This is a genomic window from Desulfamplus magnetovallimortis, assembly GCF_900170035.1.
Taxonomy (GTDB): Bacteria; Desulfobacterota; Desulfobacteria; order Desulfobacterales; family Desulfobacteraceae; genus Desulfamplus; species Desulfamplus magnetovallimortis.
On record NZ_LT828541.1, the window covers coordinates 212,172 to 269,842 of the forward strand.

The window sequence follows — 57,671 nt, forward strand, 5'->3', positions numbered from 1 at the left end:
TACTTTGGAATCCTTACCCTTGTTGGCCGTTCAGAAAATGGTGACCAGGTTTTGAAACTGCCCAACCTTCTTACAAAAAGGCTTTATGTTGACAGAATTAACGAAATGCTTCTGCCGGTACCTGTTAAACGGGATAAAGGAAAGGATGCTGCCAAAATAGGTAAAGCATTTCGTGCTCACTTCTTAAGAAAATCCGAAGGATATTGAAATGTTGCATGTGCATATTTATCATAGAGTTTCCTGATCTCGCCTCTCTTCAATAAATCTTCCATGCTTCTGTCAAAGATTGCTGCCAGTTTTTCACCCCTCTCATCCTTTGTGAATACAACAAATAGTTTGAGTTCAAGAAGAGTCTGACGGTTAAAAAAAGATGCCTGATACTGATCCGTGTGGGTATTGAAAAAATCGGTGATATCTGCCTTTGCATCAATATAAAAATCAAGCTTTCCGACATCAAAAAGCCTAAAAATCGCATCCCTGTCATTCATGCGCCTTATTTTCAGTGTGGTTGTAATCTCCTCGCTGAAATAGTCGTCATAGGAGTAGCCCTTGATCCATGCAACTGTACTGTTCATAATGGATTCAAGGCCTTTCCACTGGGATAGACGATCGTTTTTATATACAGCCTGTACCACATCCACTGCAAAGTGGTTCGCAGGGTATGTGCCATCCTCAATCTCCTCTTCATAGGCTCCGACCATGGCATCAACAACTTTCTGTTCCACCATTTTTACAGATGCATCATAGGACTGTTTTTTAACTTTTACAGTGTAACCTTCAGGTTCAAAAACAGCCCTGAATATATCCCAGTAAAGGCCGGTGCCATCGCTGTGGGTGGCATCTTTCCACTCTTCGCTTGCAAATGTTATGGTCATTTCATCAGCAATAACAACATCAGCCAAAGTTAGTGCCATTAGTACCAGGCCGATGAAAACATATAAACATTTCTTCATTTCACAAAGCTCCTTAATTTAGTGTTTTCCAGTCAATTTTATTAGAAAGTCTATATAAAATACTGATATAAAACGACTTTCATGTTTCGTTGTGATGCGTAAGCAAACATGGGGGTTATTCCAAATAGGCTCATAAAGACTGTTAAAAAATGATTTGGCTCTTAAGAAAAAACAGTTTCATAAATTTTTATTTCAAAAATATTCAGTTTATACTAAAAATAGAAGGTGCTAACAACACTGGACTTTGGACAAATTTCACCCCTAATTGATTTTGAGTAAATTTTTTAACCTATTGAAAATACATATTTTTAGACATGTTTTGAATTTTAACCAAAAATATAAAGGAATTATTCTGTGGTTTGCTCGTTTTTAGCATTGTCCAAAACCCCGAATAATATCCCCATATTGGTTTTAAGATTTGACACATGTTAAAATTTCTAATCATTTCAATACTTATCTTCACATCAAAAAATCAATGCTCCGTTAATTTTGTCCAAAGTCCGAAACAACAGGAATTCTTAAAAAAATACCAACAGGAACACACTATTTAAAAATGCATATATCCACAACAAATTGCGGTATAATTCAAGAAAATCTAAAGGGAATTGTGGAAAGAGTCACATTCCATAATTCAGATAATGGCTGGTCAATTCTAAGGGTAATGCCCTTTTCCGATCCTGGCAGGCAGGAGACTGTTGTGGTGCATCAGACCAAAGTTTTTGCCGGAGCAACCATGGAGTTTTACGGTTCATGGACTGTACATAAAAAATATGGCCGACAATTTCATGCCACCCGTGCAGAGGAGAAGAAACCCGCCTCTTCGGCAGCCCTTGAGAAATATCTCGGCTCGGGACTTATAAAGGGGGTCGGCCCCAAAACTGCACGAAAAATTGTAAAACATTTTGATAAAAACACCCTGGATGTATTTGAAGAAGAGATTGAGAGATTGACAGAAGTTCCTGGCATTGCCATGAAGAAACTTGAGATGATAAGCGAAGCGTGGAACGAACATAAATCCATCAGGGATGTTATGATGTTCTTGCAGTCCCACGGTATCAGTACTCTTTTTGCTGTTCGCATATATAAGGAGTATGGAGATAATGCAATCTCCATGGTGACAGAAGACCCATATCGCCTGGCAAATGACTTTTACGGAATAGGCTTTTTTTCCGCAGACAGGGTTGCATTAAGCATCGGACTTGCCCCTGACAGTGAGCAGAGAATGATTGCCGCAATTCGTCATGTACTTGCAGGGGCACGAAATTTTGGGCACTGTTATCTTACCTTTCCCCAGATCAACGAAGAGGTCTCATCCCTCCTTAACCTTGGCCTTGAACCTGATTACATGGCTCAAAGGTTAAATGAGGTGCTTGAGCAGATGAAAAGTTCAAAAAAGCTCATGGTTCGCATGGTTGAACAGGAAGTGTGTTACTACTCAAGAAGCCTCTATTTTGATGAGCTTTATGTGGCATCAAGGGTGTTATCAATGTGCTCCGGAGATCCACCTGATGTTGAAAAAAACAGGATTGAACGCTGGGTATCGCTCTACTGCAAAGCAAAAGATATTGCATTAAGTGATGAACAGAAGCGAGCTGTAATTGCCATTGCTTCTGAAAATTTTTCTGTTCTTACAGGCGGCCCTGGATGCGGCAAGACCACAACCACCCTTGTTATTGTAAAACTCATTGAGGCAATGAGCAACACCATGCCGCCATCAAAGGAGTTGAAAATCCTGCTTGCAGCACCAACAGGAAGAGCTACCCAGAGAATGAGTGAAGTGATAGGAAGAGAAGCTAAAACCATACACCGGCTGCTGGAGTGGCAGAACGGCAAATTCAAGAAAAATGAGCACAATCCACTCAAAGCAGGATTTCTCATTGTGGATGAGTGTTCCATGCTTGATATAAGCCTTACCGCATCACTTCTTAAGGCTGTGCCAGATGGCTGTCAGGTGCTTTTCATAGGGGATGCCGACCAGCTCCCTTCTGTGGGCGCAGGAAATGTACTTAAAGATATAATTGCTTCAGGTGTTGTACCATGCTTTACACTGACCCAAATCTTCCGCCAGGCCAAAGCTTCTCATATAATAAGATATGCCCATGAGATCAACAGCGGAAACATGCCCTGGATAGGCTCTCCATTCAATGAACCACACCTTTGGCAAAATGGTGTTGACTGCATGTTCATGGATTCAGATGAAGCCACAATGGAGCAGATGAAATTTATAAATCGCATCAAAAACGAGTGCATTGAAAGACATTCTGAAACAAAAGGAGAAAAAGAAGATGATGATTCCCAGTGCTATGAATTTAACATCAGTGAAACCATAAGACCCTATGAAACCGAGATTAATATCCCTAAAAAATTCAGGCATGTGGATCTCAACACTCTGCTTTCAGCCGGCACAAGGGTGGAAGAGCTTGTCTCTGTTGTCAAAAAGGTACACCCCTGGTCATCCCTTCATTATGGATATTCAGCCCTTGATGTGGTGAGAATGCTATATCAGGAGTGGATTCCCAAATATTATGGAAAGGATTGTGAAATACAGATTCTTTCACCCATGACCCGTGGCTCCCTTGGAACCGTAAATTTAAACAGGGTTATACAGGAAGCATGCAACCCGCCAGGAGAGGGGAGACGCCAGATAAAGGTTGGGGAGAGAATTTTTCGGGTGGGAGACAGGGTGATTCACCGAAGGAACAACTATGACCTTGGTGTATTTAATGGGGATATCGGAAACATAATTGATATGGATAACATGGAGCTTACCTGTTCTGTGAAATTCTTTCCTGATAACAAGGTGGTGAATTACAGTAAAGATGACATAATGGAGCTGGATCTTGCATATGCAGTCACAATACACAAGTCACAGGGAAGCGAATTTGAGGCTGTGATTATCCCTGTTTTAACCCAGCATTTCAAAATGCTCTACCGGAACCTTATATACACCGGTCTTACAAGGGCAAGAAAACTTGCCGTGTTTGTGGGTACCCGCAAAGCAATGGCAATGGCTGTGAAAAATCAGGATACATCCCTTAGGCAGACAGCTTTGAGGGAGTTACTCATAAAAAGCGCAAGGATTTCGTAAAAAAAATAACATGGCGGATAACCACAACACAATCCAATGGATAAAAGTGGTTTTTTTAACCGAAGCAACAAGAGCCCCCTTCTCTTTTTAACTTCATGGAAAAAGGAGATATCTGATGTCGGAAGGACTACTGCAACTCATTGCCAAAGGTGAAGGCATTGAACTTGAGTTCAAAACCTGCCGAAATAAGCTCAATCGTGATGTTTATGAAACGGTTTGTGCTTTTCTTAACCGCCATGGCGGCACCCTGTTTCTGGGAATTAATGACAATGGTGATATTCAAGGCATTGAACCCCAGGCACTTGCACAAATCCGCAAAGACTTTGCTACATCCATAAACAATCCCCAAAAACTATCACCGCCAACATATCTTTCAATCAATGAGGAAGAGATAGAGGGCAAAAGGCTTCTAAGGATTTATGTCCCGGAAAGCTCACAGGTGCATCGCTGCAACGGCCGAATATATGATCGCAATGAGGATGGTGATCTTGATATTACCGATCAAACAGTTCAGGTGGCATGGCTTTACCAGCGTAAACAGGCAACATACAGTGAAAACAGGGTATATCCCTGGATAGAGATAGATGAGCTTAGAAAAGATCTGATGGAAGATTGTCGAAAATACCTGCGTATTAACGACCCCAATCATCCCTGGGGAAAAATGGATGATATGCAGATGCTCAAAAGTGCCCAGCTATATCAAAAAGATCCCGTAACCGGCAATTATGGCGTGACCCTGGCAGGTGTAATGCTTTTTGGCTCAGATCACAATATTCTACAGATCTGCCCGGCACATCGAACCGATCTTATTCTGCGTAAAGTAAATGTAGATCGTTATGATGACCGTGACCTTGTACGCACCAATCTGATTGAAAGTTATGACAGAATTCTATCTTTTATAAAAAAACACCTTGCAGATCCCTTTTACCTTGAAGGGATAGAAAGACGGAGTTTAAGGGATATTATTTTTCGTGAAGTTGCCTCAAACATGCTCATTCATCGTGAATATGCAAGCGGTGCCACATCCCGTATCATTATAGAGTATGGGCGAGTGGTGACAGACAACCCCAGCCGCCCCAACGGTTTTGGCCTTCTAAACCCTGAAACATCTACTCCTTTTCAGAAAAATCCTGTTTTAAGTGCTTTCTTTCGTGTCATAGACCGTGCTGATGAGCTTGGTTCAGGTATGCGTAAGATGATGCGTTACTGCAAAAAATATGGCGGTGCCGATCCCCAGCTTATCGAAGGTGATAACTTCCGCATGATTATCCATGTACCGGAGTTTGGTGGAAACCCTGCTAAAAAAGCCACGATTGTTCATATGGATGATAATGGGGTAAAGGTTAGCCAACAAAGTGGGATGCATGATGGGGTGCATGATGGGGTGCATGATGGGGTGCATGATGGGGTGCATGATGGGGTGCATGATGGGGTGCATGATGGGGTGCATGATGGGGTGCATGATGGGGTGCATGAGCATAGTTTAACAGAAACCATGAAAACAATAATTAAACACTTAGAAACCCCCCTATCAACACCACAACTGTTGAACCTACTGGGATATCCACGAAGAACAAGAAATTATGAATCATCTATAAAATTTTTGTTAAATAAAAGCTTAATTGAAATGACTATTCCCGATAAACCCCGAAGTAAAAATCAAAAATACCGCCTCACCGAAAAAGGCAGACAAACCATAGAGGAATGAGTACGAAATAACTTTACCATTCTGATTTAAACTAAGCGGGCGAGACGCCAGCGTTCCCAGAAATGAATGGGCACGTTATTTAAAACCCATTCCGGAAAAAATAAATTCTATAAACCTTCTCAAAACCCATAAGTTCTAAATACTTGCTACCAGATAACTTGCTACCAGATAACTTTCTACCAGATATTGTGTTTTTCATTGCCTTAAAATTACTATTGATGGTAGCTGATAAAAAAACTTATGACTGGTGAGGGAAAAATATATTGATGAGGAACGTTCAACATGGAATGGCTAATTTCCTTTCATGGAGTTTACACTTTTTTATTAGAAAGCCTCCGTAACATACTGATACACAACGACTTTCATGTTTCGTTGAGATGCGTCAGCAAACATGGATGTTTATTATAAATGCCTATAAATGGGCGTAGTTTCCCAAAAAGTGTAAAGCAGGAAATGTAACATCCTTATTTTTGCATGATCACCATGACCTTATGTTAAAAAGAAGATCATTTTCAAGATAAATCTGTTCCACCCGCTCCTGGTGAATCTTGAGCATCTCTCCCTGCCCTGCTGCAACCTCCTGAACAATATACTTTATGACGCAGAGCATATTTGATGGCGTTCCAATGAATGGAACTGATTTAAGTGGCACCACAAGGGCAAGATCAGCAAACTGGATAACAGGTGAGGTTGAGCTGTCGGTAATAACAAGCAACTTATGCCCAAGACGCCTTGTAAGCTTGCTGATTTTGATCAACTCATTGGGATAGCGGGTCGTTGCAACCAGAACCACAAGGGAATCATCAGGTGCATTGGAGAGGGTATCAATGGCTGTTGAGTCACTGCCCTTTAAAATGGAAATTCCCTTTCTCACCTTTGTCATTGCCCATCCCATGTAGTATGCAAATGCATATGATATCCTTGAACCCACGATGTAAATGTCATGGCTTGCAATCATTTGACTCACAAAATCATTCATAATATTGACATCAATCATTTCATAGAGCAGGCGAAGTTCACTCAACTCCTCAAAGACAACCCTGTGAAGCCTGTCAATTCCTGGCTCCTGGCGCATTTTCTCCATATCACTTCTGTCAGGCAGATTGACGCCGGTACTGACAAAATCCTTTAACGACTGCTGAAGGTCTCCATATCCTTTGTAGCCCACGCCATTTGCAAAGCGAACCACAGTGGCTTCACTGGTACCACAGGCTTCAGCAAGCTGTTTTGTGGTCATTAAAACAACTTTTCCGGGATTCTGCACAATATATTTTCCAAGTATCTTTGCCTTGGGAGTCAATTCATCCATTCTGCCCATAATATTTCTTATGGCAGGGTGGGATGAATCCTGAAAGGAGTTCTCTCTTTCAGAGTCCGGAAATGCTGATTTACTTCCAGCGACTGGCGGCTCTGCATCCAGCTCTTCAGATAAAACGACCTTTGATGCCAATGCATCTGCCCCCTCTTTATCAGAAAAAAAAGAAGCGGATTCCCTTGATGGGTTATTGCAATTACTGCCTGATGAAATAAAATCATTCATAAACTTAAATTTTTCTTGATTAAACATGTCAATAAAATAGATATCAATATATATAGTTGCCGTTTCTGGCAAAAAATAGCCCTCAAATTTATGAAAGTCAACGATTATTAATTCAAAAATTATAATTTTAAAAAAAACTTCTTGACATAATTCATTTCATTGAGTATCAGGTAAATTATCCAGTCAGTTTTTCACTAACCTTGCAGCAAATATTTTAAGAGAAGGCTTATGTTTGGTAAATACAAACCCATGTGGGGCGAAAAGACCCAGCTCAAATCAAGTTATGATGCGGTAATCATTGGAGGCGGACTTCACAGTCTTGCAACAGCCTATTACCTTGCAAAGGAACATGGTATCACCGATGTAGCCATAATTGAAAAAAACTACATCGGATTTGGCGGTGCTGGCAGAAACACCGCCATTGTCCGTGCCAATCAGCGTACCCAGTACAATGTTCCTCTCTATAAGGAAGCCCTTGACCTCTGGCCGGTTCTCACAAAGGAACTGGATTACAACCTGATGTTTAACAATTGCGGCAACCTGAACCTGATGCACAGCGAGGCAGCCATGAAAGCGGCCCGCATGACCATCTGCACAGCTCAGTACCATGGGGTTGAAAGTCACCTCATTGATGCCAAAGAGGCAAAAGAACTTGTGCCTGCACTGAACATTTCAGAGGATATTACCTTTCCCATCCACGGAGCCATGTTTCATCCGCCAGGTGGTATTGTCCGTCATGATGCAGTTGTATGGGGACTTGCACGGGGTGCTTCAAAGTATGGAGTGGAAATTCATCAGCAGACTGAAGCCACAGCCATAAATACCCGCAACGGCAAAGTTGTCTCTGTTGAAACAGATCGTGGAACTATAAACACCAGCAAGGTTCTTATCTCTGCCGGTGGCTACTCTGCATCGCTTATTAACAAAATGATGGGAATCAGACTGCCTGTAAGTGTTCTGACCATCCAGGCAATGGTTACCCAGCCACTTAAACCTCTTTTAAACCATGTTGTTTCATCCGGTGCATACCACTGCTATGCAAATCAGACACTGAAAGGCGAGATTGCAACCGGTGCACACATGGATCAATGGCCTAACTACACAACCCAGACCACTGCACACTACATTAAGCACCAGGCAGAAGCCCTGTCAGAGTTCCTTCCCTGTCTGAGGGGCGTAAGATTCATGAGAATCTGGGGCGGCCTTGCTGACATGACCCCTGACATGGCCCCCATAATGGATGGAAATGATCAGGTTGAAGGTTTCTTCTTCAATTGCGGCTGGGGTTATTTTGGATTCAAATCCTGTTCGGCTGCCGGAAAGCATATGGCTGAGTTCATGGCAAACGGCGAAGCCCCGAATATCCTCAAGCCCTTTAATCTAAAGCGCTACGAAGAGCATAAACTCATGGGCGAAACTGCGGCACTTGTAACCTATACACCGGATAACTAAAAATTGATGAACCTGTAAAAATCCGATTCTTATTTTTTGCCGTAAAACACTCAACCTGGATAAGCCAGAACCAAAAAGGCTATCTGATTTAATTGCCACTTGCCCAAAAAGTAAGAAAAAAACAGAAATGCGAATCTAAAGTAGAAGGATTAATACCGGCTTTTTATTCAGGATTTTTTACCAAACCATCAAAATTCATGGAGAAAAACAATGGCTTTAACAATCACATGTCCGGTCTGTGGAAAACGCAACGGATATGAGTTCAGATATGGCGGGGAAGACAAGGGTCCAAGACCTGATGAAGCAGGTCTGACACCCCAGAGCTGGTGTGACTATGTACATATGAACAACTGTGTTGCAGGCGTCCAGAAGGAGTGGTGGTTCCACAAGGACGGCTGCGGCTCATGGTTTACCATTCACAGAAATACAACAACCAATCTTCAAGTGGCAACTCCGGAGGCTGACAGATGATGACCAGATTTAATCAGCTCCCCACGCTGAGAATTGATCCCACAAAAAAAGTGATCTTTAACTACAAGGGCAAATCCTGTGCAGGTTCCGAAGGAGATACTGTTGCCACAGCACTCTATGCCAATGGTGTCAGGGTTTTTGCCAGAAGCCTGAAATATCACCGTCCAAGGGGACTTTACAGCCTTGATGGTGAGTGCAGCAACACCTGCATGGAAGTTGACGGTATCCCAAATGTCAGGACAGAAAATACTCTTGCAAAACAGGGTATGGAAGTAAAAGAGCAGAATGTAAAAGGCTCTGCCGAAAATGACATGATGGCATTCATTGACAAACTGGACTGGATGATGCCTGCCGGCTTCTACTACAGAACCATGCACAAGCCTGCATCCATGTGGCCTGTTGCCATGAAGCAGATCAGGAAAGCCGCAGGTCTTGGTGTAATGTCTCCTGACCATGTAACCCCTGGTAAGTTTGATGAAATTTTTCCCAGAACAGACGTTGTTGTAATAGGCGGCGGCCCTGCAGGAATGCAGGCAGCACTTGCAGCAGCAGACAAGGGTGTCAGGGTAATTATCATGGAATCACGGCCATGGCTTGGTGGTTTTTTTGACTACAGAGCAGCAGAGTACAGCAAGGGCAAACCACTTTACAGCCGTGCAAGGGAGCTTGCTGAAAAAGTTGAGGCACATCCAGGCATAAGAGTTCTGAAACATACATCAATGGTTGGTGCATACAGCAACAATCTTGTTACCGGTTTCCAGATTGGTGGTGAGGGCGACAGCTTTACAGAAAGATATGTGGAAATTCGTGCAAATGCCGTTGTTGTGGCAGTTGGGTGCATTGAGCGTCCCCTGATTTTTGACAACAACGAACGCCCTGGTGTAATGCAGGTTGCATGCGCCCATCGTCTGGCACGAACCTATGGAATCCTTGCAGGAGAAAAGGCTCTCTTCAGTGTAGGTCACGACCTTGGCCTTGAAGCAGCAATTGATCTGTATGACCTTGGAATGAAGATTGCCTGTGTTGCAGATATAAGAGAAGATGGACAGAATCCCGAGCTTCTGCTGGAACTTGCCAAACGCAACATCCCTGTATTAAAGGGATGGGTTGTCACAAAGGCACATGGTTCAAAACAGGTCAAAAAAGCAACCATTGCAACCATTGACGGCACAATAACCCGTGATTTCAACTGCAATGTAATTGTAGCATCCGCAGGTTTTACACCAATTACAGGCCCTTTGACACTTGCCGGTGCAAAACTTCGTTACGACTCTCACACAAACTTTTTCATTCCAGAGACCCTTCCTGAAAAGACACATATTGCAGGCCGCATGACAGGTCTTGAGGATTCAATGGCCATTGAGGCATCAGGAACCCTTGCAGGTATCAAAGCTGCCATGGATTCTCTTGCTTGTACATGTTGCGGTTCTGAAAGCGCTTCCGAAGGTGATTCTGAGGGGGATTCCAAAGAAAAATCCAGCAGTTCATCCTGCTGTGAGGCATGTGACGATGCTGCTCTCAAGGCTGCTGAGGAGGCTTTAAAAGCACTTCCCGGCCCTTCAAGGGGCACCAAACTTGTCACAGCTCCTGTAAAGGGAAGAAAAAGTTTCATCTGCTTTGATGAGGATACAACAATCAAGAACATTAAACAGGCCATTGAGATGGGTTTTGATGTTCCTGAACTTATCAAACGTTTCACATCTGCAGGAACAGGCCCTGGACAGGGAGGCATCCCTGGACACAACCTGCCGCTTTTTGTAGCAAAATATGAAGCTCTTTCCGGAGTTCCCGCTCCTGTACGTCCCACAACGGTAAGGCCTCCACTTGTACCCACACTTATTGCCACCTATGCAGGTACCAATCATATAATGATGAAACGTACCCCAATGGACGAGATGCAGAGATCTGACGGTGGTATCTTCAGAAAAATCGGTGTCTGGGAGCGTGCCCGCTACTTTTCAGATGATTTTGAGTGCAAGGCAGAGATTGAAAATGTCCGTAACAATGTTGGAATGCTTGACGGCTCAACCCTTGGAAAATTCCGCATACATGGACCCGATGCTCTCAAAGCTCTTCAGAGAGTATATACAAGTGACATGTCCAAAATAAAACCTGGCAGAGTCAAATATTCAGCCATGTGTAATGATGATGGATGTGTAATTGATGACGGTGTTGTCATTAAAATTGCTGAGAACGACTACTATTTCACCACCTCCACAGGTCGTGCAGGCCAGACCGTTGAGTGGGTAAGATACCATACCCGTTATGACGGCTGGGATTTCAACATGGTAAACCTCACTGACTCAATGGGTGTTATCAACCTTTCAGGTCCCAATGCCCGCAAGGTACTCCAGAAGATAACCGATGAAGATGTGAGCAATGAGGCATTCCCCTTCTCCGCCTACAAGGAGTTCATGGTAAAGGATACAATTCCGGTAAAAGCCATGCGTCTTGGTTTTGTGGGAGAACTCTCCTATGAGTTCCATGTACCATCTTCATACATGGTATCTTTGTGGAACATGCTCAAAGAGGCAGGAAAAGAGTTTGGCATCAAAAACTTTGGTGTGGAAGCCCAGAATGTTCTGCGTATGGAAAAATGCCACATCATTCTTGGCCAGGAGTCGGAACAGCGTACAAACCTTCTTGATCTTGGGCTTGGTTTCCTCTGGGATCGCAAAAAAACCGATGCCAAAACAGTTGGTGCTGTTGCCCTTGCACAGGCTGAAAAAGATCAAACCCGTTTCAGACTTGTGGGTTTCAAGATGGAGAACAATGGCCGGGCACCAAAAGATGGCTCTCTCATAGTTGATGACAAGGTTCGAGGTTATATATGTACTGCCCGTGACAGCTTCTCACTCAATGAGGCTGTGGGTATGGCACTTGTGGAGTCGCACATGGCAAAAATCGGCACCCGTCTTGAGATATTTGAAGATGAGTGTGGTGACCAGCGAATCTACGGCAAGGTAGTTCCCATGCCTTTCTATGACCCTGATGGTTCCAGAATGAAAAGCTAAGTAATTGGGTTTAATTATCTTACCCGAACGTCCCATCCCAAAGTCTGTAAAATGTGGCAGGGGGCGAGGTGAATGGGCAAGTTATTAAAAATCAATTCCTAAAAATGTAAAAATAGCTGACGGAATAAAAACAGGATCAGAAAAGGCCCGAAAAAAGGGATAACGGAAAGGAAAATCAAGGGATAAAAAAATGGTAGAAATTAGACGATATTCACCAGTTTCCTTCAAGGCTTCAGCCAAAAGAAGTGAAGTGAGGGATAACTGGAAAGTGGTACTTGAATATGAAGGTGAAGGGAAAGGTCCCCACCTTGTTGACCTGAGTCACATGACCCGTCTGGATGTGCAGGATGCCAATGTGGGAGCAATTACACCCTTTGGAGTAACCATACCAGAAGTGCCAGGGGAGTCAGTCCTTAAAGATAATGTCCTGATCAACCGCATGAACCGGATTCAGGCATCAGTCTTCTGTCTTGATGGTCATAAACCGGAAATACCTAAAGAGTCTGCTTATACAGAGACTACGGAAGTTGGGATGTGTCTTGCAATTATCGGAAAGGAAGTCTTTTCAATTCTTGAAAAACTCTCTTCCCTGGATTTTACGGATCCTGCAAGGAAAGCACCGTTTCTTTTTCAGGGCCCCATGTCCCATGTGCCCTGCCAGATCATCACATTGAGCAAAGATGGTGCAAAATCAGGTGTTCTCTTCACTGCATCCCGAGGTTATGGCAAAGATATGGTTCACGCAATCATGGATGCAGGAGCAGAATTTGGATTAAAACCGGCAGGAGAAGAAAAATTTTCCTCATGGATAGCCAGTTTGTAAAAAATATATTTAAACTCAAACGTTGTAAGTTCTCAAAAAATAGCATCTGTGGGGTGTTTTTTTAAAATATTACATACAAGTGGTTATTATTGGGAACTTATGGCTGACGGGATTTTAAGGAGAAATTTTAAAAATGAACAAAAAATATGATGCTATTATCATTGGTGCAGGTGTAATTGGTTGTCCCATTGCCTACGAACTTTGTAAAATGGGCTACAAGACCCTTAATGTGGATAAACTTCCTGATGCAGGAGAAGGTTCAACTGCTGGTTCCTGTGCAATTGTAAGAGCGCATTACTCCACAGAAGACGGTGTTGCCATGGCATATGAAGGCTTCAAATACTGGCTGGACTGGGAAAATTATCTTGATAACGTCAAAGATGAAAAAGGTCTTGCCAAATATATGAATACAGGCTCTCTTCTTATTAAATCAGAAGGCCATGACTGGAAAAAAGTTAAAAAGAATTACGATGCTGTTGGCGTAAAATATGAAGAAGTTGATAACGACAAAATCAAGGAGATGGTTCCCCCAATTGATCTTCATAAATACTGGCCGGTAAGACGTCCTGAAGATCCCACATTTTACGATGAGCCAACAGAGATGCTTGAAGGCGGAATCTTCTGCCCCGAAGGTGGATATGTAAACGACCCTGCCCTTTCTGCCCATAATATCATGAGAGCTGCCGAAGCAAAGGGCGGAGAGTTCATCTTCAACGCAGAGGTTGTGGATATCAGAAGCCAGGATGGAAAAGTTGTGGGAATCACACTTAAAGATGGAACCCAGATTGATGCTCCTGTTGTTGTCAATGTTGGCGGACCTCACTCCTTTAAAATCAACAAGATGGCAGAAGGCGTATGGGAAGGCTGCAACATAAAGACAAAATCCCTTCGTCACGAAGTAATGTACTGCCCATCCCCTGAAGGGTATGATTATCTCAATGATGGTTATCACATGTCTGATGGAGATATTGGATGCTATGTTCGCCCGGAAGTTGGCAACACCTTTCTCATCGGAAGCGAAGATCCCGAGTGTGACCCACAAGAGTGGGTAGATCCAGATGAGTTCTATGCAGGCAAAGGTGGAACCGGCAGGGATAACCAGCTCACAGAACCCCAGTGGAAAGCACAGTGCTACAGACTTGGAAAACGCATTCCATCACTTCAGGTACCTAACCAGCCAAAGGGTGTTGTTGATCTTTATGACTGCTCTGATGACTGGATTCCAATATATGACAAGTCTGATCTTGGCGGTTTCTACATGGCAATCGGTACCAGCGGCAATCAGTATAAGAACGCACCTGTTGTAGGTCGTATGATGGCAGAGCTTATTGATGCATGTGAAAAAGGTCTTGATCATGACAAGGAGCCTTTCCAGTTTACATATCAGTACACCGGACGCACAATGAATGTAGGCTTTTTCTCACGTAAAAGAGAGATCAACTACAACTCAAGCTTCTCTGTAAATGGATAATAATCATGACCGCAAAGAGGCAGCCTGATAATCTTTTTTTCCGTAATGAAGCGAGTGGAGAGCTTTCTTATCCAAAAAAAAGCCATCGGGCTACCTTGTTTTAATTAGTTTAAAAAATGGAGGGGTTTGTTGTTTTTCAGCAAACCCCTTTTCCATATTTGCAGACAATCAAAACCTGGTGGTGTCCCAAATATGTTGATGAGCTCTTCACAAACCTTGATTCAGCAGGGCTTTCACAAAAAGATATCAACACTTTTATGACACTACCCAAAACCTTTTATGAACCAATGCAGGATTGCAGAGATGAAAATATATGTCTGTGTAAAACATGTACCAGATTCCGCAGCAAATATTGCCCTAAAGGACAGCAAACATATAGATGACAATGTAACATTACTTCTAAATCCCTATGATGAATATGCTGTTACAGAGGCGGTATCCTTCAAAAAATACCTGAATGAGAAAACGTCTCTATGTGGTACAGATGATGATACCGAGGTCATTGTGGTATCCCTTGGCAAAAAGGATGCAGAAAAGACTCTTCGCTCTGCCATGGCCATGGGTGCTGACAGAGGCATTCTTATAGAAACAGAAAAAATTGAAGATAGCATAACCACAGCCCGTCTGTTGAAAGCTGCCATTGAAAAGGATGGGGTTCCGGGTATTATTTTTACAGGCAGGGAATCCATTGATATGGCAGGCATGCAGACAATGTTTCGCCTTGGGGCAAACTTTGGATTTCCGGTTGCAAACAATGTTGTGAAATTCACCCCTGACATAACAAACAACAGTGTTGAGGTGGAAACATTGACAGAAGCCTCGGGCCGTGATCTCTATCAGCTTTCACTGCCATGTGTTCTGGGTGCTGGACGCGGCCTGAACTCTCCGGCTTATCCAACATTTCCCGATGTGGTAAAAGCCAAAAAAAAGCAGATCCTATCTGTTTCCAAAAATGAACTTAATATTGATAAACCCCAAGCTTCCACAGAAATCATTGAGTTAAAACTTTTTGCAGGAAAACGAACACCTGAAGAGATAAAGGGTGACCTTTCACAAAAAATCACTAGCCTTGTAAAAATTCTCAAAGAAGAGGCCAAAATTATTTAATGCCCCAACCTGGATAAGCAAAAATATAGCATTCCAGATTAATATATTTTCCAGTATGAATGTTAGGAGTACGGCGCTCCGTGACCTTACAAAAAAGTTATTTATATAGAAATCCATAGAAATGTTTTTGTGTATCCCATTTTCCAGGAAGCAGTGAAATAAGAGAAAAAAATTCAAGGATAAGGGCTTGCCTGTACACACAACAGCCAAGACGCCTTGTATTATGGAGAACTTCAAGGATAAGGACTTTGCCTGTACACATGAAAAAAACCGGAATAATAATTGAATTCAAAAATGGCGCTGTAAAGGATGCCAGTTACGGAATGATTGCCTGCGCCCGAAATGGCGGAGGAGACTCCCTGTATGCATTTGTAATCAACGAAGATGCTCAAGTTCATAAAGAGGCACTTGAAGCCCACGGTATCCACAATATTGTGGATATCTGCCTGCCCGAGATCGGGACTTGCAAAGAGTCGGGATCACAGGCCGGCTGGAATCCGGTCATATGGTCACAGGCAGTTATGGAGGCAATGCAAATACATGGCATTTCTGAGCTTTTCGGACTCACAACACCCATGGGCCGTGAACTTCTGCCCCGCATCGCGGCAAAGCTTGATGCTCCACTTGTCATGGACTGCATTGAGGTCAACTGCAGTGAAGGGATAGTGCAGAACTATCTCTACTCGGGAAAAACCCTTGCCACAATAAAGGTTAAAGGCGATATCAGGATATATGGAATCCGCCCCAATGTAATAGAACCGGCTCCTGCTCCGGTCTCCGCATCTATGTTTACTGTTACATATTCCAATGCCCATAAAAATGAACCTGACTGCGGGAAAATAACTCTTCTTGAAAGCAGACCGGGTGACAATTCTGATGGTGATCTGCTTGAAGCTGATGTTATTATTTCAGGCGGGAGAGGTATGCAAAACGGCGAAAACTTCAAATTGCTTCACCAATGCGCCCGATATCTTGGTGCAAAGGTTGGCGCATCAAGGGTTGCAGTTGATCTTGGATGGGTGCCCTACAGTATGCAGGTGGGACAAACAGGGGAAAAAGTAAGCCCCAGGGTCTATATTGCCTGTGGGCTGTCGGGATCGGTGCAGCACTTTGCAGGAATGAAAATGTCAGGCATGATCATTGCGATTAATAACAATCCCAATGCAGCAATCATGGCAAATTGCGATTATTTTATCGAAGGTGATCTGTTTGATGTGATACCGGCATTAACCGAAGCGCTGAGCAAAGCAAAATAGAACTAAGTGTACCCTTCTAACCTTGAAAAAAGGGCTTTCCCATGGTTCACCCTGACAATGCGAAACATAAAGAGTACCAGAATACTTTTAACAATGCAGATTTTTTATCTGTATTTGATAAATTCAGTGAAGGTGTTATTCTGACAAATGTCGATGGTCTCATCATATATTATAACACCGCCATGTCACGCATTGATGAGTTAAAACCAGAGGAAGTTTTATTTAAAAAAATTACAGATGTCTATCATCTTACAGAAGAAAAAAGCATTATCATGCGCTGCCTTAAAAAAAGGCAGCCGATTATTGACGAACCAATTTATTACCGCACCCGCATGGGTAAATTTGCCAATACAATTCACAGTGCTTTTCCCCTGAGCAGAGAGGGTATATTGATCGGGGCAATATGCTTTATCAGGGACTACAACCTGCTGACAGAAACAATTGAAGATATGCCGGTACCCAAGAATATATTTGAAGACGATATTTTCTTTGAAAGCATAATAGGCAATGATCCTGAATTGATCAAAGCCATTGATTCTGCAAGAATGGCTGCAAATACACCTTCTCCTGTAATGCTTTATGGTGAGACTGGCACAGGCAAAGAACTTTTTGCAAGGGCAATCCACAACCACAGTATCCGAAGCAACAGCAAATATACCCCTGTAAACTGCGCTGCAATTCCTGAAAATCTTCTCGAAGGAATCCTGTTTGGCACATCTAAAGGAGCATTTACAGGAGCATTAAACAAAGCAGGACTATTTGAAAGAACCAACGGGGGCACAATTTTTCTGGATGAGATCAACTCAATGCCTGTGGGGCTTCAAAGCAAGATCCTAAGGGTTCTTCAGGAGCGCAGGGTACGCAGAGTCGGTGCACTTAAAGAGATTGAAATCAATGTTAAGATTGTAAGCTCAGTGAACACAGACCCTTACACAGCCATAAATAACGGCACTCTCCGATCGGATCTTTTTTATCGCCTTGGTGTTGTTTTTATACATATTGTACCTCTTGCAAGGCGAATTGGCGATATTGAACTTCTGGTTTCACATTTCATTGCAAAACACAACAGAATTCTTGGAAGAGATGTAGAAAGGGTCTCTAACGATATCCTGGATCTCTTTAAAATATACAACTGGCCAGGCAATGTCCGTGAACTTGAACATGTTATTGAAGGTGCCATGAATATTGTTGGAAACGATACTGTAATAAGCATGAAACACCTTCAGTCGCATTTTTCAAACTGGTCTGTCAACAACACCGCTTTCTCCGGCACATTGGGCAATTCGCCATCTTCCCGACAATACCGCAACAAAACATCGGAAAATATCGTCACAAGACCAGATAGAGAGAATGAATTTAACATAAACACCATTCATCCAGACAAGCCAGATCAAAAAGCCACACTCCCTCTTGCCCCTTTTATGGATGACAACAATAACAAAGATGCCACCACAAGAGAATATAGCGCCAACACATCTATTACTAATATTCAGAGTGGTGTTAAAACAAAGCAAGATCTTAACGAATACAGAAACAATATGGATATCCCTAAAAATAACCTTTTTCACAGCAGGGATGAACAGGAAAAAAAACTTGTACATGCAACACTTTCAGGCACAAATGGCAACATTGCAAGAGCTGCAAAAAATCTGGGGATTTCACGCCAGTTGCTATACTATAAAATGAAAAAATATAACCTGAAGAGGGTTGATTATATCTGAAAATCAAAGCATCCTTCATATCAACTCAAAATAAGTTTACACTTTTCGAAAAATTCTGAACCATGATTAAAGAATTTAAGGATTAACACGATTAAAAATCGGCATCCTTCATATCAGCTTAAAAGTAGTTTACACTTTTCTTTAATTATCTGAATCACGGATTGCCACAGATTACGCTGATTACACAGATTTTTTCAATCAGTGTAATCTTTTAATCCGTTTAATCCGTGATTCAGACAAAAGAATAAGCCTCAAAAAGTGTAATCCGATAAATGAAGGATGCCTAAAAATCAAGGTAATCCCTTAATCATGAAAATCATGGTTCAAAAAAAGTGTAAACCGACAAATGAAAGATGCCAAAATCCGCAGGTGTAAAATTGAACATGTAAAATATTTTGACATAAATACTTAAATATTTTTACATATAATGTAAAAACTTTTTGACATCAAAAGCAAATCTCATGCTATTGCATTTTATAATATAAAAAAAATTTAAAAACGGTTCTGCAATATTCATAAGACTTTCCATTCATTATAATGCCATTCATTAAATTCTCCCCTCTTTTTTTATGAAATGGTTTATTTATTGCATTAAGGGTACCGAAGAGTTTATCGAGAATAGAACTGTTATCAGGGCGGGAACCCGGTTGTCGCAAGCTTTTTAAACTTGTCTGTCATTTTTGACAAAAAAGTCAGGGATCAGGAGATTAACCGGAATAATATTATCTTTTTTTGGAGGAGTTGTTTATGAAAACAGGAAGACGCTTATCGTTTATAGCTTTTGCAGTTGCATCGTTGCTCATCATTGGAGGAACAACATTCGCTGCAGACAAAACCCTTAAAATTGGAGTACTGGGACCGTTTACAGGCCCTTCTGCCCAGACAGGAAAAGAGTTCCAGGCATCTGTTGAGATGGCAATGGAAAAGATAGACTCCACAGTGGGTGATTACAAGATTGAAGTTGTATGGGTGGATTCCCAGTCTGATCCTGCAAAAGCATCCAGTGCATATGCAGAAGCTGTGGAGGGGAAAGGAATCCAGGCAGGTGTTTTAAACTGGCACAGCTCTGTTGCCGTGGCAGTAATGGATGTTGCAGCCCAGTACAAGATTCCCCACATGTTCGGATTTGGCGCAAGTGAAGTTGTAAATGAAAAATGGCTTGCAGATCCTGAAAAATACAGCTATTGGGGCGGAAAAGGCTGGCCTGTACCTGCCAAGCTTGAAGGTAATTACATTGAGTGCCTCAATGCAGCAATTGAAAATGGCACCTGGAAGCCAGCAAAGAAACTTGCAGCAATCTACGGAGAAGATACAGACTGGGGCAGAAGTGCCGGCGGCGCTTACAAACAAGCACTTGTTGACAGTGGATGGGAGATCTATTCTGAAGAGTATTTTCCAATCACACAAACTGACTTTTATCCCCTTTTGAGCAAATATAAAAAAGCAGGTGTTGAGCTTCTTTGCGGAACATCTGCATCTCCACCTGCTTTAACTGCATTTGTAAAGCAGTTTTCAGAAGTTGGTCTTAAAAGCACACTTGTGGCATCAGGCCTTGGCTGGATAGGTGACTGGTACAAAATGACAGGCAGAAGCTCTGATTATGTTCTTGACAGTATTCCCCAGTTGACAACTCCTGAAGCCCAGCAGTGGGCCAAAGATGTTAATGCAAAATTTGGGTTTAACCCAAGCCCCTCTGCCGGAGGACTCTCATATGACGGCATCAATATGTTCATCAAACTTCTGAACAAAACCCATGAGAAATATGGAGAGTTGAACAAAGAAACAATTCACAAAACCATGGTGGAAGAGGTAAATACCGGCAAACTCACATATGGCCGTAAAGATGGTGCTGTTATCATGAACGAATATCGTTATAACGCAGAGACAATGCCTGATATGGTTGTTGCAAGTGATGCATATTTTTTCCCAATCCTTCAATATAAAGAGGGCAAAGCCTCTATAATCTATCCTGATTCATGGAAAGTTAAGGATTTTGAGCCTAAAAAGTAATCTGTTGTCACTTTCAGTTACCTGATTTTTTGCAGAGTCAGGCATCCCCTGGCTCTGCTCTGCAAAACCTACTGCTTGTCAAGACTAAAATTAAGCTTTGACAAAGCACTACAATACCACAATAAATGAAGGACACTGCAAATATAATGATTGTACTGGAAACCAAAAACCTAACCAAACAGTTTGGTGGACTGACAGCAGTTAATGCAGTCTCCATGACCCTGTACAAGGGAGATGTAATGGGTCTTATCGGCCCAAATGGTGCAGGAAAAACAACCTTTATCAATGCCATTACAGGTCTTAACCCACCCACTTCCGGCGATGTCATTTTTTTTGGAGAAAACACCACCGGACTTCCTCCCGAAAAAATGTGCCGCAAAGGAATCTCCCGTACATTTCAGATCCCAAGCCCCTTTCCCAAAATGAGCGCCATAGAGAGCGTCATGACTGCAACAGTTTTTGGCAACCCGCCAGGGACAATCAAAGATCCTGTGGCCCACAGCAGAAAGATGCTTGAATTTGTTGAATTTCCCATGTCAGAAGACGTTATTTCCGAACAGCTCAATACTGTTCAGCTCAAACGACTGGATCTTGCAAGGGCGCTTGCAAGCAACCCAAAAGTTCTTTTCATGGACGAAATGGCATCTGGACTGAGCGAGGGAGAGCTTCTGGATATAATGAAGATCATCCGGAAAATAACAGGCCAGGGTATATCCATACTCATGGTTGAACATATCATGCAGTTGATAATGGCCGTGTGCAACCGTCTGCTTTGTATTCAGTTTGGAACAAAAATAGCTGAAGGCCCCAAAGACGAAGTAGCCAACGACCCAAAAGTTACAAAAGCTTATCTTGGAAGCAACACGGATGAAAAGAACAAAGCTGAAGAACTTGTTGCAGAAGACAACTAATGCTTTTTCAAGTCTAAACTGTCGGGAGTTTTTCAAACCGTTAAAAGGCTCAAGGATTTCTCTACACGACAATCAAGCCTTGAAGGAACACTAACTAATTGGAGATATGATGCTGCTTGAAGTAAAAGAACTTGATGCAGGCTATGGATACCTGCAGATACTGCGCAAGGTCTCCCTGCAAGTGGATACTGGGGAGTATGTATGCATTGTCGGGCCGAATGGCGCTGGAAAAAGCACCACAATGAAGTCCATTTCCGGTCTTTTAAAGCCCATGGGGGGTAAAATCTATTTTAACGGGGAAGATATCACAGGACTTCCTGCCTATGAGGTGACCCAGAAGGGCATAGCCTTTGTTTCAGAAGAGATGAATCTTTTTGTCAATATGTCGGTGCAGGAGAACCTTCTAATGGGTGCCTATACCATCAAGGATAAAAATGCTCAACAGGATCGTATGGAGTTTGTATATGATCTTTTTCCAAGACTTGCCGAAAGAAAAAGCCAGCTTGCCGGAACCATGAGCGGTGGCGAGAGAAAGATGCTGGCAATAGGCAGGGGTATGATGTCCAAACCCACCCTGATGCTTGTGGATGAACCATCCTTTGGTCTTGCCCCTCAATTGACAGAAACTGTTTTTGAATCCCTTGATATACTTATAAAAAATGGCGTCACCATCATGCTTGTAGAACAGAACGTAAACAAGACACTCTCTGTTACTGACAGAGCATATGTACTTGAAAACGGGAGGATTGGCCTTGATGGAAAAAGCAGTGATGTGGCAAATGACAGCTATGTGAAAAAAGTCTTTCTTGGTGTCTGATTCCCGTAAAAGCCATGCAGGACAACGGATAAGGTTTAACCCTTTTCAACAAAAACTTATTACGGAGACTTTCATAACACCTCTCATGATTGCGAGGACATCATAACGATGCATGAAAGTCTTTATATGTCAGTATATTACGGAGACTTTCTAATAAAAGTCTTTATATGTCAGTATATTACGGAGACTTTCTAATAAACCACCATGTTTGCTGACGCATCACAACGAAACATTAAAGTCGTTGTATATCAGTATGTTATAGAGACTTTCTAATAAACCTGGAGAAACAATCTATGTATATTAATTTCAAGGCCATTGCCAACTGGGCAAAATCAGCCGCTGGGATTACAATAACCATATCCATTGCTGTGGCTCTTTATGCCACCATCAACAGCGGGCCGTATGTACTTGTCAATACCATTATAACAGGCGGCATGCTGGCTCTTGTGGCAACGGGGCTAACCCTTATGCTGGGAGTTCTCAATATTGCCATGTTTGCCCATGGTGAGTATTTCATGATAGGCTCCCTTACTGCATTTTACGTATTTACACCCATCAGCAACTATATTATGGAGAATCCTGACTCATTTCTGGTTATAATCGGACCTGTGATTGCCATTGTGCTCTCCATGGTGTCAGGTGCAATTGCAGGGGTCATATCTGAAAAACTTGTATTTGGGCCATTAAGGCGCAGATCCACAGACAACTGGGTCATGAACTCCTTCCTTCTGACTGTGGGTTTAAGCGTTCTTCTAATAAACCTTCATCAGCTTATTTTTGGTGCAGACTTCAAAGGTATAGTTCGTTACTGGGGTGGTATGCCGGTTTCCATTGCAGGAGCATTTATTTCCAGAGACAGGATAATGGCATTTTTGATCTCTGGACTTATCGTCTTTCTTTTCTGGTTTTTCATGACATATACAAGGACAGGAAGAGCCATCAGGGCTGTCTCCCAGGATGCAACAGGTGCCCAAATTGTGGGTATAAACATTGAAAACATTGTATTGCTTACAATTGCCCTGAGCTGTGCCCTTGCAGGTGTGGCAGGCGGAAGTCTTCTGTTTATGTACCCATCATATCCAACCATGGGACTTGAACCCCTCTATATGGCCTGGTTTGTTGTAATCCTATCTGGCCTTGGCAACATACTTGGTGCAGTGGCCGGTGCTTTTATGGTGGCTCTTCTTAAAGTTGTTACAGTTGAATATATAGGAGCTGGATGGGATTTTGTTGTGCCCTCTGCTCTGATCATGCTCATTCTGATCTTTAAACCCAGCGGAATATTTGGCTCTGAAGTCCGTGGCGTACTGGACAAATAGGTGGTGCAAATGGAAAACATACAAAAGAGACAACCGGTTAATACTGAAAAATCCAGGGAGAAAGAAAATAATTCTTCCATCTCGAAAGAGAGCAATCAATCGCTCTCAAAAAAGGGGAATCAATCCCTCTCGAAAGAGAGGAATCAATCTATCTTGAAAGAGGGAGATCAATCTATCTCTACACTGGATGTTTTCCTTGAAAAAACAGGCTTTACCCCTGTGGGACTTCTTGGAGTAATATTGCTTCTGATAATGCCGTTTATTCCGCCATTTAACCAGGAATACCTGTTAAGATGGCTAATTTATGCAGCATTTATTGCAGCCATGTCCGTGGGATTTGATTTCACAGCCGGCTATATCAATATTGTAAACTTTGGTTATGCTGCCGTTATGGGCTATGGAGGATATACATCTTCCATTCTTGCAATAAATCTTGGCCTGACGCCCTGGATCGGTATTTTGATCGGCGGACTCAACTCTGCCATTCTGGGTCTTATCATAGGCATGATTTCACTTCGGTTGAGGGGAATTTTTGCAGCGTGTCTATCCTGGTTCTTTGGCCTTGCCCTTATGGGGCTTGCCACAAAACTTGTGTGGCTAACAAGGGGGCCTCTTGGTCTCAGGGTTCCAAGAATGTTTGCAACTGAATCCAATATTCCTTTTTACTATCTTGTAATCATTCTGCTGGTGGCAATGTACATTCTATGCAAATGGGTGGTTAAATCAAAAATAGGTCTTGCATTCCAGGCAATTGGACAGAATATGGATGCTGCAAGAACATCCGGGATAAACCCTGTTTTCTACAGAGTATTCAACTTTACCCTTTCCTGTGCGCTGGCTGGAATTCTGGGAGGCTTTTATGCACACTACTATGCCATTTTAACCCCTGAGGTAATGCATACGAGTAAAACCGTAGAAGTCCTTGCCGTGGCCTATATCGGCGGCAGGGGAAGCCTTTGGGGAGGAGCGGTTATTGCTTTTCCATTTATATTCATTATGGAGATCATACGTTCAACCCTGTCAAACCTGCCTGGACTTAACCTCATTATATATGCCATGCTGTTGATTCTGGTAATGATCTATTACCCTGGCGGCTTTTCATATTTCTTTGATACCCACATAAGAAAACCAAAGAACAAGGCATTGAGGTATTTTTTAAATGGAAGGGAAACCTCTGCTTCCTGAAACTGACAACATATAAAATATAACGTAAATGGCGGATCACCGCCACAATCGAATGAATGAAAGTCGTTTTAAAAACATGCCCTTACGGAGACTTTCATACAAAAAACTGTAAAAAGCCCGATATCAGGAGTGATAACCCACACACAACTGAATATATCAACAGTTACATTGTTGCTTCGGACTTTTTATGACACCATCAACAAAGGAGAAGAGAGTCAATATGAAAACTAATGCACGTGCAGTTGTAATTGGTGGCGGTGCAATCGGTGTAAGCATTGCATATCACCTTGCAAAATATGGATGGAAAGATGTTGTACTTGTGGAAAAACATGAGCTGACATCAGGTTCTACATGGATGGCAGCAGGTAATGTCTCCTTTTTCCATTCCAGCTACTACGGCACCCAGGTAAACATGAAAAGTATCGAGATTTTCAAAAATCTTGAGAAGGAAACTGGACAGTCAACGGGCTGGCACACTACAGGTTCAATCAGAACAGCGGACAACAAAGACAGAATGGATGAACTTGGATACTTCTACTCCATGAGCAAGTGCCTTGGCCTTGATGTTGACTGGGTTGATACTGCAAAAATGAAAGAGCTTCACCCCCTGATGAATACAGAAGGACTTCTTGGTGGACTCTACTGGCCTGATGATGGAGACGTTGACCCCAACAGCATGACCCAGGCCATGGCAGCAGGTGCAAGAAAATATGGAGCAGAACTTAATCTTCATACACTTGTAACAGCCATTGAGCAGAAACCCAATGGTGAATGGCTTGTAAAAACTGACAAGGGCGATATAACATGCGAAAATGTTATCAATGCCGCAGGACTCTGGGCACCTGAAGTTGCAAGGATGGTCGGTCTTGAAATTCCATCCATTGCCATTGCACATACACACATTCTCTATGAAAAGATCAATGCTGTTGAGGAAAGGGATGTAATGCTTCCGCTTGTCCGTGACCCTGACCGCTCCATCTACCTGCGTCAGGAGATGGACAGCCTGATCCTTGGAATGTACGAAAAATATGGTCAACAGTGGAAAGCAACTGGAGTTCCATGGGATTATGCCCAGACAGAGCTGAATGCCGACATTGACAATATTGCAGAAAACATTGAACATGGTATCCACCGTTTTCCGGTTCTTGGTGATACCGGCTTCAAACATGTGACAGCAGGCCCCATAACATATACTCCCAATGGAGATCCCCTTGTAGGTCCTGCATATCCTCTTAAAAACTTCTACCATGCCTGCGGCTACAGCTTTGGTATAACCCAGGCAGGCGGAATTGGTCACCATCTTGCAGGATGGATAATGAACGGCGAACCAGAGATTGATCTGTGGAACATGGACAGCCGCCGTTATGGTTCCTATGCCAACTGGGCATACAACCGCGAAAAAATCGCTGACACATATCCAAGACTTTACAGCATAATCTATCCAAATGAGTGGAGAGATGCTGCAAGACCAAACAAGACAAGCCCAATCTATGAATACCAGAAACAGGCAGGTGGGGCATTTGCAGACTATTATGGATGGGAGTGCCCTAACTATTTTGCAGATAACGAAGAAGATACCAAAGAGAAACCAAGCTGGCGTCGCAACAACTCTTTTAAGTATGTTGATGCAGAGTGCAAGCATGTAATGAACAATGTAGGGCTTCTTGATCTTACCCGTTTTGTAAAAACACGCATAAGCGGCCCGGGAGCAAGGGCATGGCTTGACAAAATGACCTGTCAGAAGCTTCCTGCAAAGGATGGAGGACTTGCACTATCTCCGATGCTTGACAATGATGGAAAGTTCAAAACAGACATGACAGTTTCACGCACCAGTGAAAATGACTATTTCTGTGTCACAGCAAGTGTTGGAAAACGTCATGACCAGCACTGGATGATCCAGAACCTGCCATCTGATGGCTCTGTTATAATGGAAGATCTCACCTACAAAATGGGCTGTCTTGTCATTGCAGGCCCAAAAAGCCGCGACCTTCTGGCAAAGGCATCCCATGGTGATGTATCCAACGAAGGGTTCAAGTTCAGCACAACAAAAGAGCTATATGTTGGGCGTGTAAAATGCCGTGTAAACCGCATGAACTATGTGGGTGAGCTTGGATTTGAAATCTTCCATCCAATTGATCAACAGATTCCACTTTTCAACCACCTTATGGAAATTGGAAAAGAGTTTGATCTCAAGATGTTCGGCATGCATGCAATGGAGTCAATGCGTATAGAAAAGGGATATCTTGCATGGAAATGCGAAATGAACAGACACCACACTCCGCTTGAAACAAATGTGGCGTGGACTGTAAAGATGGACAAAGATTTCATTGGCAAGGAAGCTCTTCAAAAACAGAAAGAAGAAGGCATCAAACAGAAACTTGCCTGCATGGTTGTGGAAGTCAAGGATTCAGACCCCTATGGATACAACGGAATATACAAGGGTGATGAAAGGGTTGGTATTACATCTGCCGGAGCCTATGGCCACAGGGTTGACAAAAGTATTGCCCTTGGTTATGTCTCACCTGAGCTTGCTGTTCCCGGAACAAAGCTTGAAGTGGAGATCCTTGGAAAAAAACGTCCGGCAGAGGTTGTTGCCATGCCGCTTTATGATCCGAAAAATGAGAAAACAAAAGCATAACCATTTGGCATTATCCTATAGCATTCCAGATAATTAAATTTTCCGATGTGCATGTAGGGGCGTGGCGCTTGGTGTTCTTACATGCAAGATGTTTATCTGGAAATCTATACAAATGAGAAAACAAACGCATAACTATTTGGCATTATTACTATTTTTTTACACTTTCAGTAAAATAAGGATGCCACTATTATTTGCTATTTTCATTTGAAGTATGCTAATAATTAAGAAAAAATATATATAATAGCAAATGCCTTGTCTAACGGGCTGAACAAAAAAAAGAGGAAGTGAAAACCTGGAAACACTTCCTCTTTTTTGTAAAAAAAATGGGCTTCTCTCATATTAATCCCCAAAAATTTTACACTTTCTTGATCGTGACTTCCAAATAAAATGTTCATCTATCCCGAAAAGTGTGAAACGGAACAATTGAGGTTGCCAAAATGGATTCAAAAGGAAAATTGACATGAAAATCTGTGTGTGTATCAAACATGTTCCAGACACGGCAGCCAACATAAAGCTGGCTGGAGAACAAGGTTTTGAAGATTCAGAATGCAAATTTGTTGTAAACCCCTATGACGAATATGGACTTGAAGAGTCTGTAAGCCTGGTTGAAAAAAACGGCGGCGAGGTTGTTGTTGTAACTGTTGGTAAAGAGGCAGCAACTGCAACCATCCGAAGCGCCATGGCAATGGGTGCCCATAGGGCCATACTTGTTAAAACAGAAGGACAGTTCCTTGACAGCGCACTTACCTGCAAGGCTCTTAAGGCTGCAATTGAAAAGGATGGCACTCCGGATATTATCTTTACCGGAAAAGGCTCTGTGGATACAGAAGGGTTCCAGACCCAGTACAGACTTGCGGCTGCCCTGGGGATTCCTGTGGTAAACGAGGTATCCAAGCTCACTGTTGATGGCTCAAAAGCTGTTATGGAGCGTGAAACAGGAAGTGGAGAAAGGGAAGTTGTTGAGATGACACTGCCTGGTATTATCGGAGCCACAAAGGGACTTAACGAGCCACGTTACCCAAAATTTCCGGATATCATGAAAGCCAAAAAGAAACCCATTGATGTTATTCCCCTGTCCGATCTCGGCATTGATGAAGGAGCCGGAAAGAGTGTTCTTGTGAAACTTGAGGCAACACCTGAAAGATCCGGTGCAAAAATGCTGGAAGGTTCTGTTACAGAGCAGGTTGCACAACTTGTAAAAATTCTTAAAGAAGAAGAAAAAGTGATATAACTCAAGGGGGATGTTAAAATGGCAAAAACAGGTGTATTGATTGAACTTGGAGACGGTAAGGTTAAAGAGACAAACTTTGGGGTTCTTACGGCTGCAAGGGGGGCATCAGGGGACAACGAGGTATGTGCTTTTGTAATGAATGCAGATGCAGAGGCCATAAAAAGTGAACTGTCAGCATACGGAGCATCAAAAATTGTAAATATCACTTCTTCAGGTGACCTTGGTGCAAGCCCTGATCTTCAGGCAGCTTCCCTTGCTGCTGCTGCAAAGGAGTATGGACTGGATGCCCTTTTAGGTCTTTTCAGTGCCACCGGACGGGATATTTTTGCCCGTGTTGCAGCAATCATGGACGAGCCAATGATTTCTGACTGCATTTCAGTTGATATTGACGGAAAAACAGGTGTAAAATCTCATTTTTCAGGTAAAACATTTGCAACCATAAAACTTGACTGCGGTATTATGCTTGCCACGGTAAGACCAAATGCCATAGAACCTGCAGAAGCTTCCGTGGATGCAGAAGTTATATCGTTTTCCCCTTCTGTTGAAAATAACTCAACCGTAAAAATTATTGAGGTGAAAAAGGGCGGAACAGAGAAACTGGATCTCACCGAAGCTCCGGTTATTGTCACCGGAGGAAGGGCAATAAAGGCATCCGAGAACTACAAGATGCTTGAGGAGTGTGCAGCGCTTCTTGGGGCGGCTGTGGGAGCTTCGAGAGCTGCCGTTGATGCTGGATATGCCCCCCACTCCATGCAGGTTGGACAGACCGGAAAGACAGTAAGCCCGAAACTGTATATTGCCTGCGGAGTTTCAGGTGCGGTTCAGCACTTTGCAGGTATGAAAACATCAAAAATCATTGTGGGTATCAATACAGATAAGGATGCCCCAATATTTGCAAAGTGTGACTATGGTATTGTCGGGGATATATTTGAGGTTGTTCCAGCACTAACTGAAGCGTTAAGATAAACAATGTCTGTAATACTCAAAATATCAAACAGGTGTCATCTTTGAGTATAATAATTTTCTGACTTTTCTCTTTGTTTATCTGGAGCACCATGTCATCAAAATATCCTGAATCCGTACCATGCATTCAGGGTCATTAAAAGCCCCCTGGAAAAAACCATGGGGCTTTTATTATTTTTTTATATGAAAGTCCCCGCAAATGGCTGTTTTCATAAAGACTTTCATCTCTTCGATTGTGGCGGTCATCAGCCATGTACGTTTATATGAAAGTCCCCGTCTTTTAAGGATCTATAGGACTTTCATGCTTCGCTGTGGCAGATGGATCTGTCATGGCCGTTTATATGAAAGTCTCGGTAACAGCCTGTTTTTAAAACGACTTTCATCTCTTCGATTGTGGCGGGCATCCGCCATGTACGTTATTAGAAAGTCACTTTAACGGCCTGTTTTTTTAAAGGACTTTCAAGATTAGTTATGATGCCCTCGCAATCACGAGGGTTTATTACTGTACTGTAAAGGAATTAATATCTATGGGTTTTTACTATTTTATCAAATCATTACTTATGCTGGCTGCCCTTGTGTATGCCTTCAGGTATTTCTTTTTCAAGGTACGTCACCTTTACACCATCATGATGTCAGTTGAAGGTGAACTTGAAAAACCTGTTGACCGCATAAAGGATCGCATCAAGGTTCTTTTCACAGATGTACTGGGACAATCCAATGTACGCAGAAAGACGCTTCCCGGTATTTCACATACACTGATTTTTTTCGGATTTCTTGCCATCCAGGTTCACTCACTTGAACTGATGATAAGAGGGGTTATTCCGGCTTTTGATTTAATGCATTTTATCCCCTTTATTTACAGCAAATATCTCTTCCTTGCCGATATTTTTGCATTTTTTGTATTAATCGGCTTTGCCTATGCACTCTACAGAAGAGTTGTAATAAAGCCTCCATACCTGACAATGGGCAGGGATGCCAACCTAATTATACTTTTTACCTGCGTCATTATCATATCTTTTCATTTCATAAATGCCTTCCAGATGATTATGCCTGTTGAAGAAGGAGCTGTCGAATACCTCGGTATTTTTCCGGTATCCGGAATTCTCATGTCAATGCTGGGACTTGATACACTGTCACCAGGGCAAATCATCTTCTTTTATGAACTCTCCTACTATATCCATATCGGTACCATCCTTGGTTTTCTGATGTATATTCCAGGTTCCAAGCATCTTCATCTTTTGGCAGCAGCTCCCAATGTCTTTATGAAACCCCTTGAGGTTGAAAAGGCCATCAAAAAAACCGACATTGAGGATGAAAATGCAGAGACCTTCGGCCTTTCAAAGGTAAGTGAGTTCAACTGGCACAATGTTTTAAATCTTTTTGCATGCACAGAGTGCGGAAGATGTGAAGAGCTTTGTCCTGCGGCCTCTACTGGCAAACCACTTTCTCCAAAACAGATTATCCACGATTTTAAAATCGACCTCTTTGATCAAGCTGATAAAATCATTTCCAAAAAAATGGACGAAGTGGAGCCTATTATCCGTGAAGGATCGCCTGTTACAGAAGAAGTCATCTGGTCATGCACAACATGCCGTGCATGTGAAGATGTGTGCCCTGTGAACAACCAGCATCTTGATTTTATCCCTGAGATCCGAAAACATCGAGTATTGATGGAAGCAAGCTTTCCAGCAGAGATGCAGGAGACATTTACAAACCTTGAAAATCAGTCAAACCCATGGGGCTTCAGCGCTGACACCAGAGGAGACTGGGCAAAGGGCATGGGTATTTCCCTTATGACAGATAAGCCCAATGCTGATGTTCTCTATTTTGTAGGGTGTGCTGGCTCATTTGATGACAGAGGCAAAAAAATTGCCCAGGCCACAGCAAGGGTACTTCAGAAGGCAGGGATTAACTTTGCCATACTTGGGCCTGAAGAGAGCTGTAATGGAGATCTTGCAAGGCGTGCCGGAAATGAATATCTTGCCCAGATGCTGATGATGCAGAACGCCGAGGTTCTTAATCAATACAAGCCATCCATGATTCTCACAGGATGCCCCCATTGCTACAACATCATCAAAAATGAGTATCACCAATTTGATGCAACATATAAGGTGGTTCACCATACTGAATACATGCTGGAGCTTATCAAAAAAGGACGTTTAAGTTACAACAACAAAAAATTTGGTGATATAACATTCCATGACTCATGCTATCTTGGAAGATGGAACCATATATATGAGGCCCCAAGAAAAATCCTGACAGAGATGAACCCTGCCGGTAAAATTCTTGAGATGGAGAAAAACATGTCAAGGGGTATGTGCTGCGGTGCAGGTGGTGCCAGAATGTTCATGGAAGAGACCATTGGTGAACGCATAAACAATGTAAGGGCAAAAGAGGCTGTAGATACCGGAGCTTCAGCCGTATGCGCTGCATGCCCCTTCTGTGCCACCATGCTAAATGACGGTATAATGGAAACAAAAAAACAGATTCCGGTTAAAGATATTGCCGAAATTGTGGATGAAGCCACAATATAACCGAGGACGTTTTATAACCGTTAAAAGCTAAAAAAACAATTTTTTGACCTGCCAAGCAAGGTGTTACTGGAGTAATGCCTTGCTTATTTTTTTGGCTCTTGTTAAAAGAAAATCTGAATCCTGAATTATAGATTTGACAAACCAGCAACTAATCATTCAATTGACTTAAAAGGGGATTTAATAATGAAAATTTTGGTCAGCTACGACAAGGATGTCAGAACAACAACAGTAATGGAAAAGGCTTTGCAGAGGGCTGTAGAGTCTGGTGCATATGCTTATCTTGTAAAAACATGTGCATCTGATGCCAAACAGGAAGAGATTATTGAGATTGAAAAAAAACTCAACTACCACAAGGATGAATTTGACAAAAAGGGCATTCAGTGCGAAACCCATGTTTTAATAAGAGGACTTGCCCCTGGTGAGGATATTGTAAAATTTGCCAAGGAAAAACAGGTTGATGAGATAATTTACGGAATGAAAAAGGAGTCAAGGGTTGGCAAACTTGTTTTTGGTTCCAATGTTCAGTTCATCATTCTTGAAGCTCATTGCCCTGTACTTACGGTGAAGCAGGTATAAAAAATTCTTTGGATGGGGGCTAACCCTGGAAAACTAAAAAGAGAATTGCCCCAAAACATAGTAACTTCATAAAAATGATTGCTATAGATTTCCAGAAAAATATTTTGGCATTCTCAATTCTGAAGGGCAACCACAAGGGATTGCCCCTACACTGCCTGCCAATTTAATTACCTGGAACAGTATATCAACTCCGAAAATAAAAATCCTAAAATTTTAGGAATGAGCATAAAATCATTGTCCCTTTTAAACAACGGGGACAGATTCAAAATCTGTCCCCAAAGTAAACAAATGGACAATTTATTTAAGACTCATTCCTTAATTATATTTCCGAAGCTGCACGATACTCTCCAGCCGAAATAACTATAAGTCCTGCAAAAATAAGTAACGACCCAATTGCAGCATTAAGTGTAAAAACTTCCCCAAGAAGCAGTACCCCCAAAAGACATCCTGTTAAAGGTTCTGCAAGCATCATAATTGCCGTACGTGAGACCGGAATCACGGAAAGTCCCTTTGCCAGCAGAAGATATGATCCTGCGGTGGCCACAAGGCCAAGATAGAGCACAACTGTCATGCCGTGAAGTGTCATCACCTGTGATATATCCTCATAAAAAAGACCTGGCAAAACCATCAATGCTCCGGTACATAAAATAACTGATATTCCAAGAGCAGGAGACCTGTCAGCTATGACAGCTTTGCTTGCCACAAGGGAGACAGCATACCCAAATCCTGCTCCGGCTGCCAGAAGAATGCCTGTTGGGTTTATCTTCAACTCACCACCTCCTGCCATTGCCAACATAATGCAGCCGGAAACAGCAAGAAGAGATGAGATCAGCCAGATGCGGTTGAGTTGCTCTTTCTGAAAAATCGCACTTAAAAGCCCTGCAATAACAGGTGCCACACAGATTGCAATGATGGTTCCAAGTGCAACACCTGTTTTTGCCACAGCCTCAAAAAAACAGAGCTGAAACATTACAATCCCGCAGGCTGCAATAAAAGTGGGAAGCAGAGGCGGCCGAAATGTAAACGGATTGACTCTGCTGAAAATGACCGTCATAAGAAGAAGAGCAGGCCCTCCAATGACAAGCCTGAAAGAGCCAATAACCTTGGGAGATATTCCTGCCGGTGCAAGTGCCTGGGATGTTCCGGTGGTTCCGAAAAGCACCGCAGCAAAAATAACCAGCAAAACCCCTCTGTAAAACATACGCCTGTCAGTCATCATTTTTTCCTTAATAGCCTTTTCCACGTTATAGTCAAACCTTGACAAAATATCATGACGGCATCAATATATTCAGGTTCCGGCTTTTCCAGCCCCTAAAAAATCAGTAAATTGACACAGATAAAATCATCTACCCTTTTATTATGATATGGGCAATAAAATTATGCAAAACCATGAATTAAAAAACCAAGGCAGTTCATCTCCCTTCAACCAATTCCTTTCAGGCGCAAGGGATACTTTCCCTCTTATTGTCGGAGCTATCCCCTTTGGAATTATATTCGGAACCCTTGCAGCCACAGCCGGACTCTCCTTTGCTGCCACAATGGGGATGTCTATTTTTGTATTTGCCGGCTCTTCACAGTTTATTAGTGTAAGTCTTGTGGCAGCAGGTACAGCATGGCCCATGATCGTACTTACCACATTTGTGGTTAACCTGCGTCACATGCTCTATGGTGCCACAATGGTTCCCTTTTACAAAAATCTTGGCCCGGTATGGAAAGCGGTTCTGGCTTTTGGCCTGACAGATGAAACTTTTGCAGTTGCAATAAACCGGTTCAACCAAAAGGATGAGTCACCTTACAAGCACTACTATAACCTCGGCTCAATGATTTTCATGTACACAAACTGGAATCTGTGCACATTTATAGGCCTCACAGCAGGCAGAACATTTCCGGAGATATCGAAATGGGGGCTTGATTTTGCAATGCCTGCAACATTCATAGGCATGGTAATTCCCTACCTTGTGACAAGACCCATGTGGGCTTCTGTTATTACTGCCGGAGTTGTATCAATAATTGCAGGAGGGTTGCCCCACAAACTTGGGCTTATGGTTGCTGCAATTTCAGGTGTTGCGGCAGGGATTTTCTGTGAAATTAATACTCAAAAACGACACCTATGACCTTATGAACCTTGTTAATAATCTCTGAATCAGAGATATCCAGGATTAACAGGATAAAGCAAGATTATTTATCGTGAGCATCCTGTAAATCTTGGTTATCTTTTATATGAAAGTCTCTGTAACAGCCTGTTTTAAAAACGACTTTCACTCCTTAGATTGTGGCAGGTATCCGCCATGTACGTTATTCAAACAAATGCAATAATGCAATAAATGCCAAAAAGCCATAAAGATTTCGATTTTGAGTAAATAACGGCATGTTCATATCGTCTCAAAAGAACTTTATCCTTTGTGAGCGAACTATCCAAAATATGGAGAGCGAAAAAATGACAGTGTTTGATTTAACTATTAATACAGATGAGATATATATGATTGCCGGAATGGCTATTGTCACATTTTTAATACGTTACATCATGTTTCCTATTTCAGGAAAAGTAGAATTCCCTCCGCTTTTTGAAAAGGGCCTGCAATATGTTCCTCCTGCGGTGTTGTCGGCCATTATCGTACCATCTGTGCTTATCCCAACAGGTGACAGCATTAATTTTACACTTTCCAATCCCTATCTAATAGGTGCCATTGCAGCCTGTACAGTGGGATGGATGTTTAAAAACCTTCTTATGACAATTGTTGTAAGCATGACGATCTTTCTTGGTTTTCAGTGGTTTTTGACAGCGGGATAAGAAAAGCGAGTAATTTCAGGGGAGAAAAGCCATCACCCCTGAAATATCTACATAAGAAATGAGTCTGAAAAAGCGGCTACTGCATTTTTAAAGACTATGTAACTCTCCGCACTACATATTAGTCTTGACAATGCACTACTTTGAAAAACAACATCAGAAAAAAGTATCACATTGCATTCAGGACATCATCTGAAATATCTGCATTTGTATAGAATTTCTGAATGTCATCGCAATCCTCAAGTGCATCCAGAAATTTAATCATCTGCTCTGCCTCTTTCCCCTCCAGAGCAGTCTGGGTCTGGGGGATCATGGTAATTTCAGCAACTTCATACTCTATGGATGCTGCCTCAACCGCCTCTTTTACTGCCTCAAAATCTGCCGGATCAGTTATGACTTCAAAGCAGTCGTCCTCATCCTTGACATCTTCAGCACCTGCTTCAAGGGCAATTTCCATAAGGGTCTCTTCATCTGCGACTGATTTATCAACAGAGATTAATCCCTTTTTATCAAACATCCAGGATACACAGCCATCTGTGCCGATATTACCGCCGGCTTTATTAAAAATATACCGGACATCTGCAATTGTCCTGTTTTTATTGTCAGTGAGACACTCCACAAGTACTGCCACACCTCCCGGACCATACCCTTCATAGACAAGCTCTTCGTAATCAACGCCTTCAAGCTCTCCTGTTCCCTTTTTAATGGCACGCTCAAGGTTGTCCTTGGGCATATTTTGTGCTTTTGCAGCAGCGACTGCTGTCCTCAATCGAGGATTGGATGCAATATCTCCTCCCCCCATCCGGGCTGCCACAGTTATCTCCTTTATGAGCTTTGTGAAAATCTTACCGCGCTTGGCATCGGCAGCTCCTTTTTTGTGCTTAATTGTTGACCATTTACTATGTCCTGACATCAGTTATTCCTCCTGAAATTATGGAGAGTTGCCCAAAGGCCACTCCCTTCTTTTTTGAATAAATCAAAACCATTACTGCTGCAAAGGGGATGACTTAAATAAAGTCACCCCCTTCCGATACAAAAATAATATTTTTAAAGCAAACACAAGAACATCTTCTGTCAGCTTAACTATTTTCTGCCTTTTCCAATTATATATATTTCCTTGCTGGATTTTCTGCAACTTTCCGGCCTAAAAATTGAGTGGCTACTGAAGATGGCCTTAAAATCATTTTCAAAATGTTTAAAATCTCCACCCTGAAATATTTTGCAGACAAAATTGCCGCCTGTTTCAAGAAGATCAGAGGCTGCTTTGAGAGCTGCCTGGCACAAAGCTATGGAGCGGGCTTCATCCACATCCTTTCTGCCTGTTGTGGCCGGAGCCATATCACTTAATATTACATCATAACCTTTTCCCACAACTGCGGCAAGCTCTTCATTCATATCAAAGATATCCCCAACAAAGGCAGTTGCATTTGAAGGAAGCTCTATCTCAACGCTTTTAAGGTCAATGCCATTTACCCGGCCATTTTCCCCTGCTGTTTTTGCTGCATAAAGCAGCCAGGAACCCGGAGCGCAACCAAAATCCAGCACTCTGCTGCCTTTTTGTATTATGGTAAATTTTTTCTGGATCTCCATCAGTTTATATACGGAACGTGCAGGATAGTTCTCCTGTTTTGCCTTTTCAGTCAGATGATCAGCCCACTGCTGTCTCCCTTTTACGACTCTATTCACTTTGTTAGCAGATTTTTTATTTCCTGAAGATTGATTTTTTTTATCCTGAGTTTTTCCTGTTTTTCTATTTCTTTTCATGGGAAAAGAGTCTCCATGACATGCTTAAGTGAAGTTGTACCTTCAATTATAATATCTTTCATGGCTGGAAGCTGTTTCAAACTGTTCGCTGGTACAATACAGCGGGCAAAACCCATCTTGGCAGCTTCCTTGATTCTTGCCTCCACATGGCCTGCTGCCCTAATCTCTCCTGTAAGGCCGATCTCGCCAATAACAGTTGTACCCTCGGGTACAGGGATATCAAGAAAACTTGAAGCAAGAGCCACAGCAACACCAAGATCAACAGCAGGTTCAACAACCTTGACCCCGCCTGTGACATTCATGAAAATATCAAGGCCAGACAGATTAATACCAAGGCGCTTCTCCATCACAGCAGCAATAAGAGCTACCCGGTTGGGATCAAGCCCAAGGACAGTCCTTCTCGGGTTTCCAAATCCTGAGCTGCTGGCAAGTCCCTGAATTTCAATTAAAATCGGCCTTGTACCCTCCATACTGGCAGTTACAACAGAACCCGGGGCATTGACAGAGCGCTCCTCAAGAAAAACAGCAGAAGGATTTGGTACCTCCTGAAGCCCCTTCTCCTTCATCTCAAAGACACCTATCTCATTTGTGGAGCCAAACCTGTTTTTAACTGCTCTCAGGATTCTGAACACATGGCTTCTGTCCCCCTCAAAATAGAGTACTGTATCCACCATATGCTCCATGATACGAGGCCCTGCAATTGCCCCCACCTTAGTAACATGTCCCACCAAAAAAAGGGGAATCCCAGACTGTTTTGCCATATTCATGAGACGGATGGATGCTTCCCTGATCTGATTTACGCTGCCCGGAGTTGAAGCCATTTCCGGATTATAAACTGTCTGGATGGAGTCCACCACCATTACATGGGGCTTTTCTGATTCAGCCATGGATATAATGGTGTCAAGATCTGTTTCTGCTGCCACAAGCATTGTAGAAGCACCTGATGAGAGACGCATCCCCCTCATTTTAAGCTGACGTATGGACTCTTCTCCTGATACATACAAAGCTTTTTTGCCCTGTTCTGCTATCCTTGAAAGTACCTGAAGCATCAGAGTTGATTTACCAATACCAGGATCTCCGCCAATGAGAATAAGGGTGCCTGCCACAATACCACCCCCAAGTACCCTGTCAAACTCTGCAATCTGTGTACTCATACGGGGCTCTTCATCAAAGGTTATGGCATCCATTGGCACAGGTGCAGATCGGGGTCTGGAAAACTTTGCTCCGGCAGCAGGAGAGTTTTCAATTTTTTCTGCCACAAGGGTATCCCAGTCACTGCAACCTGGACACTTTCCCATCCACTGAAGTGTCTGGTGTCCACAGCTCTGGCAACGAAATATCATTTTTTCTTTTTTTTTCAACAGCACTCTCCTTCCAACACTTCGGACAGTTTTTGCAGGTCATCAATCTTCTAATTAATATGGCGACTTATACCAGTTTGCCCATTAACGATCAAGATGATGATGCATTTCAATATTTTTTTAATGCATTATAACAAGAAATAAGCTATAAAATCAGTATAAATCGACAACATGACAAGGGAGGTAAAACTATATTTATGGGAAAAAATATCAACACCCACAATTGCCGGTTACTCATCCCCAGATTTTTGATGATTACCATAATGACAATCACACTCTTTATAGCACCTTTTGATGGAGTATATTGCAAAAAGGCACTGGCAGAGGATACAGATTTTAATGACCTTAAAAATCGTCTTGCAAAAGACGGCTTTGACATCCAAACAATCAACTCTATATATGACAAACCGTCTGTACTTTTTGAAACTAAAGGAGTTTCCCTTTTCTTTGTTCACTCTGAAGGAAAACTTGACTATGATCAGTTTCTTTCAAAAAAATCCATCAACAGCGCCAAACAATACTTGAAAAGCCACGCAGGGGATCTTGAAAATGCCCAAAAGATTTACGGAGTTGACAAAACCATTATTACTGCAATTATCCTTGTGGAGACACGACTTGGCACATATATCGGAAACCGCAAGGTGATTAATACACTCTCAACAATGGCAGCCCTTTCAGATCCAGCCAAACGTGAAATTCTCTGGAGATCACTTCCTGATGACCGGAAAATGGAAAAAAGCGCATTTGAAAAAAAAGCTGACAAAAAATCGGCATGGGCATATGAAGAGTTAAAGGCTCTTTTGAGATTCACATCAAAAGAAGGAGTTGATCCTGTTAGCATAAAAGGTTCATATGCAGGCGCCATGGGAATCTCTCAATTCATGCCAAGTAATGTCCTGACACTTGCAAAAGATGGGAACGGAGACGGCAAAATAGACCTTTTCACCCATGCAGATGCAATACACAGCATTGCCAACTACCTTAAAAATTATGGATGGGAGCCTTCCATCAACCGTCAGAAAGCCCACAAGGTACTCTACCAGTACAACCACAGCAACTTCTATGTGGATACATTACTTAAAATATCAGATAGACTTAAGGATTAATACGAAATATTATGGATCATACAACTTTTATTGTTGCAGGGCTTGGACTCATCTTCTGGCTTCTGACTATCCTGGCAATGATGAATGTGGTTTTAAAGGATTTTGGCTCGGTTCAGAAAAAAGCCATATGGGGAATCGTCTCCCTTATCCCATTTGTTGGGTGGCTGATATATTTTCTTTTTGGGGCAAAAAGAGGAATAAGGAAAAATTTAAAAAACAACGCAGACCTTCAAAAAGATACTTAAGAATCGGTTTTTAATAACTTGCCCATTCACCTCACCCACCGGCCCCTCTCCATGACTGGAAAGGGGGAATCTGGGTAAGTTAATTAAACCCTGTTACTTAGGATCTGCTCTTAAATCAGAGGCTCGTGCATAAATTGATATGAAAAAAGTGCCCTCATGTGCCGAGCTTTGACTTAGGAATGAGTCTTAAATAATTTGCCCATTTCAAAACAGGCGACCACTTTAAGCCGTACTTTTGAGAGTTCTAATTGGACACCTTATTTCGTACTCATTCCTTAATTCTTCCTCACAGGGTCAGGATGCACTACGGAGAAAAAGATGTCATCAGTATCTACCTGTTGTTTAACCCCATGTTCCGGAAATCTTTTTGTTTACACATATAAAGAAGGAGTGTTAAGCCATGCAGCTCACGATTTGCTGCTGAAGGCTACTGATTTTAAAATAGACCTTAACATTCCGGATGGTGATTTCACCTCAGCCAGCTTGAATATGGAACTCAAATCAGATTCCATAGACGTTTTGTACGCCATGAAGGAAGGCAAACCGCAACCGAATCTGCTTAAAAAAAAAGATAAATCAGAAATTAAAGCTTTTATGGAAAAAGATGTCCTGCATGTGTCAAAATACAGGACAATCACATTTGAATCTATCATGATTCAGCAAAAAGAGACATACTATATGGTAAAGGGAAAATTGTCTCTGCATGGTACCGTGAGAATTATAACCTTTAAGGTAAAAAGTGATGACGGAAAGCGGTTTAAAGGCACTGTAATTCTGGCACAGACAAATTTCGGCATTAAGCCTTTTAATGCGTTGATGGGCGCTTTAAAAGTACGTAACAGAGTAAAGATCGGCTTTGATTTTGAGATATAGCCGAAATTTAAAAACATAGCCAGAAACCAGCACATGCAAGGAGGAGTTATGGGACTTTCCAGTTACTGGGCAGATGATTACGTAAAAAAACAAAGAAGCGTAGAAAATGCAGTAAAAGCGATAAAGTCAGGCCACAGGGTTTTTATAGGCTCCTACTGTGGTGAGCCTCAATCCCTTGTCAGCGGACTTGCAAAGGCATCTGAAAGCTTAAACGATATTGAGATCATCCGCCTCATGTCAAGGGAGACAACACCTCTGACAAGAATTGCAGACCGCACATTGGATCAGAGCCTTACAATACGTTCCATATATCTTGGTGCTGCACGATCTAAAGCACTTGCCGGCAATAAAAGGTTCTATACACCTGTCAACATGGCTGAGGTTCCACGACTTTTTAGCAACAGAAGGATTCACCTTGATGTTGCCATGATACAGGTAAGCCCTCCGGATGACTTTGGTTGGATGAGCCTTGGGGTTTCTGTGGATGTCACCCTTGCTGCTGCCCTTGCAGCGGATTTTGTCATAGCCCAGGTTAATGAACGGATGCCCATGGTACTTGGACAGAGTTTCATCCATGTAAATGATGTGGATATCATTGTTGAAAAAAATGAAGAGCTGATGACAATTCAGCTTGACCCTCCATCCCAGAAAGCCTCCCGAATAGGAGAGCATATTGTCCGCCTCATTGAAGATGGCTCAACTCTACAGATCGGTCTTGATGCTGCATCCCAGGCCACAAGCCAGGCTCTATCCAACAAAAATGATCTTGGCATACACTCACAATTTCTCACACAGGACATGATGCATCTTTATTCTAAAGGGGTGATAAACAACCGGAAAAAGGGATTTAACGATGGAAAAATGGTTGCAGGATGTTCGGTTGGTACCGAAGCCCTTTATGAATTTCTGCATATCAATCCAGCAGTGGAGTTTCACTCATTCGACTACGTAAATGACATTGATATTATATCAAGGCACAACAAGATGATATCAATGAATGTGGCCCAGCAGGTTGACCTTTTTGGACAGATATCCTGCGATGCACAGGAATCAACTCTTTTTGCAGGTGTTTCAGGTATCTCCGATTTTGTAAGAGGAGCCAACAGATCAAAGGGGGGCAAATCCATAATAATGCTCAACTCCACCATTGAAGTTGAAGATGATCACGAAGGAGGGAAGGAGATTGATGGAGAAGACATTGATGGAAAAGATGAAAAAAAACAAAAACAATCTGACAACCCCAACAAAAAAACAAAAAAACGGGTCAGCGCACTTGTTCCATGCCTTAACGGCCTTGTAACCATTCCAAGGGAAGATGTCCGCTATGTGGTTACAGAGTTTGGTGCTGTGAACCTTTTTGGCAAAAGCACACAGGAGCGTACCTTTGCCCTGATAAGCATTGCACACCCGGAATTTAGGGATGAACTGCTGGAGCAGGCCAAGGATATGGGAATGATAGGAAAGGACAGAACCCTTGGTGAATCAGTATATGGTATATACCCTGTCAAACTTGAGGAGATAATTGATATAAATGGGGAAACCATAACCTTCCGGCCGGCCAAACCGGTTGATGAACGCCGCATTCAGGAACACTTCTATCATATGGATAAGCAGGATATCATATCACGCTTTTTCCATGAAAAGACCCGCTTCATACGTAATGACGTTGAAGTAATGAGCCAGATAGACTATAAAAGAAATCTCACCATCATTGCCCTTATTGGTGAAGTCGGCTTTGACAGCGTTATAGGAGTTGGAAGCTACTATCTTGAACCTGCCACCAACATGGCTGAAGTTGCTTTTTCCATCAGCAAGGATCATCAGAGCAAGGGACTTGGAAGAATCCTGCTTCGCAAACTTGCCGAGGCGGCACGGGACAGGGGAATAAACGGCCTTTTTGCAGTAACATCATCCGGCAACAAAAAGATGATGAAACTTTTCAAGACCCTGCCCTACAAGATTCATTCAGAAATTGACGAGGATATGCTTTTAAGCTGTCGTTTCAATCAGCCTGCCTGATAGTGATACCCCCAACATGTTATGAGTGTACCCTTTTTTGAATATCCGGTGTAAATTGTTTATAAGAAAGTCCCCGTATTTCAAGGTTTTTTTCAGGGCTTTCATGCTTCGTTGTGGCAAGATGGGTTTGCCATGGCCGTTATGTGAAACATACCCCTCCACCCCCCTCTCGCAGAGTTGCGAGGGGGGAGAATAGTTCAAAAAGGATACACTCAAAGATTATAGGGACACCCATTTGTGCTTGCCCTTCAATTAAGAATTTTCCAAAGATAACACATTGAAATTACTGATGTTGTTTTTTACAACTCCTATTTTTTTCAATTTAATAAAATTTTATTAATGCCTTATTTCCATCTTTCTGATAAAGAGTTCAAATTTACCACTCTGCCCATATATATAGGGGCATTTCAATCACAATCAACCGGAGGTTATTTTTATGAAAAGAATTAGTTTGTCCATTTGTGTTATCTTTGTATTGGGACTTCTCTTTTCCGCAAACTCATTTGCAGCAGACAGAATATTTTTTGGAATTGCAACAGGAGGCACAGGGGGTACCTATTATCCACTTGGAGGGATGCTGGCACAGATGATCTCCAACAATGTTGATATTAACGGCAAAAAAACTCTCTGCCACAGCAGAAACCGGAAATGCATCAGTTGCCAACGCAACTCTTCTTGGCCGTAATGGAATTGAATCTGCTTTTGTTGCAGCAGATATACTGGATGCAGCATACAAGGGAACCAAGCAGTTTGAGGGAAAAGAGATCAAAAACCTCAGAGCGCTTGGAGCACTCTATCCTGAAACAGTACAGCTTGTTGTACGCGCAAATGCAGGTGTAAAAACATTTATGGATCTTAAGGGCAAATCCATCTCCTCAGGCTCTCCAGGTTCAGGTCAGTGGCAGCTTCTTGGTGATCTTTTGGAAGCACACGGTATGGACAGAACAACCGATATTTCTGAAGACTACTCCTCATTTTCCCAGTCAGTTGAAAAAATTAAAGACGGTAACCTTGATGCATCCCTGATTACAGCAGGCACACCAACAGCATCAGTTCTTGAGCTTGCAAACTACCATGATATAATAATTCTTCCACTGACAGGCCCTGCCATCAAGGAGCTTCAGAAAGTTCAGCCTTACTATGCCAACGCAACCCTTCCTGCCAACACATATAAAGGCCAGACTGAAGATGTTGAAACAATTGCCGTAAGAGCCATCTGGGCAACCCATGATCAGCTTGACGAAGAGACTGCCTACAATGTTGTAAAGGCTCTTTATGAAAATACAGAAACCCTTGCAAAGGTACATGTCAAAGGGAAAGAGATATCCCTTGAAAAGGCCCTTGAATCAGTATCCATTCCACTCCATCCAGGAGCTGAAAAATACTATCGTGAAAAGGGTATGATAAAATAGTATGAAAGGATTTATTGCAGGGATTCTTGGAATTTTCATATTCACCTGCATTTCCACCGGAGAGGAGATCAGGGTAAAATGCCCTGGAACCTCCGCTCCGGGTATAAGTTCACCCTCCCCTGCCCTCTTATCACCTCCAAAGGAGACAGAAACCAAGGAAGACCGGAATAGCGTCACCTCCCCGATATCAGGTAAAACAAAAAACGTAAGTTCTCAATTAGTCAGGGTAAACGCCCTGATATCTGACAAAACAAATAACTCCCTGATATCCGCCAGAACAAAAAATTGTACAACATGCGGCCACCTTGTCATAACTGAGTTTCCAGTCAAAAAGGTGCTGGGACGCTATCCTCTGGACAAAGATCAAACATTTGCCCTCACCTTCATCCATTCTGTTTCCAAAACCAGAGTAAAGGATATCTTTGAGATCCGATCGGGTCAAATCATACAGACAAAGGAGTTTTTCCAAACCCACGGCGCTGGCCTGCCATCCGCACCAGATGAACCAGGAGGAACTTCATGGGAAAAAACCAGCGAAGGTTTTATCCTGAACATGGAAAGACCAATCATAAAACTTGTGGTTAGAACAGATAGCCTGTACGAAAACCGTCTTGTTCTGCCTTCCGGTACTCTCAATCTTAATCAATGGGGTGATCAGGCTATTTTAATTTTCTTTGAAAAATCCATATAATGAATTGTTTTTAAAGGATCTTCAAGATTCGTTGTGGCAGATAGTTCTGCCATGGCCGTTTTTATATGAAAGTCCCCGTAGTTTAGGGATTTTCATCTATTCGATTGTGGCGGTAATGCCGCCATGGCCGTTTATAAGAAAGTCCCCGTCTTTTAAGGAGCTATAGGACTTTCATGCTTCGTTGTGGCAGATGGATCTGCCATGGCCGTTATATAAAACTTTCTGTAACTGACGACTGGCAGCCATGTTTATTAATAAGGAGAAAAAATGAGTCTTGCTGAAACAACTCAGGAGAAGAGCCCTGATATCAAAATTTCCAACCAAGATGCGGATGATTTCATTGATGATTCCCAGATTGATACCATTATAAAAAAATTTGATGCAGAATCCAACTTCAGAAACCTTGGTGGAATCACTGCAAAGATAACAGGATTCCTCTGTATTGTATTAAGCCTTTTCCACGTTTATACAGCAGGTTTCGGACTTTTGAACGAGGTGACCCACAGGACAGTTCACCTCACACTTGTACTTGGACTTGTTTTTCTGGTTTTTCCCAGGCAAAAACCCAAAAAAATGTTGACTGACTGGGGATTCGGCATCTTTTTTGCCATATTTTATATTTTCCTCACCTGGCAGCTTACAAACCGCCTTGCTGACCAGTTCTCCCCATGGGGACAAACTGCACTGATAGGCATGAGCATTTTCATAGCAATTACAGCACTGCCCATTCGTCAGCTTGGAGGAGAAGGAGACAAGCTCTCATTTGCAGACTGGCCACTTGCCATTGCTGCCGGAGGATTTTCTCTATACCTTATCGTCTTTTTCAAAGAGATTTTCATCATCAACATAGGCTTTCCCCAGCTTGCCGATTACATCATGGGACTGATTGCTGTCATGATGGTAACAGAGGCGTGCCGCCGAGTTATGGGAAACACGTTGCCTGTTATTGGAGCAGGAGCCCTTTTATACGGCCTTATGGGGCCATTTCTCCCCGGAGTTCTTGCACACAGAGGTTATGACATAGTAAGAATTGTTGAGCATCTATACCTTGGAACTGAAGGTATATACGGCGTTGCTGTGGGTGTTGTTGCAACATATGTATTCCACTTTGTTCTCTTTGGTGTAATGGCACAGGCATCAGGGCTTGGACAGCTTTTTATTGACCTTGCCATGATTCTTGCCGGAAAATATTCAGGTGGTCCTGCCAAGGTATCAGTCCTCTCTTCTGCCTTCTTCGGCATGATATCTGGCTCTCCAATTGCTAACACTGCAACAACAGGCTCTTTTACCATTCCCATGATGAAGAAAAACGGTTTTTCACCAAGCTTTGCATCTGCTGTTGAGGCATCTGCATCCTGTGGTGGACAGGTAACACCGCCAATAATGGGGGCATCTGCCTTTGTAATGACGGAAATGTTGGGAGTGCCCTATAATGAAATCATTCTGATTGCCATTATACCGGCTCTTTTTCACTACCTTGCCATTTTCAGCATGGTTCACCTTGAAGCAAGGCGTCTTGGTCTTAAAGGCATGGCACAGGAGCAGATCCCCCAGTTAATGTATGTTCTTAAACGTTCTTGGCATCTGATGATTCCGCTTACCACCATGGTAACCCTTCTTCTGATGCAGTTCACACCATATCTTGCAGCTTTCTGGGGAATAATTCTTACCATTATCTGCTCCTATATCCCACCGATTATGCACAAACTGGGCATAGGAGACCTTGACGACTCAAAAACACTTACCCCCAAAAGAATTGCCGAAGGGCTTGATGAAGGTGCAAGATATGCCCTGGCCATTGGTGCAGCATGTGCATGTGTCGGTTTTATTCTTGGAATGCTCACCCTTACCGGAATGGGATTCAAGTTCTCAGGTGCGGTTCTGGAACTTTCATCCACTGCCGGAACCTTTCTTTCAGGTATTATACCTTTTGGTCTTCTTTCAGCAAATGGATGCACGCTTTTCTTTGGTCTTATCATGGTGGCTGTGGCCTGTATAATCATGGGAGCCGGTATTCCCACAACTCCATGCTATATTATCCTTGCTTCCATTGCAGGCCCTGCCTTAAGTGATCTTGGAGTGCCCCTTATTGCCACACACTTTTTTGTATTCTATTACGGCGTTCTTGCTGACGTCACTCCTCCTGTTGCACTGGCAGCATATGCAGGTGCAGGCATAGGAGGTGCCGACCCCATGGAAACAGGAATGACTGCATTCAGACTTTCAATGGGCAAGGCTCTTGTTCCCTTTATGTTCGTATATGCTCCAAGCATGCTTCTTATCGATTTCAACTGGCCTGAGTTTTCAATAGCCATAATAAGCGGCATCCTGGGTGTAATTGCCTTATCTGTTGCCTATATCGGATATTTCAAAACAGAAGTTTCCCTGTGGGGTAAAACTCTTCTTACTGTGGGTGGTCTTCTGATGGTTTCAAGCAACATCGCCATCATTCTTACCGGAACCGCCCTTGTACTCTCTGTGTTGCTTCCAAGACTTTTAGGAATTGGAACACATAAAACTGCAACAAACTGGTAATCAAAAAAAGGAGTATTTTATTGAATAATCCAGACTCCTTCAACTGGACAGATACCCAGCAGAGGCGCCTGAAGGAGCTTGGGGCAGAAGAGAGTGTTTTTTCAGAAAAGCTCTCTTCTGCTTCTGAAAAAAACAGGCGATTTCAGGAAATTGAAAAAAGACTTGTAAAGCAGCAGCAGAAAAAACTTAATGATTTTATTGCAAATGCATCAACACCACGTCTTCACCAGCTTGAGCGAAAACTTGCTGCTATTCTAAAGCAAAACGGTTTTGCCCGGGTTTCAACCCCTCTCATTATATCAAGAGCAGCACTTGCAAAAATGTCCATAGACAATGACCATCAGCTTTTCAGGCAGATTTACTGGCTCAATGAGAGGCAATGCCTCCGTCCAATGCTTGCCCCAGGTCTTTACAGCCTTATGATTGATTTTCAAAGGCTAAAACATCGACCTGTCCGTTTCTTTGAAATTGGCTCATGCTTTCGCAGGGAAACAGACGGTGCAAAACACAACAGCGAATTTACAATGCTCAACCTTGTGGAGATGGGACTTCCTGAAAATGAACGTCTGGAACGCCTTCAAGCCCTGGGCAGACTCATTGCCGACACAGCGGGCATTGATGATTATCGCTTTGAGACGGAAGATTCTGTGGTATATGGAGATACTCTGGATATTGTTGCCGGCAAAGAAGGAATAGAGATTGCTTCAGGAGCAATTGGCCCACACCCCCTTGACACTGCCTGGAAAATCACAGAGACCTGGGTAGGGCTTGGATTTGGACTTGAACGTTTAGTGATGATATCAGAAAAAGAGACATCAATCGGCAAGTGGTGTAAAAGCACAGCGTATCTTGATGGAATTCGTCTTAACATATGAGCAACTTAATACCCTGCTGATCTCATGAATGTGTTTTTCAATCAGACAGAGACTTGCATACTCAAAAACGACACCTATGACCTCATGAGCCTTGTTAATACTGTCTGAATCAGGATGCCCAGGATAACCAGGATTTACAGGATAAAAATCTTGAGCATCCTGTAAATCCTGGTTATCCTGATTCAGACAAATGGAATAAATGACAAAAAAGCCAACAACCTGTCGATGTTGATTGCATAAAATTGCATGAATAGCCATAAAAACTGGTCAAGGGAAAAAATGGAGGTAAAAATGCTACCACAGACAAAGAACAAAATGACCCGTGAAGAGTATCTTGAGTTTGAAAAAGATTCAGAGTTTCGGAATGAATATTATGGCGGTGAAATATTTGCAATGGTTGGGGCAAGGAGAAACCATAATCGAATCAGCTCCAACACCTCAAGTATTTTATGGAACAAGTTGCTCTCAACACCATGTGAAGTTTTTTCAAGCGACATGCGGGTAAAGATTGAAGCTATAGAAAAATACACCTATCCGGATATCGTTGTTGCCTGCGACAGAATCAATTTTCTGGAAGATGAGCTTGATTCACTGCTTAACCCGGTTGTCATTATTGAAATTTTGTCCGAATCCACAGAGAGTTATGACAGGGGCTTGAAGTTTACACATTACCGCCTTATTGAATCACTTCAAGAATATATCCTCATTTCCCAGTACCATTGCCAGGTGGAAAAGTTTAAACGTGACCAGGGTGGTTTCTGGGTTTACTCATCAACTGAGTCTCTGGAGAAGATTGTAAAGCTTGACTCCATAGAGTGTGAGCTTCCTCTTTCAGAAATTTACCATCGGGTGGAATTTAAAGAACAGGGACAGATTTAAAATCTGTCCCCAAATCATACAAGATACAAAAAAAACAGGGGGGACAAGATACACAAATAGGAAATTTTTTTAAGGCTCACTCCTTAACGTGGAATCATGTCCAGATTATATGAGCCATAATTATCTACTCAGCTTGTCATATCCACCCTGCTCTTCTCAAACCCGATTACAAAGGCAAGCAGTGCCGGAATTACAAAAAGGGTAAAAAGGGTGGAGATACTCAATCCCCCCAAAAGAATACTTCCCAATCCGCGATAAAGCTCACTACCGGAACCTGTTGATACCACAAGGGGTGCCATTGCAAGCACACTTGTTGTGGCACTCATGAAAATAGGTCGTATTCTTGTACGAACAGAATCTGAAATAGCATCAAGGCCAGCAAGTCCGTTATAGCGGACATTATTAAGGGATTGATGAACAATCAAAATAGCATTGTTCACAACAGTACCTATAAGAATTATAAAGCCAAGCATTGCAAGAACATCAAATCCCTGACGGGTAATAAAGGTATTGACTGCTGTAATACCAATAAATCCACCTGCTGCTGCAAGGGGCACTGTAAAAAGAATTATCACAGGATAGAAAAAATTCTCAAAAAGTGCTGATAGAAGAAGATAGGTTATCAAAAGAGCCAGAAGAAGATTCCATTTAAGGGCTTCACCTGTCTCCAGAAGCTTGTCTGCATTGCCGCCGATGGAAATTGAAACATCCTTTAACTTTCCCCCTTCCGTCATAGGCTTTACAAGATCATTTTCTATAATTTCCATGGCACTCTGCAAAGGCAGGTCTTCAGGGGGTGTCACCTGAAGCGTTATGTTTCTTTTACGCTCCAGATGATTTATTTGGGACATGCTCTGGCTGTATTTTAGGGAAGCCACATCCCCGGTCTTTATAAGATCTCCAAAGCTGTTGACTATGGTTGCCTGCATTATCTCTTCCGGACTTCCAAAATCCCTGTCACTTCCCTTTACAACAAGGTCAATCTGCTTTACCCCTTCAGGGCCGTAATCATCAACTCTTCTGCCATCCATGAGAATATCAACATATACTCCAAGATCACTTTCTGAAAGGCCGTTTGCAGCAAGTTTTTCCTTATCAGGTACAACAAGAATCTCAGGATAACTTGTCTCTATGGATGGAACAGGCCTTACTTGTGCCCCCTCAATTTTCTGTTTGATGGCTCCAAAAAGTGCCATTGACGCAGCAGCAATGGATTCAATTTTCTCACCGGAAACATTTACCTCAACTGTTCTTCCCTCTCCCAGACCCTGTTCAAAGATACTTGCCTGAAGACTTACTCCAAATATACCCGGAATGGAGTTCATTATGCCGGAAAAAAGAGGTATCAGCTCCGAGGCCCTGGTTTCATGTATGGATATGGCACCAAAAAGGGTGAACCTGTCTGCACCAACAAAAAACATCTGTTTTAACTTTGGAAAACCATCTTTTCCATCTTCTTCAAAATAGGGTTCTGATGCCTTGTATATCCCCTCTCCCATCTCCCTGAACTTCTCCACAGAATATCCTGGTGGAGGTATCAGGATATTAAGAATAAGGTTTCTGTTTCCCTGTGGCAGGTATTCGGCAGGTGGCCTCAAAACTGCAATTATATAAACGGACATGGAAGTAAAAAGCGCTACAGTGATCAACCTTGTAAAAAAATTTTTCAGACACAGATTAGAGACAGCCATAACAAAAGATGCAAAAAGAGGCCCCACATAGCTTTTTTGTATCCAGTTGGGCTTTTTAAGCTTTGAATTTCTGTACAAAAGGTTGATCATGGCAGGAATCACAGATATTGAGACGATAAGGCTAAGAATGATGGAAAATGTTATGGCAATGGCAATATCCCTAAATAGCTGACCTGCCTCTTCCTGCATAAAAATTACCGGCAAAAAAACAGCAACAGTTGTTGCCGTGGATGCAAAGACAGCCCCCCAGACCTCCTTTGCACCTTCAAGTGCTGCCTTATATGCACTTTTACCAAGTTTTCGGTGGCGGTCAATGTTCTCAAGCACAACAATGGAATTATCCACAAGCATTCCGACGGCAAAAGAGATACCAGCAAGACTTACAACATTAAGGTTTCTGCCTGCAAGCCACAAAAAAATAAAGGTTCCTATGACAGAAATGGGTATGGCAACAGCAGTTGTGATTGTGGTTCTGACGCTTCTCAAAAATGCCAGAAGAACTCCAATTGCAAGAAGTGCCCCGATAACAACATTTTTCTGAACAAGATCAATTGCTGTATTTATATATGCCCGCTGGTCATAAACAAGTTCAATGGAAAGCCCCTTTTCTGCCATGATACCGGCATTAAGTCGGTTTACCTCCTCCTCAACACGGTCGCTCATCTCAAGAACATTGGCACCGGTCTCCTTTCTGAGGCCAATTACGATGATCTGTTTACCATTATGGAGAACCGCAGAAGAAGGTTTTTCATACCCCCTTGAAACAGTTGCAATATCGCGCAGATAGACCTTTTTAAGGCCATCGTTGTACAAAACTGTATTAAGCACATCCTCATGTGTCTGGAACTGCCCGAGGGTACGAATCCTGTAATTTTTCCTGCCAACACCAAGAACTCCTGCGGAAGTTGTTTTGTTGGCCTGCTGGATTGCACCTGTTATCTGATTTATGGTGATGTTATTTCTGGCCATCTTCTCCATATTGAGGGTTACATGAAGCTCATCTTCAGTGCCCCCGAAAATAAACATGGAGCCAACCCCTTTAATACGCTCAAAATGCTGGCGCACATTGTCCTCAAACCAGGTCATGTAGTGGGTTATGCTTTCACTATTGCCTTCTGCCGGTTTAATGACCATCCAAACAATTGGAGAGCTGTTGGCTCCTGCTGCTTCAATAACAGGTTTTTCGGCATTTTCAGGATAATTTGATACTTCGTTGAGCTTGTTGGATACCCTGAGCAGAGCATCTTCCACAACTGTTTCAAGCTCAAAAGAAAGTGTCACCTCTCCAAAGCTGTTATAACTTGAGCTTTCCAGTCGGCTCAGCCCCTGCAAACCTTTTAATGCCTCTTCCTGCTTCTCTATGATCTCTTTTTCTATTTCAAAGGGTGTAGCCCCGCCCCATACTGTCTGAACTGTAATTTCAGGTGTCTCAACATCAGGTGTCAACTGCACTGGCAAACGCCCCAGACCAATAAGCCCAAAAGTGACAACAAGAATAACAGCAACTGCCACACTTACGGGCTTGTTTAAAGAGTACTTGACAATATCCATCAATTTTCCCCTGTAGATGCATCCTTGTTATGTTTGGAATCTTCATTTTTATCATCTTGAGAATCAGCCGATTTATCATCTGGTAACTCAGACGATTTATTATCTGATGAATAAGGTGCTTTCCCATCCGTAGAGGCAATGTCAACAACATTCTGAAGTGAATCAACCACAACAACTGCCTGATCCGGCCGCAGGCGCTCATTGCCCTCAATCACAACCGGAGTACCATGAACCATATCAGGATTATCAACACCAACCTTATTTCCAAGATAGGCTACAACATTAACAGGGCGCAATGATGCCCTGCTCTCATTTATTACATATACAAAATCCCTGCCCTGAAATTTTACAACAGCCGCCCTGCTTAAAGTGGTAAGCTGCCTCTTTTCGCTGTCAGGCACAAAAACAGATACAGACATATTCTGGGCAACCATCTTCATGGGGGGAATTCTTATTTTAATAAAAATATTTTTTGTTTTAAGATCTGCCACAGGATCAATACCCTCAATTATCCCATTTACCTCACGATTATAGGCATTTATGAGTACCTGAACAGACTCACCTTCCTTGATGAACCTGACCATCTCCTCAGCAATGGGAGCCTTTACAAAAAGATCATTGCTTGATCCTATTGTCATAAGATCCTTTCCCTGCTGCACCCATGCTCCGGAGTCAACATTTTTATCCATTATTATTCCATCAAAAGGAGCCTTGATTACAGCTCTTCCGTGCTGAATAAGCAATCTGGCAAGGCTATCTTTTAAAGCCTGCTTCTCTTTGACAGCATCCTGGTAGGCATATAGTGCATCATCATAATCCTTTTCGCTTGAGACTGAACTTTTATAAAGCCTTTCAATACGCCTGTAGTTCTTCTCTGCGTGCTGAATGCGAAGATCAATCTGCTGAATACGCGTTTTTGTAAGGGAAATCTCTTTTTCCAAAAGCTCTGTATTCAGATGAACAAGGATATCTCCCTTTTTGACTTGATCTCCCTGGCTAACAGCCACACTTTCAACAAGACCTGAAACTTCAGTTGAAAGCTGACTTGAACGCTCATAATAGATAACTCCTGTTACAGATCTGTTGGTTGAAATCTCTTCAGTAACAGCCTTACCCACAACAACCCTTGCAGGAGGTGGCTCCTGGGAATAAACCCGGGAACATAAAGCCACCACTCCAACAACAATTACAATATTTATTATTTTTTTCATTTTATTGTTTTTATCCTTTTAAAAATCAAGAATTGCAGCATGAAGTTCAAGACCTCCATGGAAAATGGGGATAAGCGAACCTGAGACAGGAAAAGAGTTCATAAGATTTCTCTCCGGCAAAATAATGGCTGCCCTCCAGCCTTTAAAGTCAGATGCAAGTTTTGACCCGATATCCCTGAACATTTTCCTTGTAATATCAGGAGAGCCAATACGTTTCCCATAAGGAGGATTAAGAATAACAATGCCTTTATCCTTTGTCAGGATTTCAGGACGAAGATCAAAGAAATCCTGAGTCATTACCATAACAGAAGATGCGAGTCCATGCTCAATTACTCTTCTTTCAAGCTCTTCTGCAATAGTTCCATCCTGATCGACTGCAAAAATTGAAGGCGTTTTCAGATAATTAATCTGCTCTGATGCCTTTTTTTTAAGATAATTCCAGCCAAGAGAGTTAAAGCATGGCCAATGCTCAAAGGCAAATCTTCTGAAATATCCCGCAGGTATGTTACAGGCCATCATTGCAGCTTCAATTGAAAACGAACCCGAGCCGCACATGCCGTCAATAAGTGGTAACTCCCTTGAATATCCGGCAGCAGAAAGAATGGCAAAGGCAATGGTCTCCCTGAGAGGTGCTACCCCAACACAGGTTCTTATGCCCCTTTTATGCAAAAGCGCTCCGCTGCTGTCTAAAGAAATTTCAAAACGGTCGTTTTCTCCTCTCACCATAACAGTCTGCCCGGCAGACTCGGCTGTAACGCTTTCATGGGGCAACAATTTATCAAAACGATCCATAATGCTTTGATGAACTCTCTGGGCAACTGCATCCTTATGATAAAGCCTTGAATTTCTAGTTGACACTTCGCAATGAACCACAGCTGAAGCCTGGAGATAAAGCTCCCATTCAAATGCAGATAAAGTTTTTTTAAGTGTTCTGAAATTTTCAGCTTTGAATTTGCCAATGCGCATAATTACTCTTGAAGGGCTGCGCAACAAAAGATTGGCAGCACGGCATGACTCAACCGTTCCTGTAAATTCAACTCCACCCGGAATCATACTGATCTCATCAAGTGGCAACGACAACTCCTGAAACATCGGCAACAAACTTGTCATCTCCCGATGGCAAAGACGTTTAAGCCCGGGAGCACACACTGCAAAAAAACGATGATTGCGGGCAGCGACCCTTCTTTTTACTCTTTTTTCAAAGGCACTTTTGGCCATTATATCTTTCCTGTTTTAAATTTTTATAAAGCTGTCATGCTGCTGTTCTTTCAAGGTTTGATTGTCGGGTAAAAAACACTTCAAACCTTTGCATTGCCTGTAAACTCACCCGACAGTTTCAACTTGAAGAAACACTACTTTGTTAGATTCATATTTCTGATTCTCGTGTTCTTTTGGCAAGAGAATCAGAAAACCTCTTTGGCTCTGGCTTGTCCAGGTTAGGATACAACCAATTTATAATTGATGCAAAAAAAAATAATCTTCCTTCACCAATCCTGCGAACTGAACAAGTTACAGCTTGCAGCACCCCCGAAAGGTGTAAGGAAGATATATCAATATACGGCACTTTTGATCCTTTTACCAAGCGGATCATCAACAAAAGATGCTTTTTAAAACATTCATCATCTCATACCCGGACATCTCAGCTTTCAGGCATCTTTCATATCATCTATTAAATATCCTTTACAGGAAAACTTACAGGAACCCCCTCATATGGTGTTCTTCGGCGTGATGCAATGAATTGGGGATCCCTCATGGTCTTGAGAATTTCGATACTTTCTTTCATTCCCTTGTAATTTCTCGCCATTTCAATAGCCATGCCTGTCATCTGTGCCATTGCCTGGACAAAATTTACATCATCAAGGGTAAATTCCCACTTTTCTGCTGTATAGATACGAAGAGCACCGATCACAAGACTTCTGCAAACAATGGGAACAGAAAGAATTGATGAAATACCTTCCTTCTGTGCAGCATCAGGATACTGAAGCCTTGGATCATCAGACGTATCATAAATTGCAACAGGTCCATCTTCAAGGGAAGCGGCAATGGATTTCAACGCACTGACAGGCCCCTTGTTAAGATAGTCTTCACTGAGCCCATAAGAAGCAGCCAACTCAAGTTCCTCTGTTTTACGATTGACAAGAAAGACAGCACACCCTTTAACATCAAGGGTAGATTTGATGCTTTCCGTTGTAAGCAGAACAACTTCCTCTGGATCCTTGGAATGGGAAATTGCCCTGGTTACCTTAAGCAGGGTTTCGTAGTTGATAACTTGTTTTTTCATTGTTCCTCCTTTTCTCATTCTCATATCTTCGAATGATAACAGAAGACAAGAACGCTTTCAGATTAACTTCAAAATGTCAATCAAGGCACAACAATGCTGTATATTGAATTTGCCGTCACTTTCTGTCACAAATTAAAATTATGCCGGACTTGCATGGAGGCGGGAATGTGTAAAAATATGCATATACGGCGTATCATAGATAACGGCAAAAAATGGGCATCCTTCATTATGACCTCGAAAGTACTTTACACTTTGAAGATGATACTCCTTAAAAATGGGGTTACCTTTCTGAAAAGTGTAAAGAGGTGAATGAAGCATGCCAAAAAATGTTGAAAGATCAGGGTGATATCCAAAAACATGTCGTTAATATCACGATCCCATATACCATACTATTTTTTCAGACGTTCCAATCGTATTATTTTTACAAAACAACAAAGCATCATGGGTAAAACCACCTGTGGAAAAAAAAGCAGGCAAAACAGTTTGGTCTTTTGAAAGGTCTGTTTTATCCTTTGAATAAGCAGCATAAAATCTGAATTTCTCATAAAAGTGTTCTACAGAATCAAGACCGATTTTATCCTTTGTCTTTTTCACCTCCACAACCAAAACCCTTCCGCAATCGGATTCAGCCAGAATATCTATCTCCATCTCCTTACCATCCGGCCTTTGAAATTTTACACGTAGCTTTACATCAACAATGTTCAGCTCCACACTCTTAATTTCATCGGGAAAACCATCAAAATATGTCGAGGGGGTGAATCTTTTGCGGCTTCTGAAATCCGTTGCAAGCTGATATTCTGCAAATTTACCCACAAGATTATTGAGCCTTCCCTGAAGGGATTTTTTATCCCTTTGAAGACGATCAAGCTCTTCATGAAAATCCTTTCTCAAATCAGGCTCAAAGCTACTGATCTCCTTTTCAAAGCGGTTTCTTAAAATCAGATAAAGGGTGCCGTCCTGAAGCCCCCTGAAATCAATGTCTGAAACACCTTCTGTAAGAAGATCCGCCTTCACAAGGGTTCTTAATTTATGCTGAATCTCCTGAACTGTGATATCAAGCCCTAAAGTTTCCTTAAGCTCCTTTGGAGTCCAGTAGCGGTCTGCATGTTTACTCGTATGGAGAAGAATCGTCTTGGCGTGGATGTCGTTTACACGCTGGAGCGTAAGTTCAATATATTCTCCCCAGGTCATGGACATCTCTGATTTTCTGTCTGATATCTCAAAATTTACAGTATCAACAACTCCTTCACGGGTTGTTAAATCCTTGCCTTCAAACTCGCTTCCCATTACGCAAGATATGAAAAATGGATCTGACTGACATAGCTGATTGATCTGAATCGCTGCTTCACTGGTCACTGCTTCTTCATAGTATTCAGAATATTTAAAAACTGCCTCAAGACCCTCTTCAGGAGTAAGGTAAGGGTTCAGGAAAAAGCGTTTCAACCGACCTGCTTCAAGGTATTGATCTAAAATTCCCACAAGCCAGCCAACATAGGAGCCGGTTACAAGCATGGGCGCTATTTTGGATTCTGATACTCCGTGAAAGCTGCCGGCAAGGGTTTCATCCTTTGCTGTTTCACAGCCTTCATCACGATATATGT

Annotated in this window: 44 protein-coding genes (1 of these 44 only partly in view); 33 read left to right on the forward strand and 11 right to left on the reverse strand. The window is 42.4% G+C overall.

Annotated elements, in window-relative coordinates:
- The coding region (locus MTBBW1_RS28150) for a hypothetical protein (RefSeq protein WP_186441092.1) at positions 1-207 on the forward strand (207 nt) is incomplete at its 5' end.
- Here MTBBW1_RS28150 and MTBBW1_RS05155 read toward each other — a convergent pair.
- Complete coding sequence (locus tag MTBBW1_RS05155; RefSeq protein ID WP_080800182.1) at positions 177-953, reverse strand: substrate-binding periplasmic protein; 777 nt, start codon at positions 951-953, stop codon at positions 177-179. The genes MTBBW1_RS28150 and MTBBW1_RS05155 overlap by 31 nt on opposite strands.
- Positions 954-1,506: 553 nt before the next feature.
- On the opposite strand from MTBBW1_RS05155, the gene recD2 reads away from it, so the two are divergent.
- Complete coding sequence (gene recD2 / locus MTBBW1_RS05160; protein ID WP_080800185.1) at positions 1,507-4,041, forward strand: SF1B family DNA helicase RecD2; 2,535 nt, start codon at positions 1,507-1,509, stop codon at positions 4,039-4,041.
- Between the two features lie 115 nt (positions 4,042-4,156).
- The gene (locus MTBBW1_RS05165) at positions 4,157-5,749 is read left to right on the forward strand and encodes an RNA-binding domain-containing protein (RefSeq protein ID WP_139786671.1); all 1,593 of its coding nucleotides are present in this window, start codon (positions 4,157-4,159) and stop codon (positions 5,747-5,749) included.
- A gap of 478 nt (positions 5,750-6,227) precedes the next feature.
- Here the strand turns inward: MTBBW1_RS05165 and MTBBW1_RS05170 are convergent, their stop codons facing one another.
- The gene (locus tag MTBBW1_RS05170) at positions 6,228-7,289 is read right to left on the reverse strand and encodes a MurR/RpiR family transcriptional regulator (protein WP_245809268.1); all 1,062 of its coding nucleotides are present in this window, start codon (positions 7,287-7,289) and stop codon (positions 6,228-6,230) included.
- Positions 7,290-7,517: 228 nt separating this feature from the next.
- Here MTBBW1_RS05170 and MTBBW1_RS05175 point away from each other — a divergent pair, with 228 nt between their 5' ends.
- From MTBBW1_RS05175 to MTBBW1_RS05260, 18 genes are all read left to right on the forward strand, one after another.
- Entirely contained in the window at positions 7,518-8,741 is a 1,224-nt protein-coding gene (locus tag MTBBW1_RS05175; RefSeq protein ID WP_080800187.1) for an FAD-dependent oxidoreductase, read from the forward strand.
- A gap of 210 nt (positions 8,742-8,951) precedes the next feature.
- Positions 8,952-9,212, forward strand: coding sequence for a sarcosine oxidase subunit delta (locus tag MTBBW1_RS05180; RefSeq protein ID WP_080800190.1), 261 nt, complete (start codon positions 8,952-8,954; stop codon positions 9,210-9,212).
- A complete protein-coding gene (locus tag MTBBW1_RS05185; protein ID WP_080800192.1) occupies positions 9,209-12,226 on the forward strand; it encodes a 2Fe-2S iron-sulfur cluster-binding protein in 3,018 nt (1,005 codons plus the stop codon). The genes MTBBW1_RS05180 and MTBBW1_RS05185 overlap by 4 nt, the downstream gene beginning before the upstream one ends.
- A 190-nt stretch (positions 12,227-12,416) precedes the next feature.
- Positions 12,417-13,049: an aminomethyltransferase family protein gene (locus tag MTBBW1_RS05190; RefSeq protein WP_080800195.1), complete on the forward strand. Its 633-nt coding sequence runs from the start codon at positions 12,417-12,419 to the stop codon at positions 13,047-13,049.
- 133 nt (positions 13,050-13,182) lie between these two features.
- Entirely contained in the window at positions 13,183-14,520 is a 1,338-nt protein-coding gene (locus MTBBW1_RS05195; protein WP_080800198.1) for an NAD(P)/FAD-dependent oxidoreductase, read from the forward strand.
- Between the two features lie 303 nt (positions 14,521-14,823).
- The gene (locus MTBBW1_RS05200; protein ID WP_080800203.1) at positions 14,824-15,627 is read left to right on the forward strand and encodes an electron transfer flavoprotein subunit beta/FixA family protein; all 804 of its coding nucleotides are present in this window, start codon (positions 14,824-14,826) and stop codon (positions 15,625-15,627) included.
- A gap of 260 nt (positions 15,628-15,887) precedes the next feature.
- On the forward strand, positions 15,888-16,883 hold the full coding sequence (locus tag MTBBW1_RS05205; RefSeq protein ID WP_080800206.1) for an electron transfer flavoprotein subunit alpha/FixB family protein: 996 nt from the start codon (positions 15,888-15,890) through the stop codon (positions 16,881-16,883).
- A 41-nt stretch (positions 16,884-16,924) separates the two neighbouring features.
- Complete coding sequence (locus tag MTBBW1_RS05210) at positions 16,925-18,604, forward strand: sigma-54 interaction domain-containing protein (protein ID WP_080800209.1); 1,680 nt, start codon at positions 16,925-16,927, stop codon at positions 18,602-18,604.
- A gap of 747 nt (positions 18,605-19,351) precedes the next feature.
- Complete coding sequence (locus MTBBW1_RS05215; protein WP_080800212.1) at positions 19,352-20,614, forward strand: ABC transporter substrate-binding protein; 1,263 nt, start codon at positions 19,352-19,354, stop codon at positions 20,612-20,614.
- Positions 20,615-20,760: 146 nt separating this feature from the next.
- A complete protein-coding gene (locus MTBBW1_RS05220; protein ID WP_080800215.1) occupies positions 20,761-21,525 on the forward strand; it encodes an ABC transporter ATP-binding protein in 765 nt (254 codons plus the stop codon).
- 106 nt (positions 21,526-21,631) lie between these two features.
- Entirely contained in the window at positions 21,632-22,342 is a 711-nt protein-coding gene (locus tag MTBBW1_RS05225; protein ID WP_245809269.1) for an ABC transporter ATP-binding protein, read from the forward strand.
- Between the two features lie 293 nt (positions 22,343-22,635).
- Positions 22,636-23,661, forward strand: a complete 1,026-nt coding sequence (locus tag MTBBW1_RS05230) for a branched-chain amino acid ABC transporter permease (RefSeq protein WP_080800221.1) — start codon at positions 22,636-22,638, stop codon at positions 23,659-23,661.
- 9 nt (positions 23,662-23,670) lie between these two features.
- On the forward strand, positions 23,671-24,846 hold the full coding sequence (locus tag MTBBW1_RS05235; protein ID WP_080800223.1) for a branched-chain amino acid ABC transporter permease: 1,176 nt from the start codon (positions 23,671-23,673) through the stop codon (positions 24,844-24,846).
- A 220-nt stretch (positions 24,847-25,066) separates the two neighbouring features.
- Positions 25,067-27,484 carry a GcvT family protein gene (locus MTBBW1_RS05240; protein ID WP_186441093.1) on the forward strand — a complete coding sequence of 806 codons (2,418 nt, stop codon included), beginning with the start codon at positions 25,067-25,069 and terminating at the stop codon, positions 27,482-27,484.
- A gap of 460 nt (positions 27,485-27,944) precedes the next feature.
- Positions 27,945-28,715 (forward strand): electron transfer flavoprotein subunit beta/FixA family protein, encoded by a 771-nt coding sequence (locus MTBBW1_RS05245; protein ID WP_080800229.1) that lies wholly within the window; start codon positions 27,945-27,947, stop codon positions 28,713-28,715.
- Positions 28,716-28,733: 18 nt separating this feature from the next.
- Positions 28,734-29,681 (forward strand): electron transfer flavoprotein subunit alpha/FixB family protein, encoded by a 948-nt coding sequence (locus tag MTBBW1_RS05250; RefSeq protein WP_080800232.1) that lies wholly within the window; start codon positions 28,734-28,736, stop codon positions 29,679-29,681.
- A 524-nt stretch (positions 29,682-30,205) separates the two neighbouring features.
- A complete protein-coding gene (locus tag MTBBW1_RS05255) occupies positions 30,206-32,212 on the forward strand; it encodes a (Fe-S)-binding protein (RefSeq protein ID WP_080800234.1) in 2,007 nt (668 codons plus the stop codon).
- Between the two features lie 183 nt (positions 32,213-32,395).
- On the forward strand, positions 32,396-32,788 hold the full coding sequence (locus MTBBW1_RS05260) for a universal stress protein (protein WP_080800236.1): 393 nt from the start codon (positions 32,396-32,398) through the stop codon (positions 32,786-32,788).
- Positions 32,789-33,107: 319 nt separating this feature from the next.
- Here MTBBW1_RS05260 and MTBBW1_RS05265 read toward each other — a convergent pair whose 3' ends face one another.
- Positions 33,108-34,007, reverse strand: a complete 900-nt coding sequence (locus MTBBW1_RS05265) for a DMT family transporter (protein ID WP_080800238.1) — start codon at positions 34,005-34,007, stop codon at positions 33,108-33,110.
- 160 nt (positions 34,008-34,167) lie between these two features.
- On the opposite strand from MTBBW1_RS05265, the gene MTBBW1_RS05270 reads away from it, so the two are divergent.
- Positions 34,168-34,902: an AzlC family ABC transporter permease gene (locus MTBBW1_RS05270; RefSeq protein ID WP_080800241.1), complete on the forward strand. Its 735-nt coding sequence runs from the start codon at positions 34,168-34,170 to the stop codon at positions 34,900-34,902.
- Between the two features lie 323 nt (positions 34,903-35,225).
- A complete protein-coding gene (locus MTBBW1_RS05275) occupies positions 35,226-35,579 on the forward strand; it encodes an AzlD domain-containing protein (protein ID WP_080800244.1) in 354 nt (117 codons plus the stop codon).
- A gap of 166 nt (positions 35,580-35,745) precedes the next feature.
- On the opposite strand, the gene MTBBW1_RS05280 is transcribed toward MTBBW1_RS05275, so the two are convergent.
- The 3 genes from MTBBW1_RS05280 to radA form a co-directional block, all read right to left on the reverse strand.
- Positions 35,746-36,489, reverse strand: a complete 744-nt coding sequence (locus tag MTBBW1_RS05280) for a YebC/PmpR family DNA-binding transcriptional regulator (RefSeq protein WP_080800247.1) — start codon at positions 36,487-36,489, stop codon at positions 35,746-35,748.
- 170 nt (positions 36,490-36,659) lie between these two features.
- The gene (locus tag MTBBW1_RS05285) at positions 36,660-37,340 is read right to left on the reverse strand and encodes an SAM-dependent methyltransferase (RefSeq protein WP_080800250.1); all 681 of its coding nucleotides are present in this window, start codon (positions 37,338-37,340) and stop codon (positions 36,660-36,662) included.
- Entirely contained in the window at positions 37,337-38,701 is a 1,365-nt protein-coding gene (gene radA, locus MTBBW1_RS05290) for a DNA repair protein RadA (RefSeq protein ID WP_087881717.1), read from the reverse strand. Before radA ends, MTBBW1_RS05285 begins: the two co-directional genes overlap by 4 nt.
- A gap of 197 nt (positions 38,702-38,898) precedes the next feature.
- Here radA and MTBBW1_RS05295 point away from each other — a divergent pair, with 197 nt between their 5' ends.
- From MTBBW1_RS05295 to MTBBW1_RS05335, 10 genes are all read left to right on the forward strand, one after another.
- Entirely contained in the window at positions 38,899-39,807 is a 909-nt protein-coding gene (locus MTBBW1_RS05295) for a lytic murein transglycosylase (RefSeq protein WP_245809270.1), read from the forward strand.
- A gap of 11 nt (positions 39,808-39,818) precedes the next feature.
- Positions 39,819-40,052, forward strand: coding sequence for a PLDc N-terminal domain-containing protein (locus MTBBW1_RS05300; protein WP_080800253.1), 234 nt, complete (start codon positions 39,819-39,821; stop codon positions 40,050-40,052).
- Positions 40,053-40,370: 318 nt separating this feature from the next.
- Positions 40,371-40,925, forward strand: coding sequence for a YceI family protein (locus MTBBW1_RS05305; protein ID WP_080800255.1), 555 nt, complete (start codon positions 40,371-40,373; stop codon positions 40,923-40,925).
- 48 nt (positions 40,926-40,973) lie between these two features.
- On the forward strand, positions 40,974-42,944 hold the full coding sequence (locus tag MTBBW1_RS05310) for a bifunctional acetyl-CoA hydrolase/transferase family protein/GNAT family N-acetyltransferase (RefSeq protein ID WP_080800258.1): 1,971 nt from the start codon (positions 40,974-40,976) through the stop codon (positions 42,942-42,944).
- A gap of 436 nt (positions 42,945-43,380) precedes the next feature.
- Positions 43,381-43,629, forward strand: coding sequence for a TAXI family TRAP transporter solute-binding subunit (locus MTBBW1_RS29000; protein ID WP_222423990.1), 249 nt, complete (start codon positions 43,381-43,383; stop codon positions 43,627-43,629).
- Entirely contained in the window at positions 43,544-44,356 is an 813-nt protein-coding gene (locus MTBBW1_RS05315) for a TAXI family TRAP transporter solute-binding subunit (RefSeq protein ID WP_222423991.1), read from the forward strand. The genes MTBBW1_RS29000 and MTBBW1_RS05315 overlap by 86 nt, the downstream gene beginning before the upstream one ends.
- 1 nt (position 44,357) lies before the next feature.
- Complete coding sequence (locus tag MTBBW1_RS05320) at positions 44,358-45,047, forward strand: DUF1850 domain-containing protein (protein WP_080800261.1); 690 nt, start codon at positions 44,358-44,360, stop codon at positions 45,045-45,047.
- A gap of 267 nt (positions 45,048-45,314) precedes the next feature.
- Positions 45,315-47,582, forward strand: coding sequence for a TRAP transporter permease (locus tag MTBBW1_RS05325; protein ID WP_080800264.1), 2,268 nt, complete (start codon positions 45,315-45,317; stop codon positions 47,580-47,582).
- A 20-nt stretch (positions 47,583-47,602) separates the two neighbouring features.
- Entirely contained in the window at positions 47,603-48,457 is an 855-nt protein-coding gene (gene pylSc, locus MTBBW1_RS05330; protein WP_080800266.1) for a pyrrolysine--tRNA(Pyl) ligase large subunit, read from the forward strand.
- Between the two features lie 291 nt (positions 48,458-48,748).
- Entirely contained in the window at positions 48,749-49,336 is a 588-nt protein-coding gene (locus tag MTBBW1_RS05335) for a Uma2 family endonuclease (RefSeq protein ID WP_245809271.1), read from the forward strand.
- Positions 49,337-49,464: 128 nt separating this feature from the next.
- On the opposite strand, the gene MTBBW1_RS05340 is transcribed toward MTBBW1_RS05335, so the two are convergent.
- The 5 genes from MTBBW1_RS05340 to MTBBW1_RS05365 all read right to left on the reverse strand — a co-directional run.
- Positions 49,465-52,578, reverse strand: a complete 3,114-nt coding sequence (locus MTBBW1_RS05340) for an efflux RND transporter permease subunit (RefSeq protein ID WP_080800271.1) — start codon at positions 52,576-52,578, stop codon at positions 49,465-49,467.
- On the reverse strand, positions 52,578-53,789 hold the full coding sequence (locus MTBBW1_RS05345; protein ID WP_080800274.1) for an efflux RND transporter periplasmic adaptor subunit: 1,212 nt from the start codon (positions 53,787-53,789) through the stop codon (positions 52,578-52,580). The genes MTBBW1_RS05340 and MTBBW1_RS05345 overlap by 1 nt, the downstream gene beginning before the upstream one ends.
- A gap of 18 nt (positions 53,790-53,807) precedes the next feature.
- Positions 53,808-55,007, reverse strand: a complete 1,200-nt coding sequence (locus MTBBW1_RS05350) for a THUMP domain-containing class I SAM-dependent RNA methyltransferase (RefSeq protein WP_080800276.1) — start codon at positions 55,005-55,007, stop codon at positions 53,808-53,810.
- A gap of 451 nt (positions 55,008-55,458) precedes the next feature.
- The gene (locus MTBBW1_RS05360; RefSeq protein ID WP_080800282.1) at positions 55,459-56,070 is read right to left on the reverse strand and encodes a GAF domain-containing protein; all 612 of its coding nucleotides are present in this window, start codon (positions 56,068-56,070) and stop codon (positions 55,459-55,461) included.
- Between the two features lie 369 nt (positions 56,071-56,439).
- Positions 56,440-57,671 carry the 3' portion of an ATP-binding protein gene (locus MTBBW1_RS05365; protein ID WP_080800285.1) on the reverse strand. The gene runs 538 nt beyond the window's last position, so only the last 1,232 of its 1,770 coding nucleotides appear in the window; the start codon falls outside the window, past its right edge; it ends in the stop codon at positions 56,440-56,442.

What these genes read in the sequence shown, in the direction of transcription:
- MTBBW1_RS05170 (WP_245809268.1), bottom strand. Translation starts at nt 7,289, where the DNA reads ATGAATGATTTTATTTCATCAGGCAGTAATTGCAATAACCCATCAAGG.
- MTBBW1_RS05205 (WP_080800206.1), top strand. Translation starts at nt 15,888, where the DNA reads ATGAAAAAAACCGGAATAATAATTGAATTCAAAAATGGCGCTGTAAAG.
- MTBBW1_RS05215 (WP_080800212.1), top strand. Translation starts at nt 19,352, where the DNA reads ATGAAAACAGGAAGACGCTTATCGTTTATAGCTTTTGCAGTTGCATCG.
- MTBBW1_RS05155 (WP_080800182.1), bottom strand. Translation starts at nt 953, where the DNA reads ATGAAGAAATGTTTATATGTTTTCATCGGCCTGGTACTAATGGCACTA.
- MTBBW1_RS05300 (WP_080800253.1), top strand. Translation starts at nt 39,819, where the DNA reads ATGGATCATACAACTTTTATTGTTGCAGGGCTTGGACTCATCTTCTGG.
- MTBBW1_RS05180 (WP_080800190.1), top strand. Translation starts at nt 8,952, where the DNA reads ATGGCTTTAACAATCACATGTCCGGTCTGTGGAAAACGCAACGGATAT.
- MTBBW1_RS05340 (WP_080800271.1), bottom strand. Translation starts at nt 52,578, where the DNA reads ATGGATATTGTCAAGTACTCTTTAAACAAGCCCGTAAGTGTGGCAGTT.
- MTBBW1_RS05260 (WP_080800236.1), top strand. Translation starts at nt 32,396, where the DNA reads ATGAAAATTTTGGTCAGCTACGACAAGGATGTCAGAACAACAACAGTA.
- MTBBW1_RS05320 (WP_080800261.1), top strand. Translation starts at nt 44,358, where the DNA reads ATGAAAGGATTTATTGCAGGGATTCTTGGAATTTTCATATTCACCTGC.
- MTBBW1_RS05245 (WP_080800229.1), top strand. Translation starts at nt 27,945, where the DNA reads ATGAAAATCTGTGTGTGTATCAAACATGTTCCAGACACGGCAGCCAAC.
- MTBBW1_RS05315 (WP_222423991.1), top strand. Translation starts at nt 43,544, where the DNA reads ATGTTGATATTAACGGCAAAAAAACTCTCTGCCACAGCAGAAACCGGA.
- MTBBW1_RS05185 (WP_080800192.1), top strand. Translation starts at nt 9,209, where the DNA reads ATGATGACCAGATTTAATCAGCTCCCCACGCTGAGAATTGATCCCACA.
- MTBBW1_RS05285 (WP_080800250.1), bottom strand. Translation starts at nt 37,340, where the DNA reads ATGAAAAGAAATAGAAAAACAGGAAAAACTCAGGATAAAAAAAATCAA.
- MTBBW1_RS05255 (WP_080800234.1), top strand. Translation starts at nt 30,206, where the DNA reads ATGGGTTTTTACTATTTTATCAAATCATTACTTATGCTGGCTGCCCTT.
- MTBBW1_RS05190 (WP_080800195.1), top strand. Translation starts at nt 12,417, where the DNA reads ATGGTAGAAATTAGACGATATTCACCAGTTTCCTTCAAGGCTTCAGCC.
- MTBBW1_RS05165 (WP_139786671.1), top strand. Translation starts at nt 4,157, where the DNA reads ATGTCGGAAGGACTACTGCAACTCATTGCCAAAGGTGAAGGCATTGAA.
- MTBBW1_RS05225 (WP_245809269.1), top strand. Translation starts at nt 21,632, where the DNA reads ATGATGCTGCTTGAAGTAAAAGAACTTGATGCAGGCTATGGATACCTG.
- MTBBW1_RS05220 (WP_080800215.1), top strand. Translation starts at nt 20,761, where the DNA reads ATGATTGTACTGGAAACCAAAAACCTAACCAAACAGTTTGGTGGACTG.
- MTBBW1_RS05295 (WP_245809270.1), top strand. Translation starts at nt 38,899, where the DNA reads ATGGGAAAAAATATCAACACCCACAATTGCCGGTTACTCATCCCCAGA.
- recD2 (WP_080800185.1), top strand. Translation starts at nt 1,507, where the DNA reads ATGCATATATCCACAACAAATTGCGGTATAATTCAAGAAAATCTAAAG.
- MTBBW1_RS05335 (WP_245809271.1), top strand. Translation starts at nt 48,749, where the DNA reads ATGCTACCACAGACAAAGAACAAAATGACCCGTGAAGAGTATCTTGAG.
- MTBBW1_RS05250 (WP_080800232.1), top strand. Translation starts at nt 28,734, where the DNA reads ATGGCAAAAACAGGTGTATTGATTGAACTTGGAGACGGTAAGGTTAAA.
- MTBBW1_RS05200 (WP_080800203.1), top strand. Translation starts at nt 14,824, where the DNA reads ATGAAAATATATGTCTGTGTAAAACATGTACCAGATTCCGCAGCAAAT.
- MTBBW1_RS05270 (WP_080800241.1), top strand. Translation starts at nt 34,168, where the DNA reads ATGCAAAACCATGAATTAAAAAACCAAGGCAGTTCATCTCCCTTCAAC.
- MTBBW1_RS05280 (WP_080800247.1), bottom strand. Translation starts at nt 36,489, where the DNA reads ATGTCAGGACATAGTAAATGGTCAACAATTAAGCACAAAAAAGGAGCT.
- MTBBW1_RS05230 (WP_080800221.1), top strand. Translation starts at nt 22,636, where the DNA reads ATGTATATTAATTTCAAGGCCATTGCCAACTGGGCAAAATCAGCCGCT.
- MTBBW1_RS05345 (WP_080800274.1), bottom strand. Translation starts at nt 53,789, where the DNA reads ATGAAAAAAATAATAAATATTGTAATTGTTGTTGGAGTGGTGGCTTTA.
- MTBBW1_RS05210 (WP_080800209.1), top strand. Translation starts at nt 16,925, where the DNA reads ATGGTTCACCCTGACAATGCGAAACATAAAGAGTACCAGAATACTTTT.
- MTBBW1_RS05195 (WP_080800198.1), top strand. Translation starts at nt 13,183, where the DNA reads ATGAACAAAAAATATGATGCTATTATCATTGGTGCAGGTGTAATTGGT.
- MTBBW1_RS05265 (WP_080800238.1), bottom strand. Translation starts at nt 34,007, where the DNA reads ATGATGACTGACAGGCGTATGTTTTACAGAGGGGTTTTGCTGGTTATT.
- MTBBW1_RS05305 (WP_080800255.1), top strand. Translation starts at nt 40,371, where the DNA reads ATGTCATCAGTATCTACCTGTTGTTTAACCCCATGTTCCGGAAATCTT.
- MTBBW1_RS05310 (WP_080800258.1), top strand. Translation starts at nt 40,974, where the DNA reads ATGGGACTTTCCAGTTACTGGGCAGATGATTACGTAAAAAAACAAAGA.
- MTBBW1_RS05175 (WP_080800187.1), top strand. Translation starts at nt 7,518, where the DNA reads ATGTTTGGTAAATACAAACCCATGTGGGGCGAAAAGACCCAGCTCAAA.
- MTBBW1_RS05325 (WP_080800264.1), top strand. Translation starts at nt 45,315, where the DNA reads ATGAGTCTTGCTGAAACAACTCAGGAGAAGAGCCCTGATATCAAAATT.
- MTBBW1_RS05235 (WP_080800223.1), top strand. Translation starts at nt 23,671, where the DNA reads ATGGAAAACATACAAAAGAGACAACCGGTTAATACTGAAAAATCCAGG.
- MTBBW1_RS05240 (WP_186441093.1), top strand. Translation starts at nt 25,067, where the DNA reads ATGAAAACTAATGCACGTGCAGTTGTAATTGGTGGCGGTGCAATCGGT.
- MTBBW1_RS05360 (WP_080800282.1), bottom strand. Translation starts at nt 56,070, where the DNA reads ATGAAAAAACAAGTTATCAACTACGAAACCCTGCTTAAGGTAACCAGG.
- MTBBW1_RS05350 (WP_080800276.1), bottom strand. Translation starts at nt 55,007, where the DNA reads ATGGCCAAAAGTGCCTTTGAAAAAAGAGTAAAAAGAAGGGTCGCTGCC.
- MTBBW1_RS05275 (WP_080800244.1), top strand. Translation starts at nt 35,226, where the DNA reads ATGACAGTGTTTGATTTAACTATTAATACAGATGAGATATATATGATT.
- MTBBW1_RS29000 (WP_222423990.1), top strand. Translation starts at nt 43,381, where the DNA reads ATGAAAAGAATTAGTTTGTCCATTTGTGTTATCTTTGTATTGGGACTT.